The sequence below is a fragment of the Streptomyces sp. NPDC001770 genome (genome assembly GCF_053596135.1).
Window position 1 is genome coordinate 57,672 of record NZ_JBSFFN010000026.1, and the last position, 57,671, is coordinate 115,342.

At 72.6% G+C, this 57,671-nt stretch carries 44 protein-coding genes (2 of these 44 cut by a window edge); 38 read left to right on the top strand and 6 right to left on the bottom strand.

Features of this window, described 5'->3' with window-relative positions:
• The 21 genes from ACWCSV_RS22585 to hflX all read left to right on the top strand — a co-directional run.
• Nucleotides 1-1,006: the 3' portion of a hypothetical protein gene (locus ACWCSV_RS22585; RefSeq protein ID WP_451144897.1), read on the top strand. The gene continues 2 nt to the left of window position 1, outside the view; only the last 1,006 of its 1,008 coding nucleotides appear in the window; its start codon straddles the left edge of the window (only 1 of its three bases is visible, at nucleotide 1); its stop codon occupies nucleotides 1,004-1,006.
• Complete coding sequence (locus tag ACWCSV_RS22590) at nucleotides 1,003-2,277, top strand: cation:proton antiporter domain-containing protein (RefSeq protein ID WP_451144899.1); 1,275 nt, start codon at nucleotides 1,003-1,005, stop codon at nucleotides 2,275-2,277. Before ACWCSV_RS22585 ends, ACWCSV_RS22590 begins: the two co-directional genes overlap by 4 nt.
• Nucleotides 2,278-2,748: 471 nt before the next feature.
• Nucleotides 2,749-4,587 carry an asparagine synthase (glutamine-hydrolyzing) gene (asnB, locus tag ACWCSV_RS22595; protein ID WP_451144901.1) on the top strand — a complete coding sequence of 613 codons (1,839 nt, stop codon included), beginning with the start codon at nucleotides 2,749-2,751 and terminating at the stop codon, nucleotides 4,585-4,587.
• Nucleotides 4,588-4,670: 83 nt separating this feature from the next.
• Nucleotides 4,671-5,528, top strand: coding sequence for a TauD/TfdA dioxygenase family protein (locus tag ACWCSV_RS22600; protein ID WP_451144903.1), 858 nt, complete (start codon nucleotides 4,671-4,673; stop codon nucleotides 5,526-5,528).
• Nucleotides 5,529-5,542: 14 nt separating this feature from the next.
• Nucleotides 5,543-7,150 carry a GMC family oxidoreductase gene (locus tag ACWCSV_RS22605; protein ID WP_451144905.1) on the top strand — a complete coding sequence of 536 codons (1,608 nt, stop codon included), beginning with the start codon at nucleotides 5,543-5,545 and terminating at the stop codon, nucleotides 7,148-7,150.
• 255 nt (nucleotides 7,151-7,405) lie between these two features.
• Nucleotides 7,406-8,782: a hypothetical protein gene (locus ACWCSV_RS22610; RefSeq protein WP_451144907.1), complete on the top strand. Its 1,377-nt coding sequence runs from the start codon at nucleotides 7,406-7,408 to the stop codon at nucleotides 8,780-8,782.
• A gap of 12 nt (nucleotides 8,783-8,794) precedes the next feature.
• On the top strand, nucleotides 8,795-9,493 hold the full coding sequence (locus tag ACWCSV_RS22615; RefSeq protein WP_451144909.1) for a class I SAM-dependent methyltransferase: 699 nt from the start codon (nucleotides 8,795-8,797) through the stop codon (nucleotides 9,491-9,493).
• A 12-nt stretch (nucleotides 9,494-9,505) separates the two neighbouring features.
• A complete protein-coding gene (locus ACWCSV_RS22620) occupies nucleotides 9,506-10,798 on the top strand; it encodes a diaminopimelate decarboxylase (protein ID WP_451144911.1) in 1,293 nt (430 codons plus the stop codon).
• Nucleotides 10,780-11,601, top strand: coding sequence for a 2,3,4,5-tetrahydropyridine-2,6-dicarboxylate N-succinyltransferase (locus ACWCSV_RS22625; RefSeq protein ID WP_451144913.1), 822 nt, complete (start codon nucleotides 10,780-10,782; stop codon nucleotides 11,599-11,601). Before ACWCSV_RS22620 ends, ACWCSV_RS22625 begins: the two co-directional genes overlap by 19 nt.
• A 3-nt stretch (nucleotides 11,602-11,604) precedes the next feature.
• A complete protein-coding gene (locus tag ACWCSV_RS22630) occupies nucleotides 11,605-12,807 on the top strand; it encodes an aminotransferase class I/II-fold pyridoxal phosphate-dependent enzyme (protein WP_451144915.1) in 1,203 nt (400 codons plus the stop codon).
• Entirely contained in the window at nucleotides 12,804-14,051 is a 1,248-nt protein-coding gene (locus tag ACWCSV_RS22635; protein WP_451144917.1) for an ATP-grasp domain-containing protein, read from the top strand. The genes ACWCSV_RS22630 and ACWCSV_RS22635 overlap by 4 nt, the downstream gene beginning before the upstream one ends.
• Nucleotide 14,052: 1 nt before the next feature.
• Nucleotides 14,053-15,258: an ATP-grasp domain-containing protein gene (locus tag ACWCSV_RS22640; RefSeq protein WP_451144919.1), complete on the top strand. Its 1,206-nt coding sequence runs from the start codon at nucleotides 14,053-14,055 to the stop codon at nucleotides 15,256-15,258.
• Nucleotides 15,255-15,797, top strand: coding sequence for a cupin domain-containing protein (locus tag ACWCSV_RS22645; protein ID WP_451144921.1), 543 nt, complete (start codon nucleotides 15,255-15,257; stop codon nucleotides 15,795-15,797). Before ACWCSV_RS22640 ends, ACWCSV_RS22645 begins: the two co-directional genes overlap by 4 nt.
• Before the next feature lie 13 nt (nucleotides 15,798-15,810).
• Nucleotides 15,811-17,097 carry an MFS transporter gene (locus ACWCSV_RS22650; RefSeq protein ID WP_451144923.1) on the top strand — a complete coding sequence of 429 codons (1,287 nt, stop codon included), beginning with the start codon at nucleotides 15,811-15,813 and terminating at the stop codon, nucleotides 17,095-17,097.
• A gap of 3 nt (nucleotides 17,098-17,100) precedes the next feature.
• Nucleotides 17,101-18,318 (top strand): ATP-grasp domain-containing protein, encoded by a 1,218-nt coding sequence (locus ACWCSV_RS22655; protein WP_451144925.1) that lies wholly within the window; start codon nucleotides 17,101-17,103, stop codon nucleotides 18,316-18,318.
• Entirely contained in the window at nucleotides 18,302-19,837 is a 1,536-nt protein-coding gene (locus ACWCSV_RS22660) for a DUF885 family protein (RefSeq protein ID WP_451144927.1), read from the top strand. Before ACWCSV_RS22655 ends, ACWCSV_RS22660 begins: the two co-directional genes overlap by 17 nt.
• Nucleotides 19,838-20,357: 520 nt before the next feature.
• Nucleotides 20,358-20,795, top strand: coding sequence for a hypothetical protein (locus ACWCSV_RS22665; protein WP_451144993.1), 438 nt, complete (start codon nucleotides 20,358-20,360; stop codon nucleotides 20,793-20,795).
• Nucleotides 20,796-20,828: 33 nt separating this feature from the next.
• The gene (gene dapF / locus ACWCSV_RS22670) at nucleotides 20,829-21,704 is read left to right on the top strand and encodes a diaminopimelate epimerase (RefSeq protein ID WP_451144929.1); all 876 of its coding nucleotides are present in this window, start codon (nucleotides 20,829-20,831) and stop codon (nucleotides 21,702-21,704) included.
• 148 nt (nucleotides 21,705-21,852) lie between these two features.
• Complete coding sequence (locus tag ACWCSV_RS22675; RefSeq protein ID WP_451144931.1) at nucleotides 21,853-23,868, top strand: RelA/SpoT family protein; 2,016 nt, start codon at nucleotides 21,853-21,855, stop codon at nucleotides 23,866-23,868.
• A gap of 136 nt (nucleotides 23,869-24,004) precedes the next feature.
• Nucleotides 24,005-25,567: a M1 family metallopeptidase gene (locus ACWCSV_RS22680; RefSeq protein WP_451144933.1), complete on the top strand. Its 1,563-nt coding sequence runs from the start codon at nucleotides 24,005-24,007 to the stop codon at nucleotides 25,565-25,567.
• 131 nt (nucleotides 25,568-25,698) lie between these two features.
• A complete protein-coding gene (hflX, locus tag ACWCSV_RS22685; protein ID WP_451144935.1) occupies nucleotides 25,699-27,219 on the top strand; it encodes a GTPase HflX in 1,521 nt (506 codons plus the stop codon).
• A gap of 82 nt (nucleotides 27,220-27,301) precedes the next feature.
• Here the strand turns inward: hflX and ACWCSV_RS22690 are convergent, their stop codons facing one another.
• A complete protein-coding gene (locus ACWCSV_RS22690; protein ID WP_451144937.1) occupies nucleotides 27,302-28,525 on the bottom strand; it encodes a trypsin-like serine peptidase in 1,224 nt (407 codons plus the stop codon).
• A 405-nt stretch (nucleotides 28,526-28,930) separates the two neighbouring features.
• Between ACWCSV_RS22690 and ACWCSV_RS22695 the strand changes: the two genes are divergently transcribed.
• The 5 genes from ACWCSV_RS22695 (at nucleotide 28,931) to ACWCSV_RS22715 (ending at nucleotide 37,168) form a co-directional block, all read left to right on the top strand.
• Nucleotides 28,931-30,310: a diaminobutyrate--2-oxoglutarate transaminase family protein gene (locus tag ACWCSV_RS22695; protein ID WP_451144939.1), complete on the top strand. Its 1,380-nt coding sequence runs from the start codon at nucleotides 28,931-28,933 to the stop codon at nucleotides 30,308-30,310.
• Between the two features lie 28 nt (nucleotides 30,311-30,338).
• The gene (locus ACWCSV_RS22700) at nucleotides 30,339-32,210 is read left to right on the top strand and encodes an IucA/IucC family protein (RefSeq protein ID WP_451144941.1); all 1,872 of its coding nucleotides are present in this window, start codon (nucleotides 30,339-30,341) and stop codon (nucleotides 32,208-32,210) included.
• A gap of 226 nt (nucleotides 32,211-32,436) precedes the next feature.
• The gene (locus tag ACWCSV_RS22705; RefSeq protein WP_451144943.1) at nucleotides 32,437-33,162 is read left to right on the top strand and encodes a GNAT family N-acetyltransferase; all 726 of its coding nucleotides are present in this window, start codon (nucleotides 32,437-32,439) and stop codon (nucleotides 33,160-33,162) included.
• Nucleotides 33,163-33,222: 60 nt separating this feature from the next.
• Nucleotides 33,223-35,112 (top strand): IucA/IucC family protein, encoded by a 1,890-nt coding sequence (locus ACWCSV_RS22710; protein WP_451144945.1) that lies wholly within the window; start codon nucleotides 33,223-33,225, stop codon nucleotides 35,110-35,112.
• Nucleotides 35,113-35,197: 85 nt separating this feature from the next.
• Nucleotides 35,198-37,168, top strand: coding sequence for an ATP-dependent DNA helicase (locus ACWCSV_RS22715; RefSeq protein ID WP_451144947.1), 1,971 nt, complete (start codon nucleotides 35,198-35,200; stop codon nucleotides 37,166-37,168).
• Nucleotides 37,169-37,408: 240 nt separating this feature from the next.
• Here ACWCSV_RS22715 and lexA read toward each other — a convergent pair whose 3' ends face one another.
• Nucleotides 37,409-38,206 carry a transcriptional repressor LexA gene (gene lexA, locus ACWCSV_RS22720; RefSeq protein ID WP_386888532.1) on the bottom strand — a complete coding sequence of 266 codons (798 nt, stop codon included), beginning with the start codon at nucleotides 38,204-38,206 and terminating at the stop codon, nucleotides 37,409-37,411.
• A 561-nt stretch (nucleotides 38,207-38,767) separates the two neighbouring features.
• Between lexA and nrdR the strand changes: the two genes are divergently transcribed.
• Together nrdR and ACWCSV_RS22730 are read left to right on the top strand one after the other, a co-directional pair.
• The gene (gene nrdR, locus ACWCSV_RS22725) at nucleotides 38,768-39,274 is read left to right on the top strand and encodes a transcriptional regulator NrdR (protein WP_451144949.1); all 507 of its coding nucleotides are present in this window, start codon (nucleotides 38,768-38,770) and stop codon (nucleotides 39,272-39,274) included.
• 160 nt (nucleotides 39,275-39,434) lie between these two features.
• On the top strand, nucleotides 39,435-42,332 hold the full coding sequence (locus ACWCSV_RS22730) for a vitamin B12-dependent ribonucleotide reductase (protein ID WP_451144951.1): 2,898 nt from the start codon (nucleotides 39,435-39,437) through the stop codon (nucleotides 42,330-42,332).
• 262 nt (nucleotides 42,333-42,594) lie between these two features.
• Here ACWCSV_RS22730 and ACWCSV_RS22735 read toward each other — a convergent pair whose 3' ends face one another.
• The 3 genes from ACWCSV_RS22735 to ACWCSV_RS22745 all read right to left on the bottom strand — a co-directional run bounded on the left by ACWCSV_RS22735 (nucleotide 42,595) and on the right by ACWCSV_RS22745 (nucleotide 43,725).
• Nucleotides 42,595-43,146 (bottom strand): TerD family protein, encoded by a 552-nt coding sequence (locus ACWCSV_RS22735; protein WP_451144953.1) that lies wholly within the window; start codon nucleotides 43,144-43,146, stop codon nucleotides 42,595-42,597.
• A gap of 228 nt (nucleotides 43,147-43,374) precedes the next feature.
• Nucleotides 43,375-43,500 carry a hypothetical protein gene (locus tag ACWCSV_RS22740; protein ID WP_451144955.1) on the bottom strand — a complete coding sequence of 42 codons (126 nt, stop codon included), beginning with the start codon at nucleotides 43,498-43,500 and terminating at the stop codon, nucleotides 43,375-43,377.
• Nucleotides 43,501-43,533: 33 nt separating this feature from the next.
• Nucleotides 43,534-43,725 carry a hypothetical protein gene (locus ACWCSV_RS22745; RefSeq protein ID WP_451144957.1) on the bottom strand — a complete coding sequence of 64 codons (192 nt, stop codon included), beginning with the start codon at nucleotides 43,723-43,725 and terminating at the stop codon, nucleotides 43,534-43,536.
• Between the two features lie 473 nt (nucleotides 43,726-44,198).
• On the opposite strand from ACWCSV_RS22745, the gene ACWCSV_RS22750 reads away from it, so the two are divergent.
• From ACWCSV_RS22750 to ACWCSV_RS22775, 6 genes are all read left to right on the top strand, one after another.
• Nucleotides 44,199-44,807 carry a DUF4937 domain-containing protein gene (locus ACWCSV_RS22750; RefSeq protein WP_451144959.1) on the top strand — a complete coding sequence of 203 codons (609 nt, stop codon included), beginning with the start codon at nucleotides 44,199-44,201 and terminating at the stop codon, nucleotides 44,805-44,807.
• Nucleotides 44,808-44,942: 135 nt separating this feature from the next.
• Complete coding sequence (locus ACWCSV_RS22755) at nucleotides 44,943-45,602, top strand: histidine phosphatase family protein (RefSeq protein ID WP_451144961.1); 660 nt, start codon at nucleotides 44,943-44,945, stop codon at nucleotides 45,600-45,602.
• Nucleotides 45,603-45,734: 132 nt separating this feature from the next.
• On the top strand, nucleotides 45,735-46,652 hold the full coding sequence (locus tag ACWCSV_RS22760; protein WP_451144963.1) for an ADP-ribosylglycohydrolase family protein: 918 nt from the start codon (nucleotides 45,735-45,737) through the stop codon (nucleotides 46,650-46,652).
• 287 nt (nucleotides 46,653-46,939) lie between these two features.
• Nucleotides 46,940-48,877 (top strand): DUF4153 domain-containing protein, encoded by a 1,938-nt coding sequence (locus ACWCSV_RS22765; RefSeq protein ID WP_451144965.1) that lies wholly within the window; start codon nucleotides 46,940-46,942, stop codon nucleotides 48,875-48,877.
• 373 nt (nucleotides 48,878-49,250) lie between these two features.
• Nucleotides 49,251-49,961: a ribonuclease HII gene (locus tag ACWCSV_RS22770; RefSeq protein ID WP_451144967.1), complete on the top strand. Its 711-nt coding sequence runs from the start codon at nucleotides 49,251-49,253 to the stop codon at nucleotides 49,959-49,961.
• Nucleotides 49,962-50,021: 60 nt separating this feature from the next.
• Nucleotides 50,022-50,630, top strand: coding sequence for a hypothetical protein (locus ACWCSV_RS22775; protein WP_451144969.1), 609 nt, complete (start codon nucleotides 50,022-50,024; stop codon nucleotides 50,628-50,630).
• Nucleotides 50,631-50,727: 97 nt separating this feature from the next.
• On the opposite strand, the gene ACWCSV_RS22780 is transcribed toward ACWCSV_RS22775, so the two are convergent.
• Nucleotides 50,728-51,369 carry a hypothetical protein gene (locus ACWCSV_RS22780; RefSeq protein ID WP_451144971.1) on the bottom strand — a complete coding sequence of 214 codons (642 nt, stop codon included), beginning with the start codon at nucleotides 51,367-51,369 and terminating at the stop codon, nucleotides 50,728-50,730.
• A gap of 333 nt (nucleotides 51,370-51,702) precedes the next feature.
• On the opposite strand from ACWCSV_RS22780, the gene ACWCSV_RS22785 reads away from it, so the two are divergent.
• The 4 genes from ACWCSV_RS22785 to ACWCSV_RS22800 all read left to right on the top strand — a co-directional run.
• Nucleotides 51,703-53,862, top strand: a complete 2,160-nt coding sequence (locus ACWCSV_RS22785) for a RecQ family ATP-dependent DNA helicase (RefSeq protein WP_451144973.1) — start codon at nucleotides 51,703-51,705, stop codon at nucleotides 53,860-53,862.
• Nucleotides 53,863-54,173: 311 nt separating this feature from the next.
• Nucleotides 54,174-55,532 (top strand): DUF4192 domain-containing protein, encoded by a 1,359-nt coding sequence (locus tag ACWCSV_RS22790; protein WP_451144975.1) that lies wholly within the window; start codon nucleotides 54,174-54,176, stop codon nucleotides 55,530-55,532.
• Nucleotides 55,533-55,733: 201 nt separating this feature from the next.
• Entirely contained in the window at nucleotides 55,734-56,498 is a 765-nt protein-coding gene (locus tag ACWCSV_RS22795) for an NUDIX hydrolase (protein WP_451144977.1), read from the top strand.
• 222 nt (nucleotides 56,499-56,720) lie between these two features.
• Nucleotides 56,721-57,671 carry the 5' portion of an ATP-binding cassette domain-containing protein gene (locus tag ACWCSV_RS22800; protein WP_451144979.1) on the top strand. Its footprint extends 774 nt past the window's final position, so 951 of the gene's 1,725 nt are visible here — the first part of the coding sequence; it begins with the start codon at nucleotides 56,721-56,723; the stop codon falls past the right edge of the window.

The following is a 57,671-nucleotide window of genomic DNA, read 5'->3' on the forward strand; positions in this document are numbered from 1 at the left end:
GAAGGACATACCCCACCCCTACGACACCGCGCTGTACAGCCGGCTGTTCCTGAACTGCTACCAGCGCCAGTCCCTGGTGATGCTCGCCGAGCGCGGCCGTCCCGTGCACCAGCTGCTCTTCCGCGGCCTGGTCAGCACGGACGAGATCCTGCGGCAGGTCATCAGGGAGCAGCGCCCCAAGTACGGCTTCGAGAGCGGCATCGCCGGGCCGGACGACCTCGCGCTCATCGGCGTCGTCAAGGAGGAGGCCGCGTTCGACTCCTACGCCGACGCGCGCGCCCTGCTCCTCGACATCGTCGCCCAGGAGGGATTCGCGATCCTGGTCGGCGACGTCTTCTACTGGCCGCACTGCCCCGAGTACCGCACCAAGCACCTGGTGCACACCATCGTGCTCACCGGGTACGACTCCGGCGCCGGCGCGTGGCGCATCCTGGACGACAACCCGGCGAGCCTGCTGTGCTCGTACACCTATCCCGAGGACGTCATCGCGGCCTCCTTCGACAACAACGAGCTGCGCCGCGTGCGGTACTTCACCACCAAGGACCTCGACCCGGCACGGGCCGGACAGGGCACCCGCGAGGCCTTCGCCGCCCTCCTGGCGGAGTACCGGGACAGCCACGCGCTGCTGTCCGGGGTGGAGGACCTGATCTCCAGCCGCTGGATCGCGCCCGAGCGGGTCTACGCCTCCCTGCACGCAGCGTTCTCCCTCTACCAGGGCTCGCGCATCGCGCTCAGGGAGTACCTGCGGCACGCGTCCGGCGACACGGTCCTGGACGAACTGCTCGACCGGATCGTCCAGGGCGGGGCCGACGGCATGAACCACATGCTCCTCGCCCAGGTGACCGGAGCACTCGACGTCCGGTGGACGGCCGAGGCGTGCCTGCGGCTCCAGCGGGCCGAAGAAGAGCTGCTGTCCCGGCTGCGGACCCTCGCGGGCGCCACCGGACCGGGCACCACGACCGGAACCACAACCGGCCCCGAGACGGCCACCGGAGGCGGCGCATGACGGAGACACAGACGGCGGTGCTCCTCGCCGACATCGCCCTGATCATCGCGGTGGCCCTGCTCGCGGGCCGGATCGCCCGCCGCCTCGGCCAGCCGGCGGTCATCGGGGAGATCGCGGTGGGCGTGCTGCTCGGCCCGACCCTGCTGAACGGGACCGTGGCCGACACGCTCTTCCCGACCGACATCCGGCCCTACCTCGGCGTCGTCGCCAACGTCGGCCTGGTCCTGTTCATGTTCCTCATCGGCCTGGAGTTCGACTTCGCCCGGTTGCGCGGCTCGGGCCGGGTCACCGGGGCCGCCGTCCTCGGCTCCACGCTCGTCCCCTTCGCGCTCGGCATCCTGCTCGGCTGGTACCTGCTGCGCTCGTACGACCCCGACCACCGCGCCGCCTTCGTCCTCTTCATCGGCGTCGCGGTGTCGGTGACGGCCTTCCCGGTCCTCGCCCGCATCCTCGCCGACCGGGGCATGAGCGGCACCTGGCTCGGTGCCGTAGCCCTGTCCGCGGCGGCGTTCTGCGACCTCGCCGCCTGGACGACGCTGGCCGGCCTGCAAGCCCTGGCAGGGGCGGGCGGCACCCGCCCGTGGCTGGTGCTGCTCTGTGTCCCGTACGCCCTCGTGCTCTTCTTCGTCGTACGCCCCCTGCTCACCCGGTTCCTGGCCCGGCGGGGGAGCAAGGAGCCCCTGTCGGCCGGTGACGTCACGGTCGTCGTCGCCGGGGCGCTGGCCTCGGCGGCCCTCACCCAGCTGCTCGGGCTGCACTTCGTGATCGGCGCCTTCCTCTTCGGGCTCGCCATGCCCCGGCTGCACCCGGCCGGGCACGAAGGCCTGCTGAGGCGCACGGAGCACACCACCACGCTGCTGCTCCCGGTCTACTTCATCGTCGCGGGCCTGAAGGTCGACCTCTCCGGCCTCGGCGCCGACGGTCTCGTCCAGCTCGGCTGGATCATGGTCGTGGCGGTCACCGGGAAGTTCGCCGGAACCTGGCTCGGCGTCCGCTCCCAGGGCCTCCCGGCCCGCAGCTCCGCGGTCCTGGCCGGCCTGATGAACACCCGGGGGCTCACCGAACTCATCGCGCTCGGCGTCGGCCTGGAGGCCGGGCTCATCGACGAACGGCTGTACTCGCTCTTCGTCGTCATGGCCGTGGCCACCACGGCGATGACCGGCCCGCTGCTCGGCCGCCTCATGGGACGGGACGACGGCTCTCCGCCCCTCCTCGACCCGGACCTCGCCGTACCGCCGCGCGAGCGCGCGGTGGCCGGCACCGTCCGGTGACCCCGTGTCCCCGGTCTTCGGCGCCGAACCCGGTCCGGACGACGGGATGTTCACCGCCGTGCTCCCCCCTCCGGCCCGGTCGTCCCCGGCGCCCGCATGGACCTCTCCACGGGGCGCCGGCGGGTCCCGGACGGGTCCCGGCGGGAGCTCGTCGGCACAGCCTCCGCCGTACCCGGGGCCGCGCCCGCCGCCACCCCGGAGGATGTCTGATTTGTCTCCGTGGGCATCAAGTTGCCACGCAACTTGATGCCCACGGCGGGGCGAACTGCGGCACCGCGCGATCTGGCAAAGTCGTTCACGGCGCCGGACCGGGCCGGCAGGAATCCCCCCGGTTTCCCGCCCTCCCGAACCGCCCGCGCGGGGCTGCTCTCCCGGCTCGCACCAACCGCCCCCGCGCCGCCCGGTTCTTCAACACCCCGCGTTCTCGGACTACTCGAACAAAAATGCTTCGTACCCCTGGAGGTGAACCGCATGAGTGGCGTGGTGGGCTGGATCGACTTCCGGCGCGACCTGGGCGACCAGCTCGGCGTGCTGCGATCGATGACGCGGACGATGGCGCACAGGGGCCCAGACACCGAGGACGTGTGGATCGGCGGGAACGCAGCCGTCGGCCACCGCGGCCTGGCCACCGGACGCCCCGACGACGTGCGCCCCGCTCACATCGTCCTCGGCGGTGACACGGTCCACGCGGCACACACCGGCGAGGTCTACAACGGCGACGAACTGCGCCGCGACATCCAGGCGGCCGGCGGCGCCCTGCGCGGCGGTTCGACCGCCGAAGCGCTCCTCCAGGCCTACCTGCTGTGGGGCACCGGCTTCGTGGAGCGCGTCAACGGCGCCTTCGCCTTCGCCGTCTGGGACGGCCGCACCCGGCGACTGCACCTCGGCCGCGACCGGATGGGCGTCAAGCCCCTCTACCACCATCCGTACGACGGCGGGGTCCTCTTCGCCTCCGAGCCCAAGGGCATCCTCGCCAACCCCCTGTTCCGGCCCAGCCTGGAGCTCTCGGCGCTGCCCGTCGTCCTCCAGCCGCGCCTGGCCCGCCCGGGCGAGACGCCGTTGAAGGACCTGTACGAGGTCGAGCCCGCCCACGTCGTGACCTACACCGCGAACGGGGTCACCCGGCGGCGCTACTGGCAACTGGTGAGCGAGCCGCACCACGACACCTTCGAGGAGAGTGCCCGCACGGTCCGCGAACTCCTCGACGACACCGTGCGCCGCCAGCTCGCCACCGGCGTCCCGCTCGGCGCCATGCTCTCCGGCGGCGTCGACTCCACCTCCGTCGCCGCGCTCGCCGCGGGCGCCCTGCGCAAGGACGACCCGGACCGGCGGCTGGCCACCTTCTGCGTGGAGTTCGAGAGCGACCCGGCGCACTTCGTGGCCACCGAGCTGCGCCCGGACATCGACGCCCCGTACGCCGCCGAGGCCGCCGCCTTCCTCGGCACCGAGCACGCCACGCTCACCGCTTCGGTGCAGGACCTGCTGGACGTCGTCCCCGCCACCCGGCGCGCCCGTGACCTGCCCGGCTGGGGCCAGTTCGACGCCTCGATGTACCTGATCTTCCAGCAGATCCGCGCCAACTGCCCCGTCGCGCTCACCGGCGAGGCCGCCGACGAGGTCTTCGGCGGCTACCCCTACTTCTTCAAGCCCGAAGGGCTGGCCGCCGACCGCTTCCCCTGGCTCTTCGACGGCCCGAAGCTGTCCCGCTACCTCGTCCCCGACCTGCTCGCCGAGCTGAACCCGGAGGAGGACGAGCGCGCCCGCTACGCGGACGTCCTCGCACGCGTCCCCCGGCTCGCGGGCGAGAGCCCCGAGGACGCCCGGATCCGGGAGGTCTTCTTCCTCGGCCTGGCCGGCCCGCTCTCGGTGATCCTGGACCGCAAGGAGCGCATGAGCATGGCCCACGGGCTCGACGTCCGGGTGCCGTTCTGCGACCACCGGCTGGTCCAGTACGTGTGGAACGTGCCCTGGGAGATCAAGTCGCGGGGCGGGGTGAAGGGGCTGCTGAAGGCCGCCATGGCGGACATCCTGCCGGCGAGCACCGTGAACCGCAGGAAGAGCGCCTACCCGCACGTGCAGAACCCCGCCTACGACCGGACCCTCCTCCAGGAGGCGACCTGGATCGTCAACGACGACGCCTCGCCGCTGAAGCCGCTGTTCGACACCGGGCGCACCAACGACCTGATCCAGCAGATCTCTTCGGGAACCGTCCACGGCGAGCTGCCCGGCGGCTCCAACCAGGCCGCGATGCTGATCCAGCTCGTCGAGATGCGGCGCTGGATGGACGAGTACCAGGTGTCCCTGCCCTGACCCGCCCGACGGGCCCCGCGATCCGTGCGACGGAACCGGGCGCCGCCGACGTACCGACCGACCCCCCCAGGGAGTACCCCTTCATGCTCGAACTGGTCCCCATCACCGACGGCATCGGCACCGAGGTCCGCGGTATCGACGTCACCCGGCCGCTGTCCGACCACGACTTCGACCGGATCTACCAGGCCTGGATCGACACGACCATCCTGCTCGTCCGCGGCCAGGACATGACGCCGGAACAGCACATCGGGTTCACCCGGCGCTTCGGCGAGGTCTACGCCTACACCCGCTCGCAGTTCAACGACGTCGACCACCCCGAGATCCTCATCCTGTCCAACCTCACCAAGGACGGGAAGCCGATCGGCTCGGCCTACAGCGGGCGCGTCTGGCACAGCGACGGTGCCTACCTGACCCAGCCGCCGGTCGGCTCCATGCTGTACGCCCGCGAGATACCCCCGTCCGGGGGCGACACCTGGTACGGCAACATGTTCGCCGCGTACGAGGCGCTGCCCAGGGCCGTCAAGGAGCGCATCGAGGACCTGAAGGTCGTCATCAGCCGGGTCCAGTCACGTCCGTACAACTACCCCGACCGGCCGGCGCCCACGGAGCAGGAGCGCGCCGAATGGTCCGAGGTGGCGCACCCGCTGGTCCGCGTCCACGAGGAGAACGGCCGCAAGGCCCTCTACGCGGGCGGCAACGTGCCCTGGCGCATCGAGGGCCTCTCCGAGAACGAGAGCGCGCCGCTGATCACCTTCCTCCAGGAGTTCGCGATCCAGCCCCGCTTCACCTACCGCCACCAGTGGCAGGCCGGCGACATCGTGCTCTGGGACAACCGCAGCGCGATGCACCGGGCCACCCCGTACGACCACGTCAACCACCGGCGGCTGCTGCACCGCACCACGATCACCGGCCGGCGCGGCGCCGCCGCCGCGGCCGCGTGAGGGGGCGGGCAACGGTGAGGTACGACTACGTCGTCGTCGGCGCGGGCGCGGCGGGCTGCGTGCTCGCCGGCCGCCTGACGGAGAACCCCGCGATCCGCGTGCTGCTCCTCGAGTCGGGCAGCGAACGGCGCAGCCCGCTGCTCAACGTCCCCGCCGCCGAGACGGTGCTGATGGGAAACCCGAAGTACGACTGGTGCTTCGAGACCGACGCCGACCCGACCATCGAGGGCCGCAGCGTCAGCATCCCCCGGGGCCGCCTGCTCGGCGGTTCCAACCAGATCAACGGCATGATCTTCGTGCGCGGCCAGCGCCAGGACTACGACGACTGGGAGGCCCTGGGCAACCCGGGCTGGTCGTGGGCGGGCGTCCTGCCGCACTTCCGCAGCCTGGAGCGGGTCAGCGGCATCGACGGCGACAACCGGGGCCGCGACGGACGGATAGCCGTCGGACTGCCGCGCGACCGCGACGAGCTGACCGACGCCTTCCTGACCGCCGCCGTCAAGGCCGGCTACCCCGAGAACCCGGACTACAACTCCGGCGACCAGGAGGGCTTCGGCTACTACCAGGTCAACCACGAGGAGGGCCGCCGCTCGTCCGCCGCGGGCACCTACCTCAAGGCCGCCCGCGGCAGGCCCAACCTCACCCTGGTCACCGAGGCGCACGTCACCGGCCTGCGTTTCGACGGCAAGCGCTGCGTCGGCGTCGACTACCGGCGGGGCGAGGGCGAGCACCGGGCCGACGCGGCCCACGAGGTGATCGTCAGCGCCGGAACCGTACAGTCCCCGCAGCTGCTCGAACTCTCCGGCATCGGCTCGGCCGCCCACCTCGGCGACGTCGGCGTGCCCGTGGTGCACCACCTGCCCGGCGTCGGCGAGAACTTCCGCGACCACTTCGCCGCCCGGCTGCGCTGGCGGGTGAGCCGCCCGGTCACCTTCAACGAGCGTTCCCGCGGCCTCGGTCTGGCCCGCGAGATCGCGCGGTACGCCCGCGAACGGCGCGGCCTGCTCAGCCTGCCGATCGCACTCGGCCACGGCTTCGTCCGCTCCGACGACTCCCTGACCCGCCCCGACCTCCAGTACCACTTCGCGCCCGCCAGCTACGGCGGCGGCCGCAGCCGCCGCCTGGACACGGCTCCCGGCATGACCCTGGGCGTCTACCCGCTGCGCCCCGAGTCCAAGGGCTCCGTCCACATCCGCTCCCGGCAGCCGCTGACCGCGCCCTCGATCCGCACCCGGTTCCTCGAATCGGAGGCCGACCGCGCCACCCTGATCGCGGGCATGCGCATCGGCCGCCGCATCGTGGAGGAGCCGAGCCTGGACGCGTACCGGGCGTTCGAGCTGCTGCCCGGCAGCGACGTCCGCTCCGACGACGAACTGCTCGCCTACGCACGGCAGTACGGGGACACCTCCTACCACCCCGTGGGCACCTGCCGGATGGGCGACGACCCGCTGGCGGTCGTCGACGCGCGGCTGCGGGTGCACGGCGTCGAGGGCCTGCGCGTCATCGACGCCTCCGTCATGCCGGCCATGGTCTCGGGCAACACCAACGCCGCGAGCATGATGATCGGTGAGAAGGGCGCCTCCCTCGTCCTGGCCGACCACAAGGACAGGACCCGCGCGTAGGCCGTGTCCTGAAAGTCCCGCCCGTCCGGCGACGCCCGGCACGCACGCTCGCCGCGTTGCCGGGACCACCCCGGTGCACCCGGTACCGGGGCGGCCCTCCGCCCAGCGATCGCCCGCACCGGACGCCGACGGACCCGTCCTCCGGGTGGACGGAGCCACGCGCACCACACGACCTGGCCGCCGCCGCGGGGCCGTACGCCGGCCGCCCCCGCGGCGCCACCTCCAGCAGCAGTCGATTCCAGAACGGGAACTCCTATGCCTGACAACCCCACGGTGGACCGTTTCGACTACCCGTCCAACCTCGCCAGGGCCGGCTCGTACCGCACCCACCGCAGCGCCTTCTGGCCCCCCGCGGACGGCTACGCCCTGGGCTGCCTGGACCTCGCCGGAGCCACCCCCGACCTCGGCGACGGGTTCCGCACGGCCCTCGCGGACCTCCGCGTCGCCGTGGAAGCCGAGTGGCAGCGGGTCAAGGAGATCGGCATCCCCGCCCGCCGCCGCTTCAACGACCCGATGGCGATCGCCAAGGCGGTGCGCGCCGTCGCCCGGCACCTGCCGGGCGAGGCCGACCGGCGGGCCGCGGAGCTGCGCGCCAACGCCGTCCAGGACGGCTACGACGACGACATCCTGCGCGAACTCGCGTCGCTCCAGGAGCAGATCACTCTCGTCGCCGGCCAGGTCTCCACCTGGTACGGCAAGGAGGTCCGGGGTCTTCCCACCGCCTTCGCCTGCCGCGCCGACGAGGCGCGCCAGCAGCTGGTCACCGACGCCCTCGCCGGCCGCGACGAGGTGACCGCCTATCTCCGCGGCCTCCACGCCGACCTGCGCCTGGGCGACCTGCCGGCCTTCGGCGCCGCAGAACTGTTCTTCATGGCCGGAGAGGGCAACCTCCACCCCAAGCACATCGCCTACTTCCTCCCCGAGGACGAAGGCGTGAAGCACTCCCCGTTCAAGAAGACCTACTACTTCGCCAACTCCCACCGTGCCCTGCTCGACACGGTCTCCGCACCCCTGGCGCGGCGCTTCCTCGACGTCGGCGTGGAGTTCGACCCGGCGCACGAGCGCTTCGCCGCGATCCCCACCCTGGGCGTCCTCAGCCACGAGCTCGGCCACTTCGCGCACCGGCCCGCCACCGAGTACAAGGACCTCAACGCCGCCGACCGCTGGGCTTCGGTGGTCCTCCAGGAGGTCGCCGCCGACGTCTTCGGCATCCTCATCCTCGCCGACGTCTGGGCACCCCGACTGGGCATCGACCCGGCCGACTGCGTCGCGTACTACCTCGCCGAGTGCCTGCGCTACACCGACCGCGGGCTCGGCCACTTCCCCGACAGCGACGGCATGTTCCTCCAGCTGTCCTACTTCGTCCAGCTCGGCGCCCTCGACCTGACCGGTACCCCGCGCCTGACGGGAACGCCGCAGGTCGTCCTCGCCGGACTGCGCTCACTGGCCCGCGTCCTGGCCGACACGCTCCTGGCCACCGACGCCGACCGGGCCCTCCACCTGCACCGCGGCTACGGCCCGGCCACGGCCGCCCCGCTCGCCGCACTCGTCGAACGCCTCCGCCCGGAGCCCTTCCGGTCGGTCGAGTACACGCAGGAACACCTCCACTCCGCCGCGACTTCCGGCCGCTGAAAGCGAGACACGATGATCACCGAGGCGAACCAGGATCTGAGTCAGGTGCGCGACTACTACACGGCGCAGCGCTCCACCGGCGGCGAGGGCGAGAGCATCTACGCCATCTGGGAGAAGGGTGGCGCGTTCAACGACTCGGTCACCCCGTCCACGTACGTCCCCGAGTACCGCTCCCACATGTCCCTCAAGCTGCTCTCCCTGACCGACGAGGGGGCGTCCGTCTTCTCGCTCGGCTGCGGCAACGCCGCCGTCGAGGGCGTCGTCGCCGGACTCGGCCGCACCGTGCGGGGCATCGACTTCAACGAGGAGGCCGTCCGACTGGCATGCCAGAAGGGCGTCGACGCCTTCGCCGCCGACTACTACACCCTGCGGCCCTCCGACGTCGCGGGCGCCGACGTCATCTACGCGGACGGCTTTCTCGGCCACCTCTTCGACGCCGACCAGGAGATCGCGCCCGCCCTGGACAAGCTGACCTCCCTCGCCCCCAAGTCCGGCGCGTACCTGATCTTCTCCAACGACGCGCCGCAGGACCGGGAGGCGCACTTCGCCCCCCACCAGCGCGTCGCCGACTTCTGGTACCTGTCCAAGGACTACCTCGCCGAGCGCCTCGAAGAACGCGGCCACCACGTGGTGGAGAGCTACTACTTCCCCTACCTGCGCCCGGTCAGCGGCATGCGCAACCGCACCATCTGCATCGCGCGCGTCTCGTAGCGGGAGGAAGCCGTGCCCATCTCCGACAGCTTCGCCGCGCGCCTGAATCCCCTCCTGGGCGACCTGGTGGCCACCTACGGAACGCCCTTCCACATCTACGACGCCGCGGGCATCGTCGACACCTACCGCGCCATGACGGACGCCTTCGCCGACGAGCCCTACCGGCAGTACTTCGCCGTCAAGGCCCTGCCCAACCCGCACGTCCTGGCCCTCCTCCTCGCCGAGGGAAGCGGCCTGGACTGCGCCTCCCCGGTGGAGCTGGAACTCGCGGGCAGCCTCGGCGCCGGGCCCGGCGACACCGTGTTCACCTCCAACAACACCGCCCGCCACGAATTCGAACTCGCCCGCAAGACCGGATCGTTGGTCACCCTGGACGACTTCACCGCCCTGGACCGCTGCGACCCGCTGCCCGACACGGTCGCCTTCCGCGTCTCCCCCCACGGACTCTCGGCCGGCTCCCGACTGATGGGCGACGCGCAGGCCACCAAGTTCGGCGTGCCCGTCGGCCAACTGGCCGACGCCTACCGCGAGGCGAAGGCACGCGGCGCCCGCCGGTTCGGCATCCACGGCATGACCTGCGCCAACGAACTCGACGTCGACCGCGCGGCGCGCGCCGCCACCGACGTCATCGAACTCGGCGCGCGCATCGCCGAGGACACCGGCATCCAGCTCGACTACGTCAACGTGGGCGGCGGCCTCGGCATCCCCTACCGCCCCGAGGACCGGCCCTTCGACTTCCGCCGCTACGCCGAGGCCATCCTCGCCGCCCGCCGCGCCGCCTTCCCCCGATCCGCGCCCCGCGTCCTCATGGAGTGCGGCCGCTACGTCACCGGACCGCACGGCGTCCTGGTGACCACCGTCATCAACCGGTGCGGCAAGGGCCGCGAGGTCGTCGGCGTGGACGCCTCGATGTCCGCGCTGATGCGGCCCGGCTTCTACGGCGCCTACCACCACATCACCCTGCCCTTCGCGCAGGGCCGCGCCGAAGCGCCGTACGACGTCGTCGGCTCGCTCTGCGAGAACATGGACAAGTTCGCGATCGACCGGCCCCTGGCCGATCCGCGCGAGGGCGACGTCCTCCTGGTGCACGACACCGGCGCACACGGCCACGCCATGGGCTTCACCTACAACGGCCGCCTGCGCCCCGCCGAACTGCTGCTCACCCGCGACGGCGACGTCGTCGAGATCCGCCGTGCCGAGACCTACGACGACTACGTCAGCACCGTCCCCGGCAGCCCCGGGTCCGTCCTCCCCGCCGCACCGCACGCACGACAGGAGCGCCCCGCATGTACTCCCGACCGCTGATCGAGGACGCCTGGGAGCGCCGCGCCGCGCTGACCGAGGCCGAGCGCGCCGAGCTCGCCCCGCACGTCGAGGCCGGACTCGACGCCCTGGACCGCGGCGAACTGCGCGCCGCGAACCCCACCGACGGCGGCTGGGCCGCCGACCCCTTCGTGAAGAAGCTGATCCTGCTCTCCTTCCCGCTCGGCACGAACACCCTGGCCGAGGCCGGTCCCGGCAGCCCCAGGAGCTACGACAAGATCCCGCTGAAGTTCGAGCACTGGCAGGAGCCGGAGTTCGAGAAGGCGGGCATACGCGTGGTGCCGGGCGCGATCGTCCGGCGCGGCGCCCACATCGCCCCGGGCGCCGTCCTCATGCCCTCCTTCGTCAACATCGGCGCCTACATCGGCGCCGGCACGATGATCGACACCTGGGCGACCGTCGGCTCCTGCGCCCAGGTGGGGGAGCGCTGCCACATCTCCGGCGGCGCGGGCCTCGGCGGCGTCCTCGAACCGATCGGCGACAGCCCCGTCGTCATCGAGGACGACGTCTTCGTCGGCGCCCGGAGCGAGATCGCCGAAGGAGTACGGGTACGGCGCGGCGCCGTCATCGGCATGGGCGTCTACCTCGGCGCCTCCACCCCGATCGTGGACCGCGCGACCGGCGAGGTGACGCGCGGCGAGGTCCCCGAGAACGCCGTCGTCGTCCCCGGCACCCGGACCGACCCCGTCAACCCCGGCCTGGCCACGTACGCCGCGGTCATCATGAAGTACGCCGACGAGCGCACCCGCGGCAAGACGGCCCTGAACGACCTGGTGCGGGACTGACCCATGAGCACACTCGCCAGCGCCTTCGCCCGGCTGCGCGCACTGAACGACGGCGTCCCCGCCCCGAACGGCCTCGCCCCCGTCCAGCTCCACCTGGGCGAGTCCAGGCTCGGCACGGGCGGCGTCGACGGAACGCTGCTCGCGGACCCCGACGGCTGGACCCGCTACCCGCCGCTCGGCGGCACACCCGCCCTGCGCACGGCGTACACCGGGTGGCTGCGCCGCCGCTTCGGGGCGGGCCCGCTCCTGGACGCCCGCGCCCTCGCGGTGGAGCCCACCCCGGGCACCAAGCAGGCGCTGGCCACGGCACTGGCACTGGCGGTGGAGCGCGTACGGGGCGCGGCCGGCGGGGCGGTGGTCGTCATGCCCAACCCGTTCTACCCGACCTACCACGCCGCCACCGTGGCCGTGGGCGCCCGGCCGGTGTTCTACGACCCCCGGGGCGGTCCCGCGGCACTGGAGGAGGCCGTCGCGACGGCGGGTGGCGCGGTCGCCTCGGTCATCGTCTGCGACCCGGGCAACCCCCGCGGCGAACTCCTCCCCACCGAGTTCCTGGGCGCGGCCACCCGCGCCGCCGTCACGTCCGGCGCGCTGCTCCTCGTCGACGAGTGCTACACCGACCTGTGGCTCGCCCGCCCGCCGGCCGGATACCTGGCGCTGGTGCGGCGCGGTGCCGTCCGGCCGGAACGGTTCCTGGTGCTGCACACCCTGTCCAAGCGGTCCGGCGCGCCCGGGTTGCGCAGCGGCTTCGCCGCCGGGGACGCCCGGACCGTCGCCGACTACGCCCGCCACAACCAGGCGTGCGGTGTCCCGACCCCGCTGCCCGTGTGCGCCGCCGCCGCACGGCTGTGGGACGACGACGCCCACGTGGAGAGCGCCCGCGCGGAGCTGGCCGCCAACTGGGCGCTCGCCGACCGCGTCCTGGCCGGCGTCCCCGGCTACCGGCGGGCCGAGGCCGGGTTCTTCCTCTGGCTGCCGGTCGGCGACGACGAGGCCGCCGCCCGCACCCTCTGGCGCGACCAGGCGCTGACCGTCATGCCCGGCCGCTACCTGGCGGCCGGCGGACCCGACGGCACCAACCCCGGCGCCGGCCACCTGCGCGTCGCCCTCGTCCACGACGAGCCGCTGATGCGCGAGGCCCTGCACCGCCTGCGCGCGGGACTGACCCGGACATCACCCCTTCTCTGCGAGGACCTCTCCGCATGACGCCGACCCGACCCGACGACAAGCCGCTCCTGCTGGTCATCACCAGCGGCCTGCGGAGGTACCGCGAGTACCTCCTGGCCTCCATCGCGGGCCGTTACCGCGTCCACCTCATCGACGCGGTCGCCCCCACCTGGGAACTGCCGTACCTGTCCGGCCACACGGTCGTCCCCGACACCGGAGCCGGACCGGTCCTGGTGGCCGCCCGCGAGGTCGCGGCCGGGCAGCCGGTCGCCGGGGTCATGAGCTGGCACGAGGAGCACATCGTGCAGGCGGCCCTGGTCGCCGAGGCGCTCGGCCTGCCCGGCACGGCGCCGGACGCCGTGCGGCGCTGCCGCGACAAGTACGCCACCCGCACCGCACTCGCCCGAGCAGGCCTGCCCCAGCCGGAGTTCGCGCTGGCCGGCAGCCTCGACGAGGCGCTCGCCGCCGCCGGCAAGCTCGGCTGGCCCGTGGTCATCAAGCCGCGCGCCGCCGGGGGCAGCCAGGGCGTCGTCCTGGTCCGCGACGCGGACGAGCTGGCCGACCAGTTCGACGCCACCCGCGAGGTCCACGTCCCCCACAACCCCGACTTCGCCGAACTGGTCCTCGTCGAGGAGTACCTCGACGCCCCCGAGGTCAGCGTCGACGCCGTCGTCCACCAGGGCCGCGTCACCCCCGTCTTCGTGGGCCGCAAGGAGGTCGGCTTCCCGCCGTACTTCGAGGAGACCGGCCACCGCGTCAGCGCCGACGACCCCCTGCTCACCGACCCGGCACTGCTGGACGCTCTCAGCGGCATCCACGAGGCACTCGGCTTCACCGACGGCTGGACCCACACCGAACTCCGGCTCACCGCCCGCGGCCCGAAGCTGATCGAGGTCAACGGGCGGGTCGGCGGCGACCTCATCCCCTACCTCGGCCTGCGCGCCACCGGCATCGACCCCGGACTCGCCGCCGCCGACATCGCCTGCGGCGCCACCCCCGACACCACGGCCGGCAAGGCGGCGCACGCCGCGATCCGCTTCTTCTACCCGCCCGCCGACGACACCACCATCGGCTCACTGGACTTCGACCGCACCGGACTGCCCGCCGCCCTGGACCTGTTGGAGCCGCTCGTCGGCCCGGGCGACGTCGTCTCCCCGCCCCGCAAGGGACTCATCGACGGCCGTATCGCCCTCGCCTCGGCCGTCGCCGACACCGCCGAGGAGTGCGTCGCCGCCCTCGACCGGGCCGAGCGGGCGCTCCGCCTGACCGTGGAAGGTGCGTGAGATGCGCGTCCTCGTCATGCACCGGGTGCCCGACGCGTTCGTACGGTACGCGCGCAACCTCGACCACACCCGTCACCAGGTCACCTACGTCAGTGTCCCCGAGCGCGCCGCCACCCTCCCCGCCGGCGTCCCGGCCCGCCGCATCGAACGCCCCGGCACCGGCGACACCGCGGCCGAGGTGATCGAGGCCGTCCGCGACCTCCCCCGCCCCGACCTCGTCGTCGCCCTGTCCGAGTACGACCTGCTGCCCGCCGCCCGGGTCCGCGAGGCCCTGGACGTCCCCGGCCCGCGCGTCGCCGACGTCCTGCCCACCCGTGACAAGGTCGTCATGAAGACGGCCGTCGCCGCCGCGGGCCTGCGCACCCCGCGCTACGCCCCGCTGTCCCAGGCCCTCGCCCACGGGGTCGAGTGGACCGGCCGCACCGTCCTCAAGCCCCTCGCGGGCGCCTCCAGCGAGGGCATCACCACGTATCCGACGCCGGACGCCGCCCTCGCCGCCGTGCGCGAGGGCTCGCCACGCGTGGACGTCGACGACTTCGAGATCGAGGAGTTCGTCGAGGGCCCCATCGTGCACATCGACGGAGCCGTCGCCGCGGGCCGCCCGCTGGCCGTCGTCGCGAGCCGGTACCTCGGCACCTGCCTCGGCTACGCCCAGGGCGAGCCCCTGGGGTCCGTACAGATCGACACGCCACCCGCGACGGTCGACTTCACGCTCGCCTGCCTGCGCGCGGTCGGCATCACCGACGGGCCCTTCCACCTGGAAGTCATCGAGACCCCGCGGGGCCCGGTGTTCCTGGAAGTCGGCGCGCGCGTCGGGGGAGCGGACGTGGCCGACAGCTTCGAGCTGGCCACCGGAGTCCACCTGGCCTCCGTCCAGCTCCGGCTCCTGACGGGCGAGCCGGCCCACGTGCCCGGGCCCCCGGCCGACGCCCCCGACGCCCGCTACGGCTGGTTCGTCGTCCCCGGCCACACCCTCGGCTCCACCCACTGCCGGATCGACGGCGAGAAGACCTTCCGCGACGACCCCGTCGTCCACCGCTGGGTGCAGCGCGCCCCGCACGAACCCGTCACGGCGGCCCTCACCTACGCGGACGCCGACATCCCCCTCGCGGGCGTCGTCGGCCCCGCGCCCACACCCGTACTGGAAGACTTCCTCACCGGCCTCTTCGCCTCGGTGACGGTGGAACCCGCGGAGGACCCGCGATGACCGTCGAGCCCCGCCTCGTCGTGGCCGCGCGCACGGCCGACGGCACCTCCGTGGTCGCCGCCGACGCGCCCGTTCCCGGCGTCACCGTCGGTGCCTGGCCCGGCTCCCGCTTCCACCTCGCCTGGGGCACCCCGGACGGCGGCGCCCGGGTCGGCGACGGCCTGCCCGAGCCCGTGAACCTGCCCTTCTTCGCGGGCGTCGGCGGCACCCGTCTGCTGTTCGCCCGCTACGAGCCGGACGGGTCGGTCCCCGCCCCGGCCGGCGACCCGGACGCGCTCGCCGCCGAGGTCCAGGAGCGGCTGCCGGGCCTGTGGGAGGTCTTCGAACCCGGCGGCACCGGGATGCACGCCACCGACACGCTCGACTACGGCATCTGCCTGGAGGGCGAACTCCACCTCGAACTCGACGACGGCGAGGAGGTCCTGATCACTCCGGGCACCTGCGTCGTCCAGCACGGCACCCGCCACACGTGGCACAACCGGGGGACCGTCGCGGCCCTCATGTGCTTCGTCGGCATCGGCGCCGCACGCGACCGCTGACCGGAGAAGACCCATGGATCCCAACGCCGCAGTCCGGTCGTGGCTGCCCGCCGGAGGCAGCGCCCGCCGCCTCGTCGCGGCGTCGCTCGTCGACTCCCTCGGAACCGGCCTCTTCCTCGCGGGCTCGGCCCTGTTCTTCACCCGCGCCCTCGGCCTGTCCGCCGTCCAGGTCGGCATCGGCCTGTCCCTGACCGGCCTGGCCGGGTTCCTCGGCATGGTCCCCACCGGCAAGCTCGCCGACCGCATCGGCGGCAGGAACGCGATCGTCGGCCTCTACCTGTGGCGCGGCGCCTGCTTCTGCGCCTATCCCTTCGCCCACGAACCCGAGGTCTTCTACGTCGTCGCCTTCCTCATCGGCATCGCCGAGTGGGGCGGCGGACCGATCGTGCAGGGCATCGTCGGCGCCGTCGAGACCGACGCCAACCGGGTCCGCACCATGGCCGTGATCGCCTCCGTGCGCAACGTGGGCTTCAGCGCGGGCGCCGTCCTCGCCTCCCTCGTCCTGGCGATGAACAGCGTCCCCGCGTTCTCCGCGCTCGTACTCGTCGACGCCCTGACCTTCTTCGCCGCCGCGACCGTCCTGTCCCGCCTGCCCGCGAACGCCAACGTCCGCTCCCCGCGCACCGGGGGGAGCGGAGCGCCTCCGACCCGCGTACGCGACCCGCGCTTCCTGGCCCTGGCGTTCCTCAACGGGGTGCTGTTCCTGCACTCGGTGCTGCTCGCCGCCGCGCTTCCGCTGTGGATCGCGACCCGCACGCAGGCGCCCACCTGGGTCCTGGGCGGCCTGGTCGTCCTCAACACCGCCCTGGTCATCCTGCTCCAGGTCCGCCTCAGCGGCGGCGCGGACGGCCTGCGCAACGCCGCCCGGCGCCAGCGCTGGTCGGGCTGGTGCCTGGCGGCGTGCTGCCTGCTGACGGCCCTGACCGCCGAGGTCGGCCCGGTCGCGGCGACCGCGCTGATCGCCCTCGCCACGGTGACGCTCACGCTCGGCGAGATCTGGCAGTCGGTCGGCGCCTGGCGCCTGTCGTACGCGCTCTCCCCGCCGCAGTCGCGCGCCTACCACCTGTCGGTCTACGAACTCGGCACCAGCGCCGCCTCGGCCGTCGGCCCTGCGCTGATCACCTGGGCGATCGCAGGGCAGGGGCTGGGCGGCTGGGTGGCCCTGGCGGCGGGCTTCGCGGCGGCCGGGTCGGCGGTGGTCGTCATCGCGGCGGCCGCCCGGCGCGGGCTGCCGGCCGACGAGCCGTACGAGCCGCACGAGCACGTCCGCGAGCCGGACGAATCAACACAGGAGAGGTGATCCATGCACGGGCAGAGACTGCTGCTGGTCGGAGTGGGAATGACCGGACGGCCCTACATCACCGCCGCCCGGCGGCTCGGCGTACGGGTCCACGCGGTCGAGACCGCGCCCCGCGCCGAGGCGCTCGCCGGACTCGCCGACGAGGTCACGGTCTGCCGGGGCGCCTCGGACGAGCTGTGGTACGAGGCCGCCAGCGAGGCGGTACGGCACACGCGCCCCGACGGGGTCGTCGCCTTCAGCGAACCCCACGTCCTGGCCGCAGCACTCGTGCAGAACGAACTCGGCCTGCCCGGACCGTCGTTGCGGGCCTCTGTGCTCTCCCGCAACAAGGCCCTCCAGCGGGGCCGCTTCGCGGCCGCGGGCATCGGCCAGCCCGAGTTCCTGGTCACCGAACAGCTCGGCGACAGCCGCGACTGGGCCGCCGGACGCTTCCCGGTGGTCGTCAAGCCGCTGTCCTCGGCGGGCAGCGCGGGCGTCGAACTCGTCGGTGACCGCCGCGCGTTCGAGGACGTGGTGGCCCGCAGGGACGCCGAGGGGCGCCTCCTCGTGGAGCGCGCCGCGGCCGGCCCCGAGTACAGCTGGGAGGCGCTGGTCCGCCACGGAAAGGTCTGGTTCGCCAACCTGACCGCCAAGGAGACCACCGGCCCGCCGTACTTCGTCGAGGTCGCCCACCGGGTGGCCACCGAGGTCGACGCCGCCACCCGTGCGACGGTCACCGACCTGGGTACCGCCGTCCTCGACGCCCTCGGCATGGACACCGGCATCGTCCACCTGGAGTTCCGCCTCACCGCCCGGGGCCCGGCGGTCATGGAGGTCGCGGTACGCACACCCGGCGACCACCTGATGGACCTGCTCGGCGACGCCTACGGCATCGACTGGTACGAGATGGTCGTACGCCTGGCCCTCGACGCCGACCTGCCCGCACCGCCCGCCGCTCCCCTGCGGCGCACCGCCGGCTACCTTCCGGCGGCCCGCCCCGGCACGGTCACCGCGATCCGCGGCCTCGACGAGGTCCTGGCCCACCCGCACGTCGTGACGGCGCAGGTGACGGCCGCCCCGGGCGACACGGTCGCCCCGGCCCGCTCCTCGGTCGAACGCGTCGGTCACGTCCTGCTCTCGGCACCGGACCCGGGCGCGCTCGAAGTCGCCCTGGACGACGTGCGTACGACGCTGCGCGTGGTGACCCGCCCGGGAGGACGCCCCGATGACGGGACTCCGTGACCCCAGGGTCCGCGCAGCCGTCGAACTCGACCTCGCCCACGCCCGCGAGTACGCGGGACTGCACGCGTACGACGGCACGCTCCAGGACCTGTCACCGGCCGGCGTCGCGGCGGCCCTCTCCCGCCTGGGAGCGGGCCCCGCGCCCGCCGACGCGTTCGACGCCGAGGTGCTGGAGGTCCACGAGGACGGACTGCGCGCCCGCTTCGCCGAGGCGGAACTGCACCGGCGCGACCCGCTGCTGCACCTGGCCGCCATGGACCTGGCCTGCTACGACCGCGCGTACGCACCCGCCGAGGACCGCCGGCGCGCCCGACTGGAGCACCTGGCGGCCTGGCCGGACGCCGTGGACAACGCCGTGAAGGCCCTGGACCGGGTGCCGGCCCCCGTCGCACGCGCGGCCCTCCCCTCCCTGCGCGGCCTCGCCCACGACGCCACCGGCGACGAGAAGGCCCTGGCCGCCGCGCGGTGCCTGGTCGCGCACGTCGAGCGGGCGGCGGACACCGGCCCCGCGTCGGCGGCCCTGGGCGAGGCGGCGTTCCTGCGCCTGCTGGGCGCGGGGGAGGGGATGACGTACGGCACCGCCGCGCTGACGGACGCCGCGCACCGCGAACGGACGCGGCTGTGGGCCCTGTTGGAGCAGGCGGTGGAACGCCTCGCCCCGGGCGCACGCGTACGCCAGGTCGTCCCGGCCCTGATGAAGGATCATCCCACCACCGCGGAAGGCGTGTTCGCCCAGGCGCGCGCCCTGCTGTCCGAGGTGACGTCCTTCGCGGTGGCCCGCGACCTGATCGCGGATCCGGGCGGCGAGTGCCGGGTGGGCCCCGCTCCGGCCTCCCGCGCCTACGCACAGGCCATGATGTCGTGGTCCGCGCCCTACGAGCAGGACGCCCCCAGCTGGTACTACGTGGTCCCCCCGGACCCGGCGTGGCCGCCGCACGAGGCCGAGGAGTGGCTCTCGGTCTTCAGCCGCACCTCCCTGCCCGCCATCACCGTCCACGAGGTCACCCCGGGCCACTACGCCCACGGCCGAGCCCTGCGTGCCCTGACCAGCGACGTGCGCAGGTCCCTGGAGTCCCCGGCGTTCGTCGAGGGCTGGGCCCACTACGCCGAGGAGCTGTACGCGGAGGAGGGCTTCCGCGCCCACGACCCCCGCTACGTCATCGGCATGACCCTGGAGGCGCTGCTCCGCGTGACGCGCCTGGCCTGCTCCATCGGCCTGCACACGGGCGCCATGACCATCGACGAGGCCGCGGCGCGCTTCGAGGCGGACGCGTTCCTGCGCGGACGCTCGGCCCGCGCCGAGGCCCTGCGCGGCGCCGTCGAGCCCACGTACGGCCGCTACACCCTGGGCAAGACGGAGATCCTGCGGGTCCGTGACCTGGCCCGCGACCACTGGGCAGGCGACTACACGCACCGCCGCTTCCACGACGCGCTGCTGTCGCTCGGCATGCCCCCGGTCGGCCTGCTGGAGAGGGCCGTCCTGGGCGACCTGGCCGCTGCCGCGCCACGCGCCGTCTGACGCTTCCGCACAGGGGCCAAAAGCTGTCGCCTGGAGGGGACTTGGCGGTGTGCGGGGTGGCGGGCCGAGGCCGGTGCTTCCGTGCCGGTGCGCGTCCTCGGTGCTTCCCTCCACCCGCGGGAAGTCCCGCGCACCGACCCGGTCCGATCCGACGGAAGACGCTTTCGCGGAAGCGGATCGTGCTCCGGCGCGGGCGGCCGGGGGGACTGCGGCTCTCACGGGGCCCGACCGGAGAGCCGCCCCCGCCCCGCGCACGCCTGTTCGGTACTGAGGGAGGCGGATCCCGCTCCGGGCCGGTCGCGACCGGTCAATCGGGCGCTGACCTGGGGCTATTGCCGGCCCGAGGTGACTCGTCGGCCGTCGGCAGCCGTCTGACCTGCATAAACCCAGAAAGGAGGGCTATAACAGCCTGATCACGTGATGGCATCGGGACGCCCCGCGCGTCCTTTCCGCCCGCGCGGGCGTGCCATCATCGAGCATCGATCGATACAGGAAGTCCGAGTTGGGAGGGCGCGTGGCGATGGAGGCCGGCCCTCGTGACACGGAGCAGGAGGCGGCGGAGCGACGGCTCGCCGCCGAGCGGCTCAACTCCGACCTGCCCGACGAGAGCGTCGTGACGCCCGAGGTCGAGGTCGAGCTCAGGCCGGCCCGCCGACTGCGGATCTGGCAGCTCGCCCCGATCGTGATCCTCGCCGCGATCGGCTCGCTGATGTTCGCGTTCCCGCTCGCCTTCGAGTTCGGCGACGGCGGGGCCGTCGTCGCCATGCTCGGCCTCCTGATCAGCGGCTGCGCCGCCGGCTGGGGCATGATGGCCGCCCGCCGGGTCGGCCACACCTGGCCCGGCCTGCCCGTCAGGGGCTCCGGCACCCGCCCCGACTGGCGGGTGATCGCGCTCTACGGGGTGCTCGTCCTCGCCCTCGTCGGCCTGGCCGTCTGGCGCGTGGCCCGCCTGCGCTGATCGCGCATACCCCGGCGCCCGTACAGTTGCAGTGTGAGCACCGAGCAGATCACCTTCTTCAAGGGTCACGGCACCGAGAACGACTTCGTGATCATTCCGGACCCGGACAACCTCCTCGACCTGCCCCCGGCCGCCGTCGCGCGGCTCTGCGACCGCAGGGCCGGCATCGGCGGGGACGGGCTGCTGCACGTCGTGCGGTCCGCCGCCCACCCCGAGGCCCGCGCCATGGCGGACGAGGCCGAGTGGTTCATGGACTACCGCAACGGCGACGGTTCGATCGCCGAGATGTGCGGCAACGGCGTGCGCGTCTTCGCCCGCCACCTCCAGCGCGCCGGGCTGGCCGAGACGGGGGACCTCCCGATCGCGACCCGCGGGGGGGTCAAGCGGGTGCACCTCGCCAAGAACGGCGACATCACCGTCGCCATGGGAGTGGCCGAGCTGGCCGCCGAGGGCGTCACCGTCACTGTGGACGGCCGGAGCTGGGAAGCACGGAACGTCAACATGGGCAACCCGCACGCCGTCGCCTTCGTGGATGACCTGGCGCACGCCGGGAACCTCTTCGCCGAGCCCGCGTACGGCCCCGCGGCGGTCTACCCCGAGGGCGTCAACATCGAGTTCGTCGTCCGCCGGGGCACCCGGCACGTCGCGATGCGGGTGCACGAGCGCGGATCCGGCGAAACCCGCTCCTGCGGCACCGGTGCCTGCGCCGTCGCCGTCGCCTCGGCCCGCCGGGACGGCATCGACCCCGCGGTGACCGGGACGCCCGTCACGTACACCGTGGACCTGCCCGGCGGCACGCTGGTGATCACGGAACACCCGCACGGCGCCATCGAGATGACCGGCCCCGCCGTCATCGTCGCCGAAGGGGTCCTCGACGCGGAGTGGCTCGAATCGCCGCTCGGACGATAACCCGACAACGTTTCGCTCGAACGGGTGATCCGCTTCACGCTGCGCGAGAGGCGGACTGCCGTACGTGGTGGGGTCGGTAGCATCAAGCACCGGCCCGGGGACAACAAGGTCTGCCTCTCATCGCCGGTCGACGTCGCCGGAGGTGCCCATGAGTGCAGAGGCCGCCAGCCCAGGTGTCCCCGTCCGCAAACGCTCCCGCCCCCGGATCGATCTGCGCAGACTCGGCCGGGTGGCGCTTCTCGGCCCGGTCTCCCGGGGAAGGCTGCCGGACGCGATCGGCCACGTGGCGGAGGCGCACCGGGCGCATCACCCGGACGCCGACCTCTCCGTCCTGAGCCGCGCCTACGTCCTCGCCGAGTCCTCCCACCGCGGCCAGATGCGCAAGAGCGGCGAGCCCTACATCACTCACCCGCTCGCCGTGACCCTGATCCTCGCCGAACTCGGCGCCGAGACAACGACTCTGACGGCCTCTCTGCTCCACGACACGGTCGAGGACACCGAGGTGACACTGGATCAGGTGCGCGAGGAGTTCGGCGAGGAGGTCAGTTATCTCGTCGACGGCGTAACGAAGCTGGAGAAGGTCGACTACGGCGACGCAGCCGAACCCGAGACCTTCCGCAAGATGCTCGTCGCCACCGGCAACGACGTCCGGGTCATGTCGATCAAACTCGCCGACCGCCTCCACAACATGCGCACCCTCGGCGTGATGCGGCCGGAGAAACAGGCGAGGATCGCCAAGGTCACCCGCGACGTCCTCATCCCGCTCGCCGAACGCCTGGGTGTGCAGGCGCTGAAGACCGAACTCGAAGACCTCGTCTTCGCCATCCTCCACCCCGAGGAACACGCGCACACCCAGACGCTGATCGCCGAGTCGGAGAGCGGGCAGAACCCCCTCGCCACCATCGCGCAGAACGTCCGCAGCACCCTGCGCGAGGCAGGCATCGCCGCCGAAGTCCTCATCAGGCCACGCCACTTCGTCTCCGTGCACCGGGTCCGGATGAAACGCGGGGAGCTGCGCGGCACCGACTTCGGCAGGCTGCTGGTCCTGGTCGGCGAGGACGCGGACTGCTACGCGGTCCTCGGCGAACTCCACACCTGCTTCACCCCGGTGATCTCCGAGTTCAAGGACTTCGTCGCCGCCCCCAAGTTCAACCTGTACCAGTCGCTGCACACCGCGGTCGTCGGCCCGGGCGGCGCGGTCGCCGAAGTCCTCATCCGCACGCACCGGATGCACAAGGTCGCCGAGGCGGGCGTGGTCGCCCTCGGCAATCCGTACACCCCCGACGCCACCGTCCCCGCCGGGGAGAATCCGGCCGGCGGCGATCCGGCCGGCGGTGAACAGGGCGACGGCGAACGCGCCGATCCCACCCGGCCCGGATGGCTCTCCCGGCTGCTCGACTGGCAGGAGTCCGCGCCCGACCCGGACACCTTCTGGAGCACGCTCCGCGCCGACCTCGCCGAGGACCGCGAGATCACCGTCTTCCGCACCGACGGCCGCACCCTCGTGCTCCCGGCCGGCGCCAGCTGCGTGGACGCCGCCTACGCGCAGTACGGCGACGGGGCGCACCGCTGTATCGGCGCCCGGGTCAACGGCCGCCTCGCGACGCTGGCCACCGCCCTGGGGGACGGCGACACCGTGCAGCTGCTGCTCGCCCGGGACACCGCCTCCGGCCCCTCCCGCGAATGGCTCGACCACGCCCGTACCCCCGCCGCGCGCATCGCGATCGCCGGCTGGTTCGACGCCCACCCGGAGGACGCCGCCTCGCAGGACGCCGAGGACGCGCGGTACGCCCCGTGCACCGACGGCCCGTACACCGACCGCCCGGCCGGTGCGGAGCCCGGCGGCGACGGGGGTGCCGACGGGCTGGACTGGCCCCCGGCGCACCCCCGGGAGGTCCCGGCGGTCCAGGGCGCGGGCGACGGGGCCCCCGAATGCCTGGTCACCCTGGTCGCCGAGTCCTTCGGGCGCCCCCGGCTCCTCGCCGACCTCACCGAGGCGATCGCGACCGCCGACGCGGCCATCGTCTCCGCCACCGTCGAGCCGCCCAGTGAGCAACGGGTGCGCCACACCTACACGTTGCACCTCACCGACGCGGACGGGCTGCCCGCCCTGGTGCGGGCCATGCGGGACGTCGCCGGGGTCTACGACGTCAGCCGCGCCTGACGGTCCGCCGCACGGAGGCCGGGCAGGCAGGGGCCGGGCGGTCCCCGCCGCCGGGCGGTCCCGGCGGCCACCCCGTTCGGGTGGCCCGGCCGCGCGCGTCCCCCGGCGGGGTGGAGGCCGCTGATAGCGGTGATCCATGCCGCCCACCTCCCGCCGCCTGCGCACCGTCCTGCTGGCCGCCGCGTCGGCCGGCCTGATCGCCGCCGCTCCGCCCGCCCCGCCCGGACACGGCCCCCTCGGAATCGGGGACCGGCTCTTCCCGACGCTCGGCAACCCCGGGTACGACGTCCTCGCGTACGACATCGCCCTCGACTACGACGGCCGCAACTCCGACCCGCTGGAAGCGGTCACCGCCATCAGGGCACGCACCACCGAGCCGCTCGACCGGATCAACCTCGACTTCGCCCGGGGCGAGGTCCACTCCGTCGCGGTCAACGGGCTGACCGCCCGGTTCACCACGGAGGACGAGGACCTCGTCGTCACCCCGGTAGCACCGCTGCCGGCCGGGGTGCCGGTGCGCATCACCGTCCGGCACACCAGCGACCCCGACCAGGGCAAGGACAGCGGCGGCTGGGTCCGCACCGCGGACGGCCTCGCCCTCGCCGGACAGGCCGACGCCGCGCACCGGGTCTTCCCCTGCAACGACCACCCGGCCGACAAGGCGTACTTCACCTTCCGGATCACCACCCCCGAGCGGCTCACGGCCGTCGCCAACGGACTGCCGGCCGGGGAACGCCACCGGGGCACCACGGTGACCAGGACGTTCCGCACGGAGCACCCGATGGCCACCGAGCTCGCCCAGGTCTCCCTCGGCACCTCCGAGGTCCTGCACCGCGACGGCCCCGGCGGCCTGCCGCTGCGCGACGTCGTCCCGGCGGCCGACACGGCGGTCCTGGAACCCTGGCTGAACAGGACCCCCGGCCAGATGGAGTGGATGGAGCGGCAGGTCGGCCCGTACCCCTTCGAGACGTACGGGCTGCTGGTGGCCGATTCGGTCACCGGCTTCGAGCTGGAGACCCAGACCCTGTCGCTCTTCGAACGCCGGCTCTTCACCGGCACCACGCACCCCGAGTGGTACGTCGACTCGGTCATGGTCCACGAGCTGGCGCACCAGTGGTTCGGCGACAGCGTCTCCCCGGCGTCCTGGTCCGACCTCTGGCTCAACGAGGGGCACGCGAGCTGGTACGAGGCCCGTTACGCGGCGGAGCGGGGCGGCCCGTCGCTGGAGCGGCGCATGCGGAACGCGTACACCCAGTCCGACGCCTGGCGCGCGGCCGGCGGGCCCCCGGCCCGGCCCGCCCTGCCGGCGGCCGGGCACAAGCTCGACCTGTTCCGGCCGGTGGTCTACGACGGCAGCGCCCTCGTCCTCTACGCGCTGCGCCAGGAGATCGGTGCCGAGGCCTTCGACCGGCTGGAGCGCGCGTGGGTGCGCGGGCACCGCGACGAGTCCGCCACCACGGCCGACTTCGTGCGGCTCGCCTCGCGCGCGGCCGGACGCGATCTCTCCGGGTTCCTGGACGGCTGGCTGTACGGAGCGAAGACCCCCGCGATGCCCGGCCACCCGGACTGGCACGGCGCCACCGGGAAGCCGGCCCCGAAGTCGGCCCCGAAGCCCGCACCGAAGCCCTCACCGACGACGGCAGCGCAGACCGGCCGGCCGACGGGCCCGGACCCTGGCGCCGCGGGGAAACCCGCATGACGGCCCGGGCGGGCACATGCCACTATCAGGGGTCGGCAACGCGGCCCGGACCGGTGAATTCCCTCGGGAATCATCCGGGGGCGTGACGCGTTGTGACTGTCACCACGAGAAATCTTCGACGTAAGGATCCAATGACCTCCTCTTCTTCCCTTCCCCAGGACGCGCAGGACGCGCAGAGCGCCACGGAGTCCGCCTCCGCACGTGCCACCGAGAGCCTTCGGGCCGACGCCCTGATGGAAGAGGACGTCGCCTGGAGCCACGAGATCGACGGAGAGCGGGACGGCGACCAGTTCGACCGCTCCGAGCGTGCCGCGCTGCGACGCGTGGCCGGCCTCTCCACCGAGCTCGAGGACGTCACCGAGGTCGAGTACCGGCAGCTCCGTCTGGAGCGCGTGGTGCTCGTCGGTGTGTGGACCTCCGGGACCGTGCACGACGCGGAGATCTCCCTCGCGGAGCTGGCCGCCCTCGCCGAGACCGCGGGCGCCCAGGTGCTGGACGCCGTCTACCAGCGCCGCGACAAGCCGGATCCGGCCACCTACATCGGCTCCGGCAAGGCACTGGAACTGCGCGACATCGTGCTCGAATCCGGTGCCGACACCGTCGTCTGCGACGGTGAGCTCAGCCCCGGGCAGCTCATCCACCTCGAAGACGTCGTCAAGGTCAAGGTGGTCGACCGGACCGCGCTGATCCTCGACATCTTCGCCCAGCACGCCAAGTCCCGTGAGGGCAAGGCGCAGGTCTCCCTGGCGCAGATGCAGTACATGCTGCCGCGCCTGCGAGGCTGGGGTCAGTCGCTCTCCCGGCAGATGGGTGGCGGTGGCTCCAGCGGCGGTGGCGGCATGGCCACGCGTGGTCCCGGTGAAACCAAGATCGAGACCGACCGGCGCCGCATCCGCGAGAAGATGGCGAAGATGCGCCGGGAGATCGCGGAGATGAAGACCGGCCGCGAGATCAAGCGGCAGGAACGCAAGCGCAACAAGGTGCCCTCGGTCGCCATCGCCGGTTACACCAACGCCGGCAAGTCCTCTCTGCTCAACCGGCTGACCGGGGCCGGCGTCCTGGTGGAGAACGCCCTGTTCGCCACCCTGGACCCGACCGTCCGCCGGGCCGAGACGCCCAGCGGCCGGGTCTACACCCTGGCCGACACCGTCGGGTTCGTGCGCCACCTGCCGCACCACTTGGTCGAGGCGTTCCGCTCCACCATGGAGGAGGTCGGCGACTCCGACCTGATCCTGCACGTCGTGGACGGCTCGCACCCCGTCCCGGAGGAGCAGCTCGCCGCCGTCCGCGAGGTGATCCGGGAGGTCGGCGCCACCGACGTCCCCGAGATCGTCGTGATCAACAAGGCGGACGCGGCCGACCCGCTGGTCCTGGCGCGGCTGATGCGCGCCGAGCGGCACGCCATCGCCGTCTCGGCCCGTACCGGCGCGGGGATCGACGAGCTGCTCACGCTGATCGACGCCGAGCTGCCCCGGCCGTCCGTGGAGATCGAGGCCCTGGTTCCGTACATCCAGGGCGCCCTGGTCTCGCGGGTGCACGCCGACGGCGAGGTGATCTCCGAGGAGCACACCGCGGAGGGCACCCTGCTCAAGGCCCGGGTCCACGAGGAACTCGCCGCGGAACTCGCGGTGTTCGTCCTCGCGGCCCACTGACGGCAGACCAGCACCCGCACGCACCGGAGGCCCGGCCGCTCCCCTCGGGGAACGGCCGGGCCTCCGGCGCGAGCGTCCGCGGTCACTGCCCCGCGTACTTCCGGCTCACCCCGTCGTAGACCGCCTTCGCCTCCTTGCCCAGGTGCGGTCCCGCGAGCCACCCGGCCGTGACCGGGCCGATCGAGGTGTTCGAGAACAGGGCGGGCTTGCCGTCGGCGCCCTCGCCGACCCAGCCGCCGCCCGAGGCGCCCCCGGTCATCGTGCAGCCGATGCGGTACATCGTGGGCTGGTCCTGGAAGACCGAGAGCCGGCCCGGGGCGTCGTCGCACTGGAACGCCTTCTCCCCGTCGTACGGAGGAGCGGCCGGGTAGCCGGTCGCCGTCAGCGAGGAGATCCCGGAGACCGCGGGCGCGTCGAAGTCGACCGCCAGCGCCGTGCCCACCGTCTCCTCCAGCGACTTGCCCGCCGCCCCCGTCTCCGGCGTCACGTGCAGCACCGCGAAGTCGTACGGGGCGCCCTGGCCGCCGGTGGACGCACCCTGAGCGATCCACTGGTCCGAGGTGGAGGCCCAGTCGCTCCACCACACGCCGTACGGAGCGATCTCCTCCTTCGACGCCGTCTCCAGCTTCGCCGTCGCCATGCCGCTGTCGTTGTACCCGGGGACGAAGGCGATGTTGCGGTACCAGCCGCCCTCCTTGCCCGCGTGCACACAGTGCCCGGCGGTCCACACCAGGTTCGACTTGCCCGGGTGCGCCGGGTCCTTCACCACGGTGGCGGAGCAGACCATCGAGCCCTCGGGACCGTCGAACAGCAGCTTGCCGCTCTCCGGCACGCTGTCGTGGTACGGCGCGTGCGCCTCGACGGCCTCCCGGACGGCGGGCGTCGGGTCGGTCACCCCCTCGTCGCCGGAGATGTCGTCGGCGACGGGCTGCTCCGGGGCCGGGTCGGCGTCCCGCATCCGCTCCGGGTTCCAGAGGTTCTCGATGATCGGGTTGACGTAGTCCTTCGCCTCACGGAGCCACTGGTCCTTGTCCCAGTTCTTCCACTCGCCGTGCCGCCACTTGTCGAGATCGATCCCGTGCGCCTTGAGCCGGTCCTTCAGCTCGTCCGGGATGACGATCTTGCCGTCCGAGGAAGCCGTGGCCGCACCGCTGGGCTCCTTGGCCGCGCCGTCGTCCTCGGGGCCGCAGGCGGTCGCCGTGAGGGCGAGTGCCGTCGCGAGGGCGGCGGCGGCCAGCACGGACGAGGACCCGCGGCGGCCGCCCCTCCCGTTCCGGACGGCATCGATCGGGTGAATGGGTCGCATCTGGTGATCCCCCTGGGACTTCGTCGTTCGTCGCTGCGTACGGCACCCCGGTCGCCCCGGTGCGCCCTGCCTGCCGGGCATGCGGCTCCGCGCCGGGCGGGCCGGGGACGGCCCGTGAATGACCCTTCCCCGGCGCCCGGTCGGGCAGCAGTCCTATGCTGAGCGGCCTCTACTATGCCGGTGCTGTCGAAGACCGCGCCGGGCAGGGCCGTGGTTCCGCTCCGTCAGGACCGGCCGCCCGCAAGGATCTTCCGATTTACCCGTGATCCCCGGCCCGTCGGCTCGTTGGTCCGTACGGGGGACACCCGCTCGGAGTTCACCCGCGCACCCGGTCGCCGGGAGAACGTACTCCGGGACGACGCTACGACGTGCAACGCAACCGTGAACGCAGGAGGATCAACAGCCGTGGCCGTGACCGAATCAGCACCGGCGGCCCTGCCCGCGGCGCACGAGGGCATCCTGCGCCGCCAGTCGCTGCGCGAGTCGGCGGCGCGCACCTACGCGCGCTCCCTGCCGATCGTGCCCGTGCGGGCACGCGGGCTGACCATCGAGGGCGCCGACGGCCGCAGATACCTCGACTGCCTCTCCGGCGCGGGCACCCTGGCGCTCGGCCACAACCACCCCGTGGTGCTGGAGGCCATCCGCAAGGTCATCGACTCCGGCGCTCCGCTGCACGTCCTCGACCTCGCCACCCCCGTGAAGGACGCCTTCACCACCGAGCTGTTCGCCACGCTCCCGGGCGAACTGGCCCGCGACGCCCGCATCCAGTTCTGCGGACCCGCCGGAACCGACGCCGTCGAGGCCGCGTTCAAGCTGGTACGCGCGGCCACCGGCCGCACCGGACTGCTCGCCTTCACCGGCGCGTACCACGGCATGACCTCCGGGGCGCTCGACGCGTCCGGCGGCGCCCAGCAGGTGCGCGTCACGCGCCTGCCCTTCCCGCAGGACTACCGCTGCCCCTTCGGGATCGGCGGGGACCGGGGAGCCGAGATCGCCGCCCACTGGACCCAGCACCTGCTGGACGATCCCAAGGGCGGTGTCCCCGCCCCGGCGGGGATGATCCTCGAACCCGTGCAGGGCGAGGGCGGGGTCAACCCCGCCCCCGACGCCTGGATGCGCCGGATGCGCAGGATCACGGCCGACCGGTCCATCCCGCTGATCGCCGACGAGGTGCAGACCGGCGTCGGCAGGACCGGCCGCTTCTGGGCGGTCGAGCACAGCGGGGTGGTCCCCGACGTGATGGTGCTCTCCAAGGCGATCGGCGGCTCGCTGCCCCTCGCCGTGATCGTCTACCGCTCCTCGCTCGACCTCTGGCAGCCCGGCGCCCACGCCGGCACCTTCCGCGGCAACCAGCTCGCCATGGCGGCGGGCGCGGCCACCCTCGCGTACGTCCGTGAGAACGGCCTGGCCGAACGCGCCGCCGAACTCGGCGAGCGCCTGCTCGGCCGGCTCCGTGAGCTGGCCGCGCACCACCCCGCCATCGGGAACGTCCGGGGGCGGGGCCTGATGATCGGCATCGAACTCGTCGACCCCGAGGCCGCCCCGGAAGAAGACGGCGGCGCGCCCCCGTCCGACCCGGGCTTCGCCGTCGCCGTGCAGCAGGAATGCCTGCGACGCGGCCTCATCGTCGAACTCGGCGGGCGCCACGACGCCGTCATCCGGCTGCTGCCGCCCCTCACCCTCACCGACGAACAGGCGACGGCGGTCCTCGACCGCCTCGCCGACGCGCTGCAAGCCGCAGAAGGCTCACCGCACCGGCGGGCCGCCGCCGGGTCGCTCCGCTGACCCCGCAACCCCTCACAAGGAAGAAGCCGTGAACCCCACCCCCGCGCCCGAGGCCGACACCCCTCTCACCAGCCAGCTCCGAGAGCAGGAAGCGCCGCTCGGCCCGCGTACGGCCGAGGCGACGACCGTTCCCCGCCAGAAGGCCGGCCACCACGAGGACGAGAGCGCCCCGGCCCCGCACGCGGACCCGCTGGACGATCCGGACCCGTACCGCGCTGCCGATGCCGCGGGCGCCGAGAGCCTGCTGCGCTGCTGGGCGCGGGAGATGGACCTGCCCCGTCCCGAGCGGGACACCCTGCGCATCCCCCTTCCCGCCAGCGGCACCGCCCTCCTCGTGCCGGTCCTGTACTGGTCGCCCACCGGACACCACCGCTTCGGACCGCCCGCCCTCGAAGGCGCCCCCGCGGGCTCCCCGTCCGCCGACGCGGTCACGGTCGCCGCCCTGCTCTGCCGGGAGGGCGACCGGCACGCCGCCGCCGAGCTCGTGGGCCGGGTCGCCGACTCCGTAGGCCACACCACCGCATTCCTCACCCAGCGGCGCCGCACCCCCGAGGAGCCCCCCGGCACCGACCCCTTCCTCGCCGCCGAACAGTCCCTGCTGCACGGACACCCGCTCCACCCCACGCCCAAGAGCCGCGAAGGGCTCTCCGAGTCGGAGGCCCGGCTCTACTCGCCCGAACTCCACGGCAGCTTCCCGCTCCACTGGATGGCCGTCGACCGCTGCGTGCTCGCCACCGACTCCGCCTGGACCCGCGACGGCCGCCCGGTCACCGCCGGGGAACTCCTCGCCCCGCACACCGAGGGGCTGCGCCTGCCCGAGGGCACGGTCGCCCTGCCGGTCCACCCCTGGCAGGCCGAAGAGCTGCGGCGCCGCACCGAGGTCACCGAACTCCTGGACGCGGGCCTCCTGCACGACCTCGGCGAGGCGGGCGGACGCTGGCACCCCACATCCTCGGTACGGACCGTCTACCGGCCCGGCGCGGGCGTCATGCTCAAGCTCTCGCTGGGCGTGCGCATCACCAACTCCCGCCGGGAGAACCTCCGCAAGGAGCTCCACCGGGGCGCGGAGGTGCACCGGCTCCTCAGCGCCGGCCTGTCCGCCGAGTGGCGCCGGGCCCACCCCGGGTTCGACATCGTCCGCGACCCGGCCTGGCTCGCCGTCGACTCCAAGGACGGCAACCCGGTCCAGGGACTCGACGTGGTCCTGCGGAACAACCCCTTCGGCCCGCACGACGACGCCCTCTGTGTCGCGGGCCTCACCGCGGTCCGGCCCCGGCGTGGCCGCACCGCGATGCGCTCCCGGCTGGCGGAGACGGTGTCCCGGCTCGCCGAGTGCACCGGACGCACCGTCGGCGCGGTCTGCGCGGAGTGGTTCCTGCGCTACCTCGACCGCGTCGTACGCCCCGTCCTCTGGCTCGACGCGACCGCCGGGGTGGCCCTGGAGGCCCATCAGCAGAACACCCTCGTGGTGCTCGACGCGGACGGCTGGCCCGTGGGCGGCCGGTACCGCGACAACCAGGGGTACTACTTCCGCGAGTCCCACCGGGACGCGCTCGACCGCCGGCTGCCCGGCATCGGGTCCGAGAGCGACACCTTCGTCTCCGACGCCGTCACCGACGAACGGTTCGCCTACTACCTCGGCATCAACAACGTCCTCGGGCTGATCGGCGCCTTCGGCTCCCAGCACCTCGCCGACGAACGCCTCCTGCTCGACGCGTTCCGCCGCTTCCTGTGCTCCGCCGCTCCGATGGGCTCGCCCCTTCCCGCGTACCTCCTGGAGACCACCCGGCTGCGCTGCAAGGCGAACCTGCTGACCCGGCTGAACGGCATGGACGAACTCGTCGGCCCCGTCGACACCCAGTCCGTGTACGTCACCATCACCAACCCGCTGCATTCCTGACCGCACGGCACCCACGGGACCCGGGACCGGGGCCACGCCCGCTCGCCGACCGGGGAGTCCCGGCCCGAAGCCCGGGCCGGGACTCCCTCCGGTTCCCGAGAGGCCCGGGCACCGGGGACACCGGTACCCAGGAGAGGAGAACGCCGCTGTGCCATCCGCCGACACGCCCGGGAACCGGGCGGCCGGACCGGTTTCACGGAAGGCCGCCGACGGACAAGATCCCAGGATGACGAGAGCGGAGGACGCCCGGACCGCCGGCGGGACGGGCCGAAGACACACCCCGGCGACCGCCGTCGAGGACACTCTGGACCTGCGTCTGACCGAGGAACTGCTCGCCCTGTTCGCCGCGGACGCCCCGCCCGCCGACGGCCCCGCCGCCTCGCCGCTGCTGGACGCGCCGGGCAGCTGGCGCCCCGTCACCACGCCCGCAGGGATCTTCCAGCTCGTCCCCGTACGGCTCGAACGCGACCTCGCCGTCGTCACCCGCTGGATGAACGATCCGGCCGTCGCCGCCTTCTGGGAGCTCGCCGGTGACGAGGACGTCACCGCCCGCCACCTCGCCGCGCAGCTCGAAGGCGACGGGCGGAGCGTCCCGTGCCTCGGCGTGCTCGACGGCAAGGCGATGAGCTACTGGGAGATCTACCGCGCCGACCTCGACCCGCTCGCCCGCCACTACCCCGCCCGCCCCCACGACACCGGGGTGCACCTGCTGATCGGCGGGGTCACCGACCGGGGCCGCCGGGTCGGCACCACCCTGCTGCGCGCGGTGTCCGACCTCGTGCTCGACCACCGTCCCTCCTGCGCACGCGTCGTCGCGGAACCCGACCTGCGCAACACCCCTTCCGTCTCGGCCTTTCTGAGCGCCGGATTCCGGTTCTCCGCCGAACTCGAATTGCCCGAGAAGAAGGCCGCCCTGATGGTCCGCGACCGAGCCCACCGAGACCACCTGTGAAGAACACACCGAAGCACGCACACCGCTCGAACCCCATCGGTTCCGTCCCGAGGAGTCCCCGTGCAGAAATATCCCGTGAGCCCTGAACCGGTGGGGCGCCAGCAGCTCCCGGACCGCCCGGAACTGAACAGAGCCGTCTGGGACCGGGTCGCGGCCCAGCTGCTCGCGAAGATGCTCGGCGAGTTCGCGTACGAGGAGATCCTCAGACCGCTCCCGCAGCAGCCGCCGGTCACCACGGACGGCACCGGCGAGCCGTACGCCCTGCTCCTCGACGACGGCGCCACCCTCGCCTTCCGGGCCCGCCGCGGGGTGTACGGCAGCTGGCGGGTCGACCCCGCCTCGGTCCGGGAGACACCCCGGCCGGAGGGCGGCGACGGGGATGCGGACGGCCCGCCGCAAGGACTGCCGTTCCGCGATCCGCTGCTCTTCCTCACCCGCGCCAGCGGCCTCCTCGGCCTGGACGGCGCCACCCTCGGACACCTCGTGCGCGAGCTCACCAGCACCCTGGCCTCCGACGCACGCCTCGCGCACACCGCCCTCGGCGCGGCCGAACTCGCCGAACTCGGCTACGCCGAACTCGAAGGCCACCAGACCGGCCACCCCTGGCTCGTCGCCAACAAGGGCCGCCTCGGGTTCTCCGCCTGCGACACCGCCCGTTTCACCCCGGAGGCGCGCGCCGCCACCACCCTCCCGTGGATCGCCGTCAGCACCCGGATCGCCGGCTACCGCGGCGTACCCGCGCTCGCCACCCCCGACCGGCTGTACGCCCGCGAGCTCGACGCCTCCGTACGGGACGCCTTCGCGGTCCGGCTCACCGACCGCGGGCTCGACCCGCGCGCGTACGTGTACCTGCCGGTCCACCCCTGGCAGTGGGACGAGTGGATCGTGCCGCTCTACGCCCCCGCCATCGCCGCGGACGACATCGTGCCCCTGCACGACGACGCCGACCTGCGGCTGCCGCAGCAGTCCATCCGGACCTTCGCCAACGTGGCACGCCCCGAGCGCTTCACGGTGAAACTCCCGCTGTCGATCTTCAACACCCTCGTCTGGCGTGGCCTGCCGACCGAGCGCACCCTCGCCGCCCCCGCCGTCACCGGCTGGGTGCAGGGCCTCTGCGACACCGACCCCTTCCTGCGCGACACCTGCGCGGTGATCCTGCTCGGCGAGGTCGCCTCCGTGGCGGTGGAGCACCCGCTCTACGACCGGCTGCCCGAAGTGCCCTACCAGTTCAAGGAGATCCTCGGCGCGATCTGGCGCGAGCCGCTGCCGCCGAGGCTGGCTGCGGGGGAGCGGGCCCGCACCCTCGCCTCCCTCCTGCACACCGACCCCGACGGCCGCGCCTTCACCGCCGAACTGGTCGAACGCTCCGGGCTGGCCCCCCGCGACTGGCTGGTACGCCTCTTCGCCGCCCTGCTCCCGCCGCTTCTGCACTTCCTCTACCGGTACGGGACCGTGTTCTCGCCGCACGGCGAGAACACCATCGTGGTCTTCGACGAACGGGACGTACCCGTGCGGCTCGCGATCAAGGACTTCGTCGACGACGTCAACATCAGCCGCCACCCGCTGCCCGAGCACGCCACCATGCCTGCGGACGTGCGAGCCGTCCTGCTGACCGAGGAACCGTCCTTCCTCACCCAGTTCATCCACTCCGGGCTCTTCGTCGGCGTCTTCCGCTATCTGTCGCCGATCTGCGAGGAGCAGCTGGGAGTTCCCGAGGGCGAATTCTGGTCACTCGTCCGGGCCGAGGTCCTGCGCCACCACGCCCGGTTCCCCGAGCTCAAGGACCGGTTCGAGATGTTCGACATGCTGACGCCGGAGATCGAGCGCCTCTGTCTCAACCGCAACCGCCTCCTGGTGGACGGCTACCGGGACCGCCCGGACCGCCCGCACGCCGCCGTCCACGGCCTGGTCCCCAATCCGCTGCACCTCGCCGGATCCGTCCAGGAGTGATCCGCCGGATCAGCTCCGGAGCGATCCGCCGATCCGTCCTGGAGTGATCGCCGCTGTCACTGCCGCGCCGTAGGCTGGTGCGGCTATGACGAAGCCATCCCTCACCGACCTCCTCCACGCCGCCGTCTCCGCCGTCGGCGGTACGGAACGGCCCGGCCAGGCCGCGATGGCCGAGGCCGTCGCCGGGGCCGTGGACGACAACTCCCACCTCCTCGTCCAGGCCGGCACGGGCACGGGCAAGTCCCTCGGCTATCTCGTCCCCGCGCTGGCGCACGGGGAGCGGGTCGTGGTCGCGACGGCCACGCTCGCCCTCCAGCGCCAGCTCGTGGAACGGGACCTGCCGCGCACCGTGGAGGCGCTGCACCCGCTGCTGCGCCGCCGCCCCCAGTACGCGATGCTCAAGGGCCGCTCCAACTACCTCTGCCTGCACCGCCTCCACGAGGGCATGCCGCAGGACGAGGAGGAGGGGCTCTTCGACCAGTTCGAGGCGGCGGCGCCGTCCAGCAAGCTGGGCCAGGACCTGCTCCGGCTGCGGGACTGGTCCGACGAGACCGAGTCCGGCGACCGCGACGACCTGACTCCCGGTGTCTCGGACCGTGCCTGGGCCCAGGTCTCCGTCTCCTCCCGGGAGTGCCTGGGCGCGTCGAAGTGCGCGTACGGCGCCGAGTGCTTCGCGGAGTCCGCCCGTGAGCGGGCGAAGCTGGCCGACGTCGTGGTCACCAACCACGCCCTGCTGGCCATCGACGCCATCGAAGGCGCTCCCGTGCTCCCGTCGCACGAGGTGCTCATCGTCGACGAGGCGCACGAACTGGTCTCGCGGGTCACCGGCGTGGCGACCGGCGAGCTCACGCCCGGCCAGGTCGGCCGCGCGGTGCGCCGCGCCGCCAAACTGGTCAACGAGAAGGCGGCCGACGCGCTCCAGACCGCGTCCGAGGGGTTCGAGCGGGTCATGGAGCTGGCCCTGCCCGGCCGGCTCGAAGAGGTCCCCGAGGACCTCAACTACGCGCTGATGGCGCTGCGCGACGCCGCCCGCACGGTGATCTCCGCGCTCGGCACCACCCGGGACAAGTCCGTCACGGACGAGGACGCGGTGCGCAAGCAGGCGATGGCCTCGGTGGAGTCGGTCCACGCGGTGGCCGAGCGGATCACCCAGCACTCCGAATGGGACGTCGTCTGGTACGAACGCCACGACCGGTTCGGCGCGTCCGTGCGGGTGGCCCCGCTCTCCGTCTCCGGGCTGCTGCGCGAGAAGCTCTTCGCCGAACGCTCGGTGGTGCTCACCTCGGCCACCCTGAAGCTGGGCGGGGACTTCAACGGCGTCGGTGCCTCGCTGGGCCTCGCTCCCGAGGGCACCGCGGGCGAGGACGTCCCGCAGTGGAAGGGGCTCGACGTCGGCTCCCCATTCGACTACCCGAAGCAGGGCATCCTGTACGTCGCCCGCCACCTGGCCACCCCCGGCCGGGAGGGTTCGCGCACGGACATGCTGGACGAGCTGGCCGAACTGATGGAGGCCGCGGGCGGGCGCACGCTCGGGCTGTTCTCCTCGATGCGCGCGGCGCAGGCGGCGGCGGAGGTGCTGCGCGAGCGGCTGGAGAAGCCGATCCTGCTCCAGGGGGAGGAGACCCTCGGCGAACTGATCAAGAACTTCGCGGCCGACCCGGAGACCTGCCTCTTCGGCACCCTGTCGCTCTGGCAGGGCGTCGACGTACCCGGCGCGAGCTGCCAGCTCGTGGTCATGGACCGCATCCCCTTCCCCCGGCCGGACGACCCGCTGATGAGCGCCCGCGCGAAGGCGGTCGAGCAGGCGGGTGGGAACGGCTTCATGGCGGTCTCCGCCACCCACGCCGCGCTGCTGATGGCGCAGGGCGCGGGCCGGCTCGTCCGGGCCACCGGCGACAAGGGGGTCGTGGCGGTTCTGGACCCCCGTCTCGCCAACGCCCGGTACGGCAGCTATCTGCGGGCCTCGCTGCCCGACTTCTGGTACACCACCGACCGCAACCAGGCCCGGCGGTCCCTGGCGGCGATCGACGCGGCGGCCGAGGCCGAGGGGCGCTGACAGCCCGGCGCCGGGACCGCGAGCCGCTCCGCGCACGGGGGGCCCGAGCTTCTCGCGGGGCACCTGAGCCTCTCGCGGGCCGCCCGGGCGCCCGAGCCTCGCGGGGTCCCGGCGCAGGCCGGTGGAGGGCCGCCACGCAGCACGGAGCCCCGGTGGGCGGCCCGTACGTCTTCGGGGGCCGGTCACCGGGGCTCCGTGCGCCAGGGCTGGGTCTTCCGGGGTGGGTTGCCGCGCCGCGGCTCAGACGCGCCGCAGCACCGCCACGACCTTGCCGAGAATGGTCGCCTCGTCACCGGGGATCGGCTGGTACGCGGCGTTGTGCGGGAGCAGCCACACATGGCCGTCCTCGCGGCGGAACCGCTTGACCGTGGCCTCGCCCTCCAGCATGGCGGCGACGATGTCGCCGTTCTCGGCGACCGGCTGGCGGCGTACAGTGACCCAGTCGCCGTCGCAGATAGCGGCTTCGATCATGGAATCGCCGACGACCTTCAGTACGAACAGCTCGCCGTCGCCGACCAGTTGGCGCGGGAGCGGGAAGACGTCCTCCACCGACTCCTCAGCGAGGATCGGACCACCGGCCGCGATCCGGCCGACCAGGGGGACGTACGAGGCGGCCGGCTTGCCGGTCGTGTCCGTCTGCTGCGAGATGGGCTGGTCCGAGCCCCGGACTTCGTACGCCCGCGGGCGGTGCGGGTCTCTGCGCAGGAAACCCTTGCGCTCCAGGGCCATGAGCTGGTGGGCCACCGACGATGTGCTGGACAGGCCGACGGCCTGCCCGATCTCCCGCATCGACGGTGGGTACCCCCGGCGCTGCACCGAGTCGCGGATGACCTCGATGACCCGCCGCTGGCGGTCGGTGAGGCCCGAACTGTCGGCCCGGATGCCAGGGGGACGCCCGGGCAAGGAGCGTGCGGCCCTGGGGGGCTCCGGCCCGTCCGGGTTCGTGACAGAGTCGTTCATTGCATGCACCGGCTCAGGTCGGCTCGGAGAGCGGTGGTCCCGGGCAGTGATCGTGGCACTGTCGGCGCTGGTGGTCACATCGGCCCCTCTCGAAATGTTCTCCCTGGCTGGGACAACGGTAGTAGCTTTCGAAAGGTTGCGCCAAACACACGTTCGAGTGAAAAACGAATAAAGGCCTGCCAGGCCTTTGTGACCGGGTGTATGCGCTCGAGTGCGGGCGGCTCGCGAATTCGGTTCATAACGGTACCGCCGCACTTTCCGCACGGCGGCCGCGGGGTCTTCCGGGGGGCCTTCCCTTGGCGCGCCCGGGAACGGCGCGCGAGGGCCGCCCCGGCAGCCCCGCCGAGCCCCGGCGGAGCTGCCGGAGGGGTGCCACCCGGCGTCCCGGAGCGCGGACGTTTCCCGTACCCTCGTGCCTTGGCCGTGCGCGGCCCGGGTGCCCCGGGCCGGTCCGACACGCCTGGGGCCCAAGCCGGGTGAAACCCTAGATCTAGTGGTTGGATGTCTCCGGTCACCCAGAAGTTGTGGTCCCCGGTCCGAACGGGCGCCGGGAATCCCCTATGCTGGTGACTGCTTCGAAGGGCCCCGGCAGGGCGCTGTGAGGCTTATTACTCGTGCCGTGAAGGAGGCTTGGGAACCATGCACTGCCCCTTCTGCAGGCACCCCGACAGCAGGGTCGTCGACAGTCGCACGACGGACGACGGCACGTCGATCCGGCGCCGCCGGCAGTGCCCCGACTGCTCCCGCCGGTTCACCACGGTGGAGACCTGCTCGCTCATGGTCGTCAAGCGCAGCGGGGTGACCGAACCCTTCAGTCGCACCAAGGTCATCTCCGGCGTCCGCAAGGCATGCCAGGGGCGGCCGGTCACCGAGGACGCACTCGCCAAGCTCGGCCAGCGGGTCGAGGAGGCGGTGCGCGCCACCGGGAGCGCCGAGCTGACGACCCACGACGTGGGGCTGGCCATACTCGGCCCCCTGCGGGAACTCGACCTCGTCGCGTACCTGCGCTTCGCGTCCGTGTACCGGGCGTTCGACTCGCTCGAAGACTTCGAGGCCGCCATCGCGGAACTGCGCGAACGGCGGCTTCCCGCCGGAGAGGCCGGGGAGACCCCTGAGGTCCCCGCCCCCTCCGTTCCCGCCCACTGAGTGGTACACGCCCTCCGGCTGAGGTCTGCCGGTCGGCGACAGGGTGGTCCACAGACCTGCTTCCGGCGCCGAGGGCGGCGTCCGGAGCACCAGACACAGCACCGTGCCCCGGGAAGAACTGGGCACTTCAGGGCGTTTTTGCCCACATATGGGAGGCGGCATGACAGAGACGGCGAGCGGCCCGGCACGGAGTTCCCGCACCAAGGGAGCCAAGCCGAGCAAGGGTCTGCGTATCGAGCGCATCCACACCACCCCCGGCGTGCATCCGTACGACGAGGTGGCGTGGGAGTCCCGTGACGTCGTCATGACCAACTGGCGCGACGGCTCGATCAACTTCGAGCAGCGTGGCGTCGAGTTCCCCGACTTCTGGTCGGTGAACGCGGTCAACATCGTCACCAGCAAGTACTTCCGCGGAGCTGTCGGTACGCCGCAGCGCGAGACCGGTCTGCGTCAGCTGATCGACCGGATCGTGACGACGTACCGCAAGGCGGGCGAGGAGCACAGCTACTTCTCCTCTCCCGAGGACGCGGAGATCTTCGAGCACGAGCTGGCGTACGCCCTCCTGCACCAGATCTTCAGCTTCAACTCCCCGGTCTGGTTCAACGTCGGCACCCCCCAGCCCCAGCAGGTCTCCGCCTGCTTCATCCTGTCCGTCGACGACTCCATGGAGTCGATCCTCGACTGGTACAAGGAAGAGGGAATGATCTTCAAGGGCGGTTCCGGCGCAGGCCTGAACCTGTCCCGCATCCGCTCCTCCAAGGAGCTCCTCTCCTCCGGCGGCAACGCCTCCGGCCCGGTCTCCTTCATGCGCGGTGCCGACGCCTCCGCCGGAACCATCAAGTCCGGTGGCGCCACCCGCCGCGCGGCCAAGATGGTCATCCTCGACGTCGACCACCCCGACATCGAGAACTTCATCGAGACCAAGGTGAAGGAGGAGGAGAAGATCCGCGCCCTGCGCGACGCGGGCTTCGACATGGACCTGGGCGGCGACGACATCACGTCCGTCCAGTACCAGAACGCCAACAACTCGGTCCGCGTGAACGACGAGTTCATGAAGGCCGTGGAGTCCGGCGGCACGTTCGGTCTCCGTGCCCGCATGACCGGCGAGGTCATCGAAGAGGTCGAGGCGAAGTCCCTCTTCCGCAAGATGGCCGAGGCGGCCTGGGCCTGCGCCGACCCGGGCATCCAGTACGACGACACCATCAACGCCTGGCACACCTGCCCGGAGTCCGGCCGCATCAACGGCTCGAACCCGTGCAGCGAGTACATGCACCTGGACAACACCTCGTGCAACCTCGCCTCGCTGAACCTCATGAAGTTCCTCAAGGACGACGGCGAGGGCAACCAGTCCTTCGAGTCCGAGCGCTTCGCCAAGGTCGTCGAGCTGGTCATCACGGCGATGGACATCTCGATCTGCTTCGCGGACTTCCCGACGGAGAAGATCGGCGAGAACACCCGCGCCTTCCGCCAGCTCGGCATCGGTTACGCCAACCTCGGCGCCCTCCTCATGGCGACCGGCCACGCGTACGACAGCGACGGCGGCCGCGCGCTCGCCGGCGCCATCACCTCGCTGATGACCGGTACCTCCTACCGCCGCTCCGCCGAGCTCGCCGCGGTCGTCGGCCCGTACGACGGCTACGCCCGCAACGCCGAGCCCCACCAGCGCGTCATGCAGCAGCACGCCGACGCCAACACCAAGGCCGTCCACGTGGACGACCTGGACTCGCCGATCTGGGCCGCCGCCACGGAGGCCTGGCAGGACGTGATCCGCCTCGGCGCGAAGAACGGATTCCGTAACGCCCAGGCGTCCGTCATCGCCCCGACCGGCACCATCGGTCTGGCGATGTCCTGCGACACCACCGGCCTGGAGCCCGACCTCGCGCTGGTCAAGTTCAAGAAGCTGGTCGGCGGCGGCTCGATGCAGATCGTCAACGGCACCGTGCCGCAGGCGCTGCGCCGCCTCGGCTACCAGCCGGAGCAGATCGAGGCGATCGTCGCCCACATCGCGGAGAACGGGAACGTCCTCGACGCCCCGGCCCTGAAGACCGAGCACTACGAGGTCTTCGACTGCGCCATGGGTGAGCGTTCCATCTCGGCCATGGGCCACGTCCGGATGATGGCGGCCATCCAGCCGTGGATCTCCGGCGCGCTCTCCAAGACCGTGAACCTGCCGGAGACGGCCACGGTCGAGGACGTCGAAGAGGTCTACTTCGAGGCGTGGAAGATGGGCGTCAAGGCGCTCGCCATCTACCGCGACAACTGCAAGGTCGGCCAGCCCCTCTCCGCCAAGACCAAGGAGAAGGAGAAGGAGGCGGTCACCGTCAAGGCCGAGGAGACCATCCGCACCGCGGTCGAGAAGGTCGTCGAGTACCGTCCGGTCCGCAAGCGTCTTCCCAAGGGCCGTCCGGGCATCACCACCTCCTTCACGGTCGGTGGCGCCGAGGGTTACATGACCGCCAACTCCTACCCGGACGACGGTCTCGGCGAGGTCTTCCTGAAGATGTCGAAGCAGGGCTCCACCCTCGCGGGCATGATGGACGCCTTCTCCATCGCCGTCTCGGTCGGTCTGCAGTACGGCGTCCCGCTGGAGACGTACGTCTCGAAGTTCACCAACATGCGCTTCGAGCCGGCGGGCATGACGGACGACCCGGACGTGCGGATGGCGCAGTCGATCGTCGACTACATCTTCCGTCGCCTGGCGCTCGACTTCCTGCCCTTCGAGACCCGCTCGGCCCTCGGCATCCACTCCGCCGAGGAGCGCCAGCGTCACCTCGACACCGGCTCCTACGAGCCGGCCGAGGAGGACGAGGACCTGCACACCGAGTCGCTGGCCCAGTCCGCCCCGCTGCACGTGGAGCCGCTGAAGGCCGTCGCCGCCCCGGTGCAGGCTGCCGAGAAGCCGGCGCCGCGGACCGCGCACACCTCGGCCGAACTGGTCGAGATGCAGCTCGGCATCAGCGCCGACGCCCCGCTCTGCTTCTCCTGCGGGACGAAGATGCAGCGCGCCGGTTCCTGCTACATCTGCGAGGGCTGCGGCTCGACCAGCGGTTGCAGCTGATCCCAGCCGCTCGCACGCGCTCTCACGCGCACGAGTGACGGTTGATGGATGACCGCCGAGGGCGGTGGACCCGGGAGACCGGGACCACCGCCCTCGGCGCGTTTCCGTCGGGCTCAGGGAGCTCGGGACAACCCCTGAGCATTCCGGGCGTTCGGCCCGCTGTTCGCGCCGCTGCTCGGTCTGCCGTACGTCCGGACCCGCTGGTTCTACCGGGCCTCCGGGGCTCTCCGAGCCTTCGGAGCCTTCGGGGCTCTCTGCACCTTCACACCGAGGGCCCTGCGTCCTTGCCCATCTCGGCGGCGAAGGTGCCCGGGTCGCCGTCGAAGCCCCGGAGCACGGAGCGGAAGGCCCAGAGGCCCGAGCCGTCGCGGGTGAACTCGGCCACGACCGCCGCGGTCGCCGAGGCGACGCGCGAGAAGTCGTCCTCGGCCAGCTCCGTGTAGCCCTCTCGGATCTGTACGCCGGTGTGGGGTACCGACCCGAATGTCTTGCGGCCGTCGCGCTGCTGGATCGCCACGCCGACGACGACCCGTACGTACCGCTCCGCGAGCCGGCCGAGTTCCAGGGTCATCACCTCGTCGTAACCGAACCCCTGGCCGTTCCTGCTGTCACGGTTGAGAGTGATGGTGCCGTCGGGGGAGCGGCTGTCGAAGTGGACGAGGTAGTCGGGGTCTCCGAACGGGGCGTCGGCGACGTACGTGCCCGCGATGATGTCCAGGTCGTTGGGCGGTTCACCGAGCTCGCTGGGGTCCCACTTGATCCGTACTTCGACCTTCTCGATGTCCTTGTTGGGAGTGCTGTTGGGGGTGCTCATCGGACTTCCCTTCATGCCGCTGCGCCATCGATCCGGTCCTATCACCTGATGATGGCTATAACTCTCCCCGTATCCAACCGCGTTGGCGCCGGGCGTCCGGATCGGGCCAGGTCCGGCCCGAAGTGGCGTGAAGCGGCCGTGTGGTGACGGCCTCACGTGCTCAGGGTGTGCGGCGGTGCTCTTGGTGCGCTCGGTGTTTCTCGGTGCGCTCGGTGCGCTCGGTGTTTCTCAGTACGGGACGCTGCGGGGCGCGCGCTGGACGATCTCCTCGCGGAACAGCTCGATCCGGCGGCTGACCTGGCGCAGGAGACGGGTGTCCTCGATGCGGTCGAGATGGGGGCCGTCGCGGGCCACGCCCCTCCGACTCGAAGGGGGAGCAGAGCGACGTCAGGGGTTGATGAACAGTTCACTGCCCCGGGTGCGCGAGGTGAACCGTACGTCCCCGAACGAGCCACGGACCGCGGCGGCGGTTGACCCGTTGGCGATGCCGGGGTGGTCGGGGGTGCTCTCCTGCGCGTGCGCGACGGTATCGAGACGGAGCGTGCCCTCGTGTGTCGAACGGGCCAGGGAGAACGCCACGAGGTAGGCGCGGTCGCGCTCCGGAGCGAACGATGTTCTCCAGCACGAGCCCGTGGCCGACCCTGTGGTACGCGTCCACCCCGAAGCCGACGGAGACGATCACCCGCTCCGGTACGTCGGTCCCGGCGAGCGCGGCGACGGAGGCAAGGTCCCCCTCACGGCCGCGACGGCGGGTGCGAGCCAGTCGCCCAGGGGGAGGCTTCCGATCGAGCCGAAGGTGGGATTGGCCGGCGTGACGTCCTTCCCCGGTGCTGGAGGGACAGGGCGATCGGCAGGTCGGCGTAGATGTCGAAACCGCCGCCGGCCCCGGCGAGGAGTGTGCGCCGGGCGGATTACAGGCGGGAGAAGAGGGATGGGCGTGCAGCCCGGTCATGGGGATCATTCTGTGTATCCCGCACGGGGTTGTGGACGGAGTTCGGACGTTCTCCACCGGAGAGTGACGCGCGCCACGCCCGGAGCCGTACGATGGCGCGGTGCTGGTCAAGTGGATGCGTTGCGCCGTGGTGGACCGTCATGGGTTCGAACAGGGGCAGCGACAGGGGGCGGGGCTGCTCGATGAGCCGGGGTTCCGAGGGCAGGGCGGCGGGTGGAGCCGGGGGCGTCCGGACGTCGCCCACGTCTTCGCGTTCTGGGAGAACCGGGTCTTCTACGACTCCTACATGGCGCGGACGGGCGACGGTGCGACTGTCGGGCGACCAGGCGCGTACGGCGAGGCGCAGGTCAAGCTGTTCGAGTACCGCTTCGACGTGAAGACGGGCTTTGAACCGGATTTCACCGACGCCGATGTCGTCCGGGTGGCCCACAGCAAGGTCCGCGAGGACCGGGTCGAGCATTTCGCCCTCATGCAGCAGCGCGTCTGGAATCCGGCCATGGCGGGATCTCCGGGCATGCTGCGAGGGGTCTTCGGCGAGGCGCCGGGCCACGAGTTCCTGGTGCTGTCCATGTGGCAGTCGAGCTCGGAGCGCGGTAAGTACCGGATCCAGAGCGCCGAGCGGCTGTCGGAGCGCGCCGAGACGGAGACGGACGTACTGGCGCTGAACGGGGACGTCGTCCAGCTGGAGCCGTCCTGGACCGTCGCCTGAGCCGGTCATGACGTCCGCCGCCCCGGCCCGGCTGTCCGATCTGGGGCCTGCCCCGGCTGTGTGCGGTCGCGCGTCGAGCGGTCCGCTCTTCCGTTCGAACGAGGCGTATGCGTGCGCAGCCCGTAGGGTCGTTCCATGGCACGACCGCAGCGCATCGTCCTCGTACGGCACGGAGAGTCCGAGGGCAATGTGGACGACACGGTGTACGAGCGTGAGCCCGACCATGCTCTGCGGCTGACGCACACCGGGCTCCAGCAGGCGGAGGCGACGGGTTTCCGGCTGCGTGAGCTGTTCGGCGAGGAGCGGGTGAGCGTGTACGTCTCCCCCTATCGCCGCACCCACGAGACCTTCCGCGCGCTCGGGCTCGACCTGACCCGGGTGCGGGTGCGCGAGGAGCCCCGGCTGCGCGAGCAGGACTGGGGAAACTGGCAGGACCGGGACGACGTGCGGCTCCAGAAGGCGTACCGGGACGCCTACGGGCACTTCTTCTACCGCTTCGCCCAGGGCGAGTCCGGAGCCGACGTCTACGACCGGGTCGGCGCCTTCCTGGAGAGCCTGCATCGGAGTTTCCAGGACCCCGACCACCCGCCGAACGTGCTGCTCGTGACGCACGGGCTCACGATGAGACTGTTCTGCATGCGCTGGCTGCACTGGTCGGTCGCCGAGTTCGAGTCGTTGTCCAACCCGGGCAACGGCGAGACCCGGATGCTGCTGCTCGGACCCGACAACCGCTACACCCTCGACCACCCGTTCGCGCGCTGGCGGACCCCGGAGCCGTACGGCATCACTGGGTAGAGCGCAGAGCAGCAGCAGAGCAGCGGTAGAACAGCAGACCAGCGGTAGAGCAGCAGAGCAGCGGTAGAGCGGCAGAGCGGCAGAGCGTTCCCTCTGGGCCGTCATGGAACTAGTGAATAGAGTGGTAGGAAGATGATCTCTTACTCCTCCGAAACCTTCGAACGTCGTTACGAACGCACCCTCGCCAGCCTGCGCGGACTCTCCGTCGGGGACGCGCTGGGCTCCCAGTTCTTCGTCCCCGTGAACTACCCGTTGCTGCGCGGCCGCACGCTGCCGCCCGGGCCCTGGCAGTGGACCGACGACACCGAGATGGCCTGCTCGGTGGTGGCGGTGCTCGCCGAGCACGGCCGCATCGACCAGGACGCGCTCGCCCACTCCTTCGCCGAGCACCACGACTTCGACCGCGGCTACGGCCCCGCGGTGAACCGGATGCTCCGGCTCGTGCGCGAAGGCGGCGACTGGCAGGAACTCGCCGCCGGGCTGTTCCAGGGCCAGGGGTCCTGGGGCAACGGTTCCGCCATGCGCATCGCCCCGCTCGGCGCCTGGTACGCCGACGACCCCGAGCAGGCCACCCACCAGGCCGAGATCTCCTCCTACACCACTCACCAGCACCGTGAGGCCGTCACCGGGGCGATGGCCGTGGCCGCCGCGGCGGCGCTCGCAGCCTCTCCCGGAGGACCGCCCCCGCCGGAGGAGCTGCTCGACACAGTGATCGCCCTGCTGCCGCGCAGCGCGGTGGTGGCCGGGCTGCGGCGGGCGAAGGACATGCTCGACTACGAGGACCCCACGACGGTTGCCGCGGTCCTCGGCAACGGCCGTCGCACCAGCGCCCAGGACACCGTCCCCTTCGCCCTCTGGTCGGCGGCCCGCTCCCTCGGCTCGTACGAGGAGGCGTTCTGGGTGACCGCCCAAGCGGGCGGCGACGTCGACACCACCTGCGCCATCGTCGGCGGAATCATCGCGGCGGGCCAGGCCGGCGCCCCGCCCGCCGCATGGCTGGCACAGACCGAGGAACCGCCCTCCTGGGTGCCCGCCGAGGCTCGCCGCTGACAGCCGCGTCGGCCGGATGCCGGGCTGGGCGTGCCCCTGTGGGCCGGGCGCTCGCCGCGTGCGGGCACGGGAGCCCAGCGGAGGTGTCCGGGTGCGGAGCGTGACCATGCCGTCCTTCCTGTCACGGTCCTGCCACAGGGATCCGGGGGCCGGTGCGCGCGGGCCCCGCGCGGCTACTGTTTCGGCCACGCGCCGCCCGGTGATCTGCACCGGTGCGCGAGGAACGAGACAGCGGGTGACGCGCCGACGCTCGGCCGTACGGCGGGCCCGCGTGGGGGAGGGGTCCCATGACCACGTCCGACCAGCCGTCCGGGATACCGGGCCCGCAGGACGCGTCGTCGCCGCCCGGCGAGGCCGGTGAGACGAGCGAGACCGGTGGGACCGGCGGAACCGGTGGGACCGGGGGCGGAGGATCCGGGGGGCCCGGGGGTCCCGGAGGATCCGCGGGTGCCGGTTCGGGAGGTGCCGGAGGATCGGTGGGTTCTGAGGGCGCCGGGAACGGCGGGGGCTCCGGCTCCGGTGGGACGGGCGGGGTGCACCGGTCCCCGGTGGCCGCCCCGCTAACCGGTAAGCAGTCCGGCGGCAGCGCGCATCCGCGTGCGGCGTCCACGGCATCGGGTCCGGTCCCGGCGTCTCCGGCCGCGTCCCAGGCGTCTCCGGCCCCGTCAGCCAACCCCTGGCAGTCCCGGCCCGCGCAACCGGGGGTGTTCGCCCGGATCCGCCCCGCGGCTCCGCCGCCCATCGGGGGCGCGACCCTGTGGGCGGTCCTCGCCACAGGCATCCTCAGTGCGCTGCTGCTCGGCAGCGGTCTCGGGATCAACCTCCTCCTCGTGGCGCTGCCTGCCGCGGCCGGAGCGTGGCTGGAGGCGCGCAGGGCCGGGCGCGGGGCGCGTGCGTGGACGCTGACCTGGGCGGCCGGGGGGCTGGCGCTGCTGGCGATCCCGGCGTTGCTGGACGCGGGCTGGCCCACCTTCCTCGCCGTGGTGTCCGCAGTCGCCCTGGGCTCCCTCGCCCTGCACGGCAGCCGGAGCTGGCTCGGCGTGTTCGCGGGTTCGCTGGGGGTGCTGGACGGAGTGGTCCCGGGCGTCGGCTGGGGCTTGCGCGGCGTCCGTGCGCGGGCCACTGCCTCGCAGGCCCACTGGGGCACCGTGCTCCGGACGGCCGCCGTCGCCGTGGTGCTTCTGCTGGTGTTCGGCACGCTCTTCGCGAGTGCCGACGCGGCCTTCGCGGACCTGCTCGGCGACGTCCTGCCGGACGTCTCGCTGGGCGACGGGCCCTTCCGGGTCTTCCTGCTCGCGCTGGGCCTGGCCGGCGCGCTCGCCGCGGCGCACACGGCCGCCGCCCCCACGCGCTGGGACGGGGTCACCATCCGGCCGGGCCGGGCGCGAGGGCGAGTGGAGTGGGCGCTTCCGCTCATCGTGCTCGACGTGCTGTTCGCCGCGTTCATCGCGCTCCAGCTCGTCGTGCTGCTCGGCGGCTACGACAAGGTCCTTGAGGAGACCGGCCTGAAGCCCGCGGAGTACGCCCGTGAGGGCTTCTGGCAGCTGCTGTGGGCCACTCTGCTTACCCTGGTGGTCATCGCCCTGGCCCTGCGGCTCGCCCCGCGCGGTGGGGCGAAGGACCGCCTGCTCGTCAAGGGTGTGCTCGGCACCCTCTGCGTTCTCACCCTCGTCGTCGTGGCCTCCGCGCTACGACGCATGGACCTGTACGTCGACGCGTTCGGCCTCACCCGGCTGCGCATCTCGGTGGCGGCGGTCGAACTCTGGCTCGGCGTCGTGCTGGTGCTGATCATCGCGGCAGGCGTCTTCGGCGCCCGGCATCTCCCGAGGGCGGTTGCGGTCAGCGCCGCGGTGGGCGTACTGGCTTTCGGGCTGATCTCCCCCGACCGGCTGATCGCCGAACAGAACGTCCAGCGCTACCGCGAGGGCAAGGCGATCGACATCACCTACCTCCAGGATCTGTCGGCCGACGCGGTGCCCGCCCTGGACAGGATCCCCGACGCGACCATGCGTGCCTGCGCGCTCCGGGAGATCCAGAGCACGCTCCGGCATTCGGACACACCCTGGTACGCCACGAGCTGGAGCGAGGCGAAGGCGCGGGACATCCTCGCCAAGCGCCCCGCGGCCTCGACCGGGTCCCCGTGCGTCGAGCTGAACGACACCGGTGACCGCATCGGCCGCGACCCCGCCGATCCCGGCGACTACGACCCGTACGACCCGTACTGACGGAAGCGCCCCGCACGGGCATCTGGCGCGAGGGCCCGCCGGAACCGACCGCCGGCTGCCCGCCGGAACCGACCGCCGTCGGCCGTCATCGCCGGCGGTGCGGCCGACGGTGGCGGGTGGCTCCCTCGGACGGCGGATACTTCCTGCGGGTGGCGGGTGGCGGGTGGCGGGTGGCGGGCGGCGGGCGGCGGGTGGCTCCGGCGGGCGGCGGGTGGCTCCGGCGGGCTGCTGCGCGGGTCGGAGCGAACGCCCCGGCGTCCCGGACGGAGGCCCGTGCGGGTCGCTGGACACCGCGTCCGCCGGGCAGTTCACGGAATGCCCGGTCCCCCCGGGGTGTCGCCACCGCCGCCATCGGCGTACGCTGTCTGGCGCCATGCCGTACGAACCACCCACGCACACCGTCGAGCGCTCGCTCCGTGCCACCACCGGTGCCCGGACCGTCGCCGGTGTCGACGAAGTCGGACGCGGAGCGTGGGCAGGTCCCGTCACCGTCTGCGCGGCGGTCACCGGCCTGCGCAGGCCCCCCGAAGGGCTCACCGACTCCAAGCTGATCACGCCCCGGCGCCGTGCCGAGCTGGCGCCCGTCCTGCGTGACTGGGTCACCGCCTACGGCCTCGGCCACGCCTCTCCCGAAGAGATCGACGACCTCGGGATGACGGCCGCGCTGCGTCTCGCCGCCGTCCGCGCGCTGGACGAGCTGCCGGTACGCCCCGACGCGGTGATCCTCGACGGCAAGCACGACTACCTCGGAAGCCCGTGGCGGGTACGTACCGTCATCAAGGGGGACCAGTCCTGCATCGCGGTCGCGGCCGCCTCGGTCATCGCCAAGGTGCACCGCGACACGATGATGGCGGAACTCGGCGCGGAATCCGGAGAGTTCGAGGACTTCGCCTTCGGGGCCAACGCGGGGTACCCCTCGCCCACGCACCGGGCGGCGCTGGAGGAGCTGGGGCCCACCCCCCACCACCGCATGTCCTGGTCGTACCTCGACGCGCTGCCGCGGTGGCAGCACCTGAAGAAGGTCCGCTTCTCCGCCGAGGCGGCAGCACTCGAAAGCGGGGGCCAGCTCGGCTTCGACTTCTGATCGCGCTTGCGCACCCACCCGCCGACACCAGGCGTATCGGCGTTTGATAGACAACCATCCATGCCTCTCACCCCCGAGGAGCCTCAGATTCACGAGAGCGCTCAGGGTCCCCGTGTGATTCCGGCCGCCGGCCGCACCGCGTCGACCCCCCGTCCCGTTCCTGGTCCGCGTTCCGCGGCCACACCGCGTCCCGGACACCCGGGACCCGCACGGCCTGCGCCCCCGGCACAGCGCCCCCACCCCGCCCCCGCCCCGTCCGCGCGTACGGAGAATCGTTCCGTGCCGCAGCTGCAGGTGGTCCCGGCCCCTGTCGCCGGGGCGCTCGACGCCGCCGAGGAGGCCGTCGACCTGCTGCTCGACAACGGCCGTGCTCCGGGCGACGTCCTCGTGCTCACCACGGGTGAGCAGCACCCGTGGGCGACGCACGAACTCACCTTCGGCGAGGCCTCCTACTGGGCGCAGCACGATGCCCGTGACGACGTGTTCTTCGCGGACCTGTCGGCGATCGGCCGCGCGGCCGGGCGTCCGGTCGTGGTCGTCGCCGTCAACGGCGACCTGGCCGGCGACGCGGCCCAGCGGCTGTCCCTCGCGCGGGAGCGGGCCGGCGCGCTGCTGATCGTGTGCGGCGACCCGCAGGCGATCAACTCCACCCTCGGCGCGAGCGTCTGATCCGACCGGGATCCCGCTCGCTCGGGAGTTCCGGGCCGGCCGTCCCGCACGGGGCGGCCGGATTCCGGTCCGCCGGACTCCTCCTCCGTCGCCGGGTTCAGCGGGCAGCGGTGCGCAGCATCGCCTCGGCCGCCCGGCCGCCCGTGCGGAGTGGGGACGGAGCGGGGGCGAACGCCTCCGCGAGCGAGGCGGGCGTGGACAGGGAGCTCGGCTGCCGGCCTCCCCTGCCCTCGCCCAGCACCTGCCAGCCGCCCCGGGTCAGCGTGATGTACGCCCCGCAGCGCAGCCCGTGCAGGGTGCAGGCGTCCCGCAGCCCCCACATCCAGGCTCCGTCCTCCTCCGTCCAGCGCTCGTCGCCCTCGCGGCAGTAGAGCAGGACGGCTGTACGGGCCGGGGTGCGGCGACGCAGGTCGTGCGGGATGACCCGGCGCAGGTGGGAGAGGAGCGCGTTGCGGAATTCCCAGCCGTCCGCGGCCGCGGAACCGCGCCTGACGAACGAGGCGCTGGCGTTCAGCCGTTCCTCGTGGTCGAGGACGGCCACGACGGCGGTCGCCGGGGTGGGACGGTGGCGGGCGTGGAGCCCGCTGACCACCTCGCGAGGGTTGCGCAGCAGGGGTATCCCAGCAGATGCCCACTCGGTGGGCTCCAGCATCCGGGCGAGACGACTGGTGGAGCCGGCCGGCATCGAGGACGCCGCCCACGGTGAGGTGTCTGCGGACGGTGCGAATCCGAAGGTCACGGTTCTCCCTTCGTTACGCGCCCACGGTGCGGGCAGGATGACAGAGGGCACGCCCATACGGGCCGTGAGATGACCGTGCGGGAGGCGACTCCAATTCTTCCTGGCGTATCGGCGGGCGGCAACGAGCAATTGGAACACCTGACGGATATCTGCCGTAAAGACCTGGATATCCCTGCCCGTCAGGGGCTCCCGCGATGCCTCCCGCCTCCTTCGAACGGCGAGGCACAGAGGGAACACCCCGGACCGGCATCCGGCACGGGAGCCTTCCGTACCGGTGTTCGTCACCCTGCGTGAGGTGGCCGTGCTGCCCGGACATCGGGTTGCATGGGGGGCATGGACACCCTGGATCTCCGCACTGAAGCAGATGCCATCCTCGCCGAACTGGTCGGTGACCCGGGCGGCTCGGCGCGGCTGCGGGAGGACCAGTGGCAGGCGGTGGCGGCCCTGGTGGAAGACCGCCGCCGGGCCCTGGTGGTGCAGCGCACCGGGTGGGGCAAGTCGGCGGTGTACTTCGTCGCGACGGCTCTGCTGCGCAGGCGTGGGGCCGGCCCCACGGTGATCGTCTCGCCGCTGCTCGCTCTGATGCGCAATCAGGTCGACTCGGCGGCGCGGGCCGGTATCCAGGCGCGCACCATCAACTCGGCCAACCCGGAAGAGTGGGAGACCATCTACGGCGAGGTCGAGCGCGGCGAGACGGACGTCCTTCTCGTCAGCCCGGAGCGTCTCAACTCCGTGGACTTCCGGGATCAGGTACTGCCCCGGCTCGCCGCCACGACCGGTCTGCTGGTGGTCGACGAGGCGCACTGCATCTCCGACTGGGGCCACGACTTCCGGCCGGACTACCGCCGGCTGCGGGCGATGCTCGCCGAACTCGCACCCGGGGTGCCGGTTCTGGCCACCACCGCGACCGCCAACGCGCGCGTCACCGCGGATGTCGCCGACCAGCTCGGCACGGGCGCCGGCGAGGCGCTCGTGCTGCGCGGGCCGCTGGAACGGGAGAGCCTGCGCCTCGGAGTCGTACGGCTGCCGGACGCCGCGCACCGCCTGGGCTGGCTGGCCGAACACCTGGAGGAGCTGCCCGGTTCCGGGATCATCTACGCCCTCACCGTCGCCGCCGCCGAGGAGGCCACCGCCTTCCTGCGGCAGCGGGGCTTCGCGGTCGCCTCCTACACGGGGCGCACCGAGAACGCGGACCGGCTCCAGGCGGAGACCGACCTCCAGGAGAACCGGGTCAAGGCGCTGGTCGCCACTTCGGCCCTCGGCATGGGCTTCGACAAGCCCGACCTGGGCTTCGTCGTCCACCTCGGCTCGCCGTCGTCGCCCATCGCCTACTACCAGCAGGTGGGACGAGCCGGCCGAGGTGTGGCCCACGCCGACGTACTGCTGCTGCCGGGCAAGGAGGACGAGGCCATCTGGCGATACTTCGCCGACACGGCCTTCCCGCCCGAGACCCAGGTGCGCCAGACGCTCGCCGCGCTGGAGGGCGCGGGGCGACCACTGTCGGTCCCCGCGCTGGAAGCGTCGGTCGAGCTCCGGCGCAGCCGGCTGGAGACGATGCTGAAGGTCCTGGACGTCGATGGCGCGGTGAAGCGGGTGAAGGGCGGCTGGACGGCCACCGGCGCCCCGTGGGTGTACGACGCCGAACGCTACGCCTGGGTGGCGCGGCAGCGGGCGGCCGAACAACAGGCCATGCGCGACTACGTGAGCACGTCCGGCTGCCGCATGGAGTTTCTGCGCCGGCAGCTGGACGACGAGGGCGCGGCCCCGTGCGGCCGCTGCGACAACTGCGCGGGAGCCTGGGCCGATTCCTCCGTATCCGCGGATACGCTCACAGGCGCGGCGAAAGAACTGGACCGGCCGGGAGTGGAGATCGAGCCGCGCCGGATGTGGCCGACCGGGCTGCCCGCCCTGGGCATCGAACTGAAGGGACGTATCCCGGCCAAGGAACAGTGCTCCGGCGGGCGGGCCCTGGGCCGGCTCTCGGACATCGGCTGGGGCAACCGGTTGCGCCCGCTGCTGGCCGAGAACGCACCGGACGTACCCGTCCCCGACGACGTGCTGCGGGCGGCCGTGGACGTCCTCGCCGACTGGGCCCGTTCCTCGGGAGGTTGGGCGACGAACACCCCGGACGCCTCCGCCCGGCCGGTGGGGGTTGTCGCGGTGCCGTCCCTCTCGCGCCCTCAGCTGGTCGGCTCGCTCGCGCAGGGGATCGCGGCCGTCGGCCGCATGCCCTTCCTCGGCACGCTGACGTACACCGGTCCGGAAGGGGCGCACACCGCGCGCCGCAGCAACTCCGCGCAGCGCGTCCGAGCGCTGTCCGGTGCCTTCGCCGTCTCCGGCGAACTGGCGGCCGCTCTGGCCGCTTCGCCCGGGCCCGTCCTGCTCGTGGACGACTCCACCGACTCCGGGTGGACCCTCGCGGTCGCCGCACGCCTGCTGCGCAGGGCAGGCGCCGAGGAGGTCCTTCCGCTGGTGCTGGCGGCCGCGGGCTGAGTCTCCGGCCACCCGCTCCGTACGGTTCGTCTCCGGTGCCGAGCAGCCCGGCCGGAGTCCGCGACGGCGCGAAAGAGCCCGATCAGGAAGACGATCGAGTGACCGGAGAGGGGAAAGGCGGCCGCCCGCATGAGGGGCGAGTACGAAGAGAGCGGTGCCGCGTCGAGTGCCGAGTGATTCCACGTGCTGGTGAGTGGTCATGGCCCCATGAGAACCCCGGGTACTGACAACCCGCCAGTGACGCTGCGTACTTGTGGATAAAGTTATCCACAGGGGTCGCGGGAATCTGCGGGGTGCGGGACGGTCATGCCATGAACAAGCACCACGAATCCACCGGCTCCTCCGACGCCCAGCAGGTCACTCTCCGTGGCCCCGCGGATCTCGCCGACGCCCTGCCCTACCTGTTGGGGTTCCACCCGACCGACAGCATCGTCATGGTGGCACTGCACGGCGGCCGGGGCCGCTTCGGGGGGCGACTGCGCCACGGGATCCCGCGGTCGGAGAAGGAATGGGGCCCGGCAGCCGATCAGTTGGCAGAGTGCCTGATCTCGGGAAGCGAGCGGTGCGGCGGCCGGCCGGACGCGATCGTCCTCTTCCTCTGCCAGGACCCGGTCACGGGGGAGGCCGCCCGCGAGGTCATGGAGAGGCTGCGGCCCTTCGCCCAACTCCTGCGCACCGCTTGCGGCTCGCTCGATGTTCCCGTGCTGGAAGCGCTCTGCATCTCCAACGGCAGGTACTGGTCGTACTGTTGCCCGGACGGCCGGTGCTGCCCGAAGGACGGCAACCCGCTCGCCCTTCCTGGCACCACCGTGATGGCCGCGGCGGCGACCTATGCCGGGATCCAGGTCAGAGGGTCACTCCGGGAGCTGGAGCAACGGCTCGTGCCCTGGTCCGGCGCGCACGAGCCGGACCAGCTCCGCGCGCTGGACGAGGTGGGCGCGGCGATGGTGACCCGCATCCTCGACACCCACGGACGCAGCCAGGTGGCCACGGAGACCCTGGACCTGGCGAGGGGGCTGCTGGAGCGGGTCGGCCGGACTCCCGCCCCTCCGGCCGCGGGCGTCGCCGACTTCCACGACGACGGCCTGATCAGCCACGACGAGGCCGCAGCCGTGATCCTGGGGCTTCAGGACAGGGAGACCCGGGACCGCGCCGCGCGCTGGATGGAGGGTCCCGAGGCCCACGCGGCGCTGCGCCTCTGGCGAGCCCTCGCCCGGCGCTGCGTGGGGCCGTACGTGGAGCACGCCGCCGCCCCGCTGGCGCTGGCCGCCTGGGTCTCGTGGTCCACCGGGGACGAACCCGGCGCACGTGTGGCCCTCGAACTCGCCCTGCGGGCGGACCCCGACTACACCTTCGCCCGGCTTCTCCACCAGGCGTGCAACGAGGGCGTGGACCCGGAGAAGCTGCGGCGCTGCCTTCGGGAGGAGGAGGAAGAGGCCCGGAAGTCCGCCGCCGGGCCAGGCGCCCAGCAGCCGGACGCGACGGCGCCCCGCAGGGCGGGCCGGGTGGGAACCGGCGCGACGGCGGGGCCGTCGGCCGCCACCCGGAGCAGGAGGACCCCCGGCCGCACCCGCCCCGTCACCCCGGCCAGTCCGGGGACGGCGCGGGCCCGGCGCCGGGAGCGGCTGCCGCGCGGGCAGCAGGAGGACAGGGACGGCACCAGCGGCTGAGCCGCCCGGGACCGTGCATCCGTACGGCTCGGTCTCGTCACGTGCGGTGTGGGCGCGGGGAGCTGGGGTGTGGTCCGAGGCCGCACCCCACCCGACGACGCCGGCGGCAGCGGGGTGCGGCCCCGCTCCGTCCCGCCGGCCGCGTTTTCGGGCGTGGCGGAATGGAGTGTTTATCGTCAGGGAGACGACTATGATCACCGCATGCCGTCCTACGACCCGTCGACGTTCCCGCCCTTCGCTGTCACCGTCGACCTGGTCGTGCTGACAGTGCGGCGCCACGCGCTCTGTGCGCTGGTCGTACGTCGCGGGGAATCCCCCTTCCAGGGTCGCTGGGCACTGCCCGGCGGCTTCGTCCGCGCGGACGAGGACCTGGGTGCCGCAGCCGCCCGCGAACTGGTCGAGGAGACCGGACTCTGCGCACACGACCCGGCCGCTCCGGTCGCCGGAAACGGTGCCCATCTCGAGCAACTCGCCACGTACGGCGCCCCGTCCCGTGACCCGCGCATGCGGGTCGTCAGCGTGGCCCACCTGGCGCTCTCGCCCGACCTCCCCGCTCCCCGCGCGGGAGGGGACGCCAACGGGGCGCGTTGGGCACCTGTCGACGACCTGCTCGCGGCCGGCAGTGACACGGCAGGGGAGGAGGGGGTGCCCGCACCGCTTGCGTTCGACCACGCCCGCATCCTCGCGGACGGAGTGGAGCGGGCCCGGTCCAAGATCGAGTACTCCTCGCTCGCCACGGCGTTCTGTCCGCCGGAGTTCACGGTCGGAGAGCTGCGCCGTGTCTACGAGGCCGTGTGGGGAGTGGTCCTGGATCCCAGGAATTTCCACCGCAAGGTCACCGGCACGCCAGGGTTTCTGGTGCCCTCCGGTGGTACGACCACACGACAGGGCGGCCGCCCCGCCCAGTTGTTCCGTGCGGGTTCCGCCACTGTGCTCAACCCGCCCATGCTGAGGCCGGAAGTCTGAGACCTGGAGCCCGAGGCCGGAAGCCCGAGCCCGACCGCTGGTACGCCGGGCGGGGCGGCCCGTGGGAGGTCTCGCGCGCGGTGACTCCGCGGTCCTCCAGGACCGCGAGCGCGGAACACTCGTAGGCTTCCGGCTGCACCAAAAGTCGCAAATGTCGCGTTATGTTGCTGAGGTACGCACGCTCCCTGCCGTCGAGCGGTCACACCTTCCGCGAGAGAAGCGATGCTCCAGGCCATCGGACTGACCAGTGCCCGCCGCCGCGACCTGCCGCCCGCGGTGGACGATCTCACCTTCGAGGCCCGCTCGGGCCGCGTCACCGCGCTCCTCGGCGTTCCCGGCGCCGGAAAGACGACCGCCCTGCGCCTGATGCTGGAACTCGACCCCGGACGTGGAGTCACCTACTTCAGAGGCCGCCCTCTGCACCGGATCGGGCACCCGCCCCGGGAAGTGGGCGTGCTGCTCGGAGACGTACCCGGTCATCCGGCGCGGACCGCACGAGGGCAGTTGCGGATGCTCTGCGCCGCCGCGGGTGCGCCTCTGTCGCGTGCCGACGAGATGCTCGAAGTCGTCGGTCTCTCCGGGCTCGGCGACCAGCGCATCGGTGGGCTCTCGGTCGGAATGGACCGCAGACTGGGGCTCGCCTCGGCCCTGTTGGGCGATCCGCACACGCTGCTGCTCGACGATCCCACCGATGGTCTGTCCTCCCGTGAGAGCGGCTGGCTGTACGGACTGATGAGGGCGCACGCGGCCCAGGGCGGCACGGTGCTGTGGACCACCAGCGACCCCAAGGAGGCCATCCGCTCGGCGGACCGTGTCGTCACCATCGGCGGCGGCAGGCTCGTGGCCGACCAGGAGGTCGCCGACTTCGCCCGTACCCGGCTCCGTCCCCGCGTCGCCGTGCAGTCCCCGCACGCCGCCCGTCTCGCCGCGGTGGTCGGCAGGGAAGCCCGGGACGCCCGCAGGTCCGTGGAGATCGTGGCCGAGGAAGGGGCCCGCCTCTCGGTGTACGGGAGCAACTGTGCCGAGATCGGGGACGCCGCGTTCCGGCACGGCATCCCTGTGCACCTGCTCGCCGACGAACTCGGCGACGCCGGCCCTCCCGCGCCCCCCGCGCCGGCGCCCGCCTCCTCGGCGGCGCTCTCCGAACTGCCCCCGCCCATCACGGTGCGCCCT

Bases quoted from the DNA above. Each gene is read 5' to 3' on its own strand.
- ACWCSV_RS22590 (WP_451144899.1), top strand. From the start codon at position 1,003: ATGACGGAGACACAGACGGCGGTGCTCCTCGCCGACATCGCCCTGATC.
- asnB (WP_451144901.1), top strand. From the start codon at position 2,749: ATGAGTGGCGTGGTGGGCTGGATCGACTTCCGGCGCGACCTGGGCGAC.
- ACWCSV_RS22600 (WP_451144903.1), top strand. From the start codon at position 4,671: ATGCTCGAACTGGTCCCCATCACCGACGGCATCGGCACCGAGGTCCGC.
- ACWCSV_RS22610 (WP_451144907.1), top strand. From the start codon at position 7,406: ATGCCTGACAACCCCACGGTGGACCGTTTCGACTACCCGTCCAACCTC.
- ACWCSV_RS22615 (WP_451144909.1), top strand. From the start codon at position 8,795: ATGATCACCGAGGCGAACCAGGATCTGAGTCAGGTGCGCGACTACTAC.
- ACWCSV_RS22625 (WP_451144913.1), top strand. From the start codon at position 10,780: ATGTACTCCCGACCGCTGATCGAGGACGCCTGGGAGCGCCGCGCCGCG.
- ACWCSV_RS22630 (WP_451144915.1), top strand. From the start codon at position 11,605: ATGAGCACACTCGCCAGCGCCTTCGCCCGGCTGCGCGCACTGAACGAC.
- ACWCSV_RS22635 (WP_451144917.1), top strand. From the start codon at position 12,804: ATGACGCCGACCCGACCCGACGACAAGCCGCTCCTGCTGGTCATCACC.
- ACWCSV_RS22640 (WP_451144919.1), top strand. From the start codon at position 14,053: ATGCGCGTCCTCGTCATGCACCGGGTGCCCGACGCGTTCGTACGGTAC.
- ACWCSV_RS22645 (WP_451144921.1), top strand. From the start codon at position 15,255: ATGACCGTCGAGCCCCGCCTCGTCGTGGCCGCGCGCACGGCCGACGGC.
- ACWCSV_RS22650 (WP_451144923.1), top strand. From the start codon at position 15,811: ATGGATCCCAACGCCGCAGTCCGGTCGTGGCTGCCCGCCGGAGGCAGC.
- ACWCSV_RS22655 (WP_451144925.1), top strand. From the start codon at position 17,101: ATGCACGGGCAGAGACTGCTGCTGGTCGGAGTGGGAATGACCGGACGG.
- ACWCSV_RS22660 (WP_451144927.1), top strand. From the start codon at position 18,302: ATGACGGGACTCCGTGACCCCAGGGTCCGCGCAGCCGTCGAACTCGAC.
- ACWCSV_RS22665 (WP_451144993.1), top strand. From the start codon at position 20,358: ATGGAGGCCGGCCCTCGTGACACGGAGCAGGAGGCGGCGGAGCGACGG.
- ACWCSV_RS22675 (WP_451144931.1), top strand. From the start codon at position 21,853: ATGAGTGCAGAGGCCGCCAGCCCAGGTGTCCCCGTCCGCAAACGCTCC.
- ACWCSV_RS22680 (WP_451144933.1), top strand. From the start codon at position 24,005: ATGCCGCCCACCTCCCGCCGCCTGCGCACCGTCCTGCTGGCCGCCGCG.
- hflX (WP_451144935.1), top strand. From the start codon at position 25,699: ATGACCTCCTCTTCTTCCCTTCCCCAGGACGCGCAGGACGCGCAGAGC.
- ACWCSV_RS22690 (WP_451144937.1), bottom strand. From the start codon at position 28,525: ATGCGACCCATTCACCCGATCGATGCCGTCCGGAACGGGAGGGGCGGC.
- ACWCSV_RS22705 (WP_451144943.1), top strand. From the start codon at position 32,437: ATGACGAGAGCGGAGGACGCCCGGACCGCCGGCGGGACGGGCCGAAGA.
- ACWCSV_RS22715 (WP_451144947.1), top strand. From the start codon at position 35,198: ATGACGAAGCCATCCCTCACCGACCTCCTCCACGCCGCCGTCTCCGCC.
- nrdR (WP_451144949.1), top strand. From the start codon at position 38,768: ATGCACTGCCCCTTCTGCAGGCACCCCGACAGCAGGGTCGTCGACAGT.
- ACWCSV_RS22730 (WP_451144951.1), top strand. From the start codon at position 39,435: ATGACAGAGACGGCGAGCGGCCCGGCACGGAGTTCCCGCACCAAGGGA.
- ACWCSV_RS22735 (WP_451144953.1), bottom strand. From the start codon at position 43,146: ATGAGCACCCCCAACAGCACTCCCAACAAGGACATCGAGAAGGTCGAA.
- ACWCSV_RS22755 (WP_451144961.1), top strand. From the start codon at position 44,943: ATGGCACGACCGCAGCGCATCGTCCTCGTACGGCACGGAGAGTCCGAG.
- ACWCSV_RS22760 (WP_451144963.1), top strand. From the start codon at position 45,735: ATGATCTCTTACTCCTCCGAAACCTTCGAACGTCGTTACGAACGCACC.
- ACWCSV_RS22765 (WP_451144965.1), top strand. From the start codon at position 46,940: ATGACCACGTCCGACCAGCCGTCCGGGATACCGGGCCCGCAGGACGCG.
- ACWCSV_RS22770 (WP_451144967.1), top strand. From the start codon at position 49,251: ATGCCGTACGAACCACCCACGCACACCGTCGAGCGCTCGCTCCGTGCC.
- ACWCSV_RS22775 (WP_451144969.1), top strand. From the start codon at position 50,022: ATGCCTCTCACCCCCGAGGAGCCTCAGATTCACGAGAGCGCTCAGGGT.
- ACWCSV_RS22785 (WP_451144973.1), top strand. From the start codon at position 51,703: ATGGACACCCTGGATCTCCGCACTGAAGCAGATGCCATCCTCGCCGAA.
- ACWCSV_RS22790 (WP_451144975.1), top strand. From the start codon at position 54,174: ATGAACAAGCACCACGAATCCACCGGCTCCTCCGACGCCCAGCAGGTC.
- ACWCSV_RS22795 (WP_451144977.1), top strand. From the start codon at position 55,734: ATGCCGTCCTACGACCCGTCGACGTTCCCGCCCTTCGCTGTCACCGTC.